The organism is Bartonella sp. AP65SXKL, from assembly GCF_042195725.1.
GTDB lineage: Bacteria > Pseudomonadota > Alphaproteobacteria > Rhizobiales > Rhizobiaceae > Bartonella.
On the sequence record NZ_JBHIOW010000002.1, the window covers coordinates 57,672 to 115,342 of the forward strand.

The following is a 57,671-nucleotide window of genomic DNA, read 5'->3' on the forward strand; positions in this document are numbered from 1 at the left end:
CGATAAAGTGGTACAGAGAAAATAGATCCCATGGTTGCGCGGACTGTTTCAGGCGAGAAAGGGTCTGTTGTCTCGCCAATTAAAATAACACCTTTAGCACCTACAGCATCAGCGGTTCGAATAATGGTACCAAGGTTTCCAGGATCACGTACACGATCAAGCGCGATGTAAACATCTTTAATCTGCCCTTTTATCATTTCAAAAGAGTGCCATTTTTGCTTGAAAATACCAATAACTGTTTGTGGATTATCGCGTCGGGTAAGTGATTCCATAACCTTTTGTGAGGCTTTAATAACAAAACCACCGTTGGCTACAGCACGTGCGGCAGTATTTTCGATAGTAGCATTACCGATTTCACTTTTAGAAAAAATAAGCGTCTGTATTGTCCAGCCAAGATTGAGAGCATCAATGACCAATTTCAATCCTTCTGCCATGAAAAGACCTTCTCTATTACGGTTTTTCTTTTGGCTAAGTGCTTTAAGATTTTTTATGATGGGGTTGCTAAGAGAGGTAATTTCTTTCACTCTACCAGTTTTGGGTCTACACATATTCAAGCAATCCAACGGCTAAAAAGAGAAGTAGAAAGAGCACGTCCTGCAACTTCTTCACGCAAAATGAGTTCTCCTGATTCGACCGTACCACCAAGATTTACAAATGCATCACGCATTAAAGCATGAAGTGCAAAGAAGGAAGCACGAATAGAATAAGCCGTAAGGACAACAGAGAGCGGTTTATCAGAGAGAAGTTTACGACAATTTGTGATCATAGCGGGTAAATGATCAAACAGTTGCCAAATTTCACCATGGGGTCCACGCCCATAAGCAGGGGGATCAAGAAGAATCATATCATAGCTTTTCTTACGACGCAGTTCACGCTCGACAAATTTCATAGCATCATCGCAAATCCAGCGAATAGAATGATCTGGTAATCCTGCTCTTTCTTGATTAGCTTTTGCCCACGCAATGGCTTTTTTAGAAGCATCAACATGGGTAACATTCGCACCCGCTCGTGCTCCAATCAAAGAGGCAATACCTGTATAGCCAAAAAGATTCAACAATTTTATAGGGCGTTCGGCTTTAACAATTTGTTCTTCCATAGAGCGCCAATGGGCATCTTGTTCAGGAAAAACCCCCACATGACGAAAGGAAGTAAAACGGCCTAGAAAAGACAATCCATTCCAAGCAAGAGCCCATGTTTCATCAAGTGGCTTTTTAGGAAAATGCCAACGCCCAACCCCTTCTTCATCAAGGTTTCCTGTGAAAATAGCATCAACATCAGCCCATTGTTTTTGTGGTAAAGCGGGTTTCCATAGTGCTTGACCTTCTGGTCGAATAATGCGGTAAGCTCCATAACGTTCTAATTTTTGTCCATGACCAGAATCAATGAGAGCATAGTTTTCGCTTATACCCGTTTCTAAAATAAGGGGCAGCTTTTCCTGCGGATATCTATTGTTATGGGAGAATTGAAAGCATTGTGCGGGCATGTTTTGTATCACGGTATATGAGGTATAAAAATATATTATAAAGCTCTTAAATGTTTCGTAAAAGTGCAAAAAAGCTAAAGTCAATTAAAACATGTATAAAAAAAGAAAAAGAGCACTTTTAACTCTGTACTGAATATAAAATACTAAAGAGAAAAGATTTCATTTAAATACCATTACACCAGATTTGTGATAGATGTTTTCAATTTTTCAATCTCGGCTTTACTTTTTTTGAGAGCTTTTTTGTATTTGTGATAGGAAAACCAACTGATCAGATTTCCTAATAAAATACCAAAACTAAAGAAAATAAAGAGCCATATAAAGAGGGGAGCATGATAAGTAAAACTTTCAGGATTTGCTCGAAAAGGATCAAGGGTTAACGGAACCATTTGACGATTAGCCACGATAAAAACAATCAAAACCGCTGCGAGAATCACACCGATACTTGTTAGAAGAATACGTTTAATTATCATAAGTTTCTCACTGATTAAGACGGTCGCGTAAATCCTTGCCAGTTTTAAAAAAAGGAATCCACTTTTCTTCAACAGAAACGGCTTCACCTGTTCGTGGGTTACGTCCATTACGGGCTGAACGGCTTTTTACAGAAAAAGCTCCAAATCCACGAAGTTCAACGCGATTGCCATTTGCAAGTGCTGTTGCAATTTCCTCAAAAATAGCGTTTACAATATTCTCCACATCCCGTTGAAAAAGATGCGGGTTATGACGAGCGATAATTTGTACAAGCTCTGATTTTACCACAATAGCCTCACTTTCACACAAAAAAATTTTGTAATTGTGCACTCCATGCATATTACAATATATAAACGGATAAAAGCAAAATAAAATCAAGAAAAAACAAATTGCAAGAAACAAAATTTGAAAATACCTTCTATAAAGGGTATACAGATTAAAAATGCGGAGGATTTAAGAGATCAGGAGAGTATGTCCGTACACAATCATTATGAAGCCTTTTCAACGCAATCATCTTTTGGAGATGTTTTAAAAAAAGCATCCCGTCATTCGCGTCGCATTAGCATATTAAAAATTTTTTTACCTCTCTTAGCGTTGATTTCAGCGCTGGTTTTTTGCTGGTTTACGTTTTTCTTGGTTCCCGTTACTTCTGATTCTATGCCTTTGAATAATGGAGAAAGTGGCGTGATGAATTTGACGATGCTCAATCCAAAATTAGAAGGGTATACGCGTGCTCATGAACCTTATTGGCTTAAAGCAGAAAAGGCATTTCAAGACCATACACACGCTGGAATGATTGGGTTGCAAAACATTACAGCTAGAGCATTTATGGGCCAACAACGACAGGTTTTTCTCGTCGCACAAGGGGGGGTTTACGATAACATTAATGGTTTTTTACAGTTGGATAAGCCATTCACGATTACGACGAATGATGGGATGATGGTACGATTTATGTCAGCTAGTATTAACTTATCCGAGGGACAGTTAAAAACAGATCAACGTGTTAATATTCAGCAAGCCGGTTTGAATCTTGCCGCAAACGCCTTACAAATTCGAGAAAAAGGAAAAAACATATATTTCCATGGTGGTGTGCATTTAGTGCTTCAAAAGCAATAACGCAATATCAATACAAATCTTTAAAGGATATTTATAAAGAGAAGTATGTGTATATACAAACAGAAGAATTGAAATAATGAAATCGTACAAAAGATGGATAGGTGTGATGTTAGCTTTTAGCATGGGAATGTTAGGAGAAGGAGCAGTTTTAGGATATGCTGAAGTGGCTCATTTTGGAATAAGTCTATCAAGCGATAAAGAACCGGTAGAACTTCATGCAGATTCTTTGGAAATACGTGATAAAGAAGGGATAGCGCTTTTTAAGGGTGATGTTTCAGTGGTACAAGGTGAACGTCTTTTAAAAACGGCAGAATTAGTTGTTTACTACGATAAAGCATATAAAGAAATTGATAAAAACAAGGAAGATACAAAGGCATCATCTGTTTCTTTATTTGGTTCGTCGAGTATACAAAAAATGGAAGCTTTAGGAAAAGTTTATATAAAAATTGCTACGCAAGTTGCTACGGGTGATAAAGGTGTTTTTGATGGAAAGTCAAAAATGATGAGTTTGACAGGGAATCATGTTGTGTTAACTGATGGTGACAATGTGGCAACGGGGTGCAAACTAACGGCAAATATGGAAAGCGGAAAGGCTTTTTTAGAAGGTTGTGAGACGCCTAAGAAAAAAGGTCGTGTTTCTATTATTTTAAAACAAAATCAAAAGAATGGCCATTAAGATTTCATGTTTGGAATCAAAAGAAAAAAACAGACCGATAGGTATAATCTTGAAAGTGAAGCTTCAAAAAATCCCTTAAAAGGGACCTTGATTGCCAGTAATTTGATTAAAGTTTATCGAGGAAGACGAACTGTTAATGGTGTTTCTTTTGGCATTCGTACGGGAGAAGCCGTTGGCATTTTAGGGCCCAATGGGGCAGGTAAAACAACTTGTTTTTATATGGTGACAGGGCTTATAAAATCTGATGGAGGATCCATTAAAATTGATGGATTTGATATTACGCATCTTCCGATGTATCGACGTGCGCGTTTAGGTATTGGATATCTTCCACAGGAAGCGTCTATTTTTCGTGGTCTTTCAGTAGAAAATAACATTAAAGCTGTTTTAGAGGTCGTTGAAAAAGATCGCCTTAAACAACGTGAAGAGTTAGATAGCCTTTTACATGAATTTAAAATTGATCATTTACGTAAAATGTCTGCACTTTCGTTATCTGGAGGTGAACGTCGGAGACTTGAAATTGCGCGCGCTTTAGCTTCTCGTCCCCATTTTATGTTACTTGATGAACCATTTGCAGGAATTGATCCTATCGCTATTTTCGATATTCAACAACTTATTCGTCATTTAACGAGGCGTGGCATTGGTGTTTTAATAACGGATCATAATGTGCGTGAGACATTAGGGCTTGTCGATCGCGCTTATATTATTCATACAGGGCGGGTGTTAGTTCACGGTTGTCCTAACGATATTATCAACAACGTTGATGTACGCAGAATTTATTTGGGAAATCAGTTTTCTCTTTGATTTTACAGCTTTCACGAGTTTCCATTTAAGTTTAACCAAACATTATTACTGAAAATTTCCTTATTTATGCCAAAACTTCTTTTATGACTATAACCTTAATGTTGTTATTGAGTGGTGAAAAAGGCTTCATCATTAGAGGTTAGTTTGTTGTTTTATAAGTTTAGCTTACTCATAATTATATCATAGAAAAGATATCACTAGATTAACGTGATAATGAGTGATAAACGAAGCTCTCAATAAATGCGTGTGTTATTGAAAGGTAAGAGATATTTATCATATTTTTCTCTGTCGAATCAAATAATATATCGATGATGCTGTTTTAGGTATTTTGATGGGAGCACCGGTTTATATATTGCGGTTATTCAATAGGAGTTGTCGTATTTTATTGGTTTATATCGCCTATTTGAAAATAGGAGCTTGGCTACAGATATCAGGCTAAATCTATAAATCTTTTAAAATAATCATTAAATTTCTAAAAATCTTTATATTCTTGTTATAAGTCGATGTTCAAGCTATACAGTAATTTTCAAAGTAAAGGTCCATTTTGCTCAGTATGCTTTTCATCTTAATTTAAGGGCTCATTTTTAAAGAAAGAAAAACTCTGATGGCGGATTATACATCAAACTCTTATGACAAGTTTAATAAATTTATGAATAATGACCTGTTCTAGAGTCGCAAGGAAATTAACTTTATGAACAACTTCATTTCTTTGGTTTCTTATGCCGTTAATGATGATCCGAATACTATTTATTGTTGTTTTAGAAGTGATATGAGATGTATTGAGCCATCACCCATTATAAATTGAAAAGTAAAAACACATGCGATGTTGCGAAAAGTGAAAGAACATTAAGTATCTATAGCGTTTATAGGTTTATTGATGAGCATTTTAGCGTGTAAGAGGAAAATTAAAGTATGAATTTGAGTGAGTTAATAGCACCGGAAGCGATCATTCCGGCTCTTAAGGCTAATTCGAAAAAACAGGTTCTGCAAATTTTAGCCGAAAAAGCTTCCAAGCTAACAGGTCTTAGTGAGCATGTGATTTTTGATGTTGTTTTACAACGCGAGAAGCTTGGTTCAACGGGTTTGGGTGGAGGTATTGCGATTCCTCATGGAAAATTACCTGATATTAATCGGATCATTGGTATATTTGCACGTCTTGAAAGTCCTGTTGATTTTGAAGCTCTTGACGACGAACCTATAGATCTCGTTTTTCTCCTTTTAGCACCTGAAAATGCTGGTGCAGATCACTTAAAAGCTTTATCACAGATCGCACGTGTTTTGCGTCACACTGATGTTGTACAAAAGTTGCGCAGTACGCATAATGCCAATGCGCTTTATGCTTTATTGATTCAATCTTCAGAATCAAATGCAGCTTAAAAGTTATTATGAGCGTATAAATTGCGAGGTATGCACTACAGAGCGTAGGAAATAATATAATTTGCATCTTAAGACTAATAACAAAAGGTTATGTCATGAGATTTAAGAAACTTACTTCTAATTGAACCTTCTTTTTAAAGAGCAACCAACAAAAACGAAGGGCTTTTCCTTTCTTGTTCTCGTATATTAAAGCATCTAATTATTATGTTCGTGGATTCTTTTATCCTGTTATACTGTAAAAACACTATCATTTGAGATATGGTGAGATAAATTCTGTAAGTCTTCTTAATATATTAAGTGCTTTTAGAGTGCGTGGTAAATATTTTTAAACAGGACTTATCTGTAGAGCCTTTAGTTAAGTGAATCACATGAGTGGGAAGAAAAGAGGAGATCGCTCGACAAGAATCCAAACTTTTTCAGTCCAGATTGGATTAAGAATCTTCGTCCTTTGAAAGCGGGAAAGAAATCAACAGAAAAGTTTATTTGTGCATTGAATTTTTTTGTAAGTTGAGTTTGAGTGTTTAGGGATAATATTTTAATGCTCAAGAAAAAATAAGAGATATATTGTATCTTCAGTATAGCAAGATATTGATTTTAAATATAATTCACTATTTCGCATGTTGGATGAGAGATCCGAATATTGTAAAATTCTCTCATTCCAAACTTGTTTATGTTGAATCAATCAAAACCATTTCCTTGCACGTTGTAAACGGAATTAGCGTGTGGATAAAAACTGTACAAGAAAGGGGTAAAAATGCTTCCTATGAATCGTCTAAAGTATCGAGAGTTGTGCAAAACATTGGGAGCTGGAAAATAGTGTTATGGTGCCAGCTTTCTTCTTCACAAGTGGAGAGATCAACTATTTTATAGATATGATTTAGATGTCTGCTGTTGTATAGAGCTCATGCTAAAGAACAATTTTGTACGGTAAGAATGAAAATTATACCTTTAGGTTGGGTGAAAGAGTTTTTATGCATAGGAAGATTTATTTAAGTGTCTTTAATTGATTAAAATATTGTTTAAAAAACGGTAATGTTAGAACTGCTATAGAAAAAAGTTTTATATTTCTTTTTATAAATTACTTAGAAATAAGATAAGGAGACTTTCCCAAAGAATTCTTAAGAAGTTTTTTATAACAGAAAGAAAAATATCGTCTAATACATTAAAATAATACGATTAAGCTATTATAAGCTACTAAAATCATTTTAGAAATTAATAATTGGAGATGAAGTATATAGGGAAATAAGATCAAAAGAAACAAAATTGTATGTGATTATTGAGATAGAATCTAAATTCTTTATGTTTTATTATTAATATCTTGATAATATTTTATTATTTTTACAAGGTCTTTTGAAGATTGAGAAAAAGTGTTATCGGGACGATATTGAATACGAAATATGAATGCACTATAATGAGTAAAAGATGGAGTATTCTGCGAACATAAATGTATTGAATGCATAAAGTCGAGAAGTGATATTCGTAAGGCGATTAAGCTTTTTTGCGGGGAGTCCGGGGTGTATTTTCAAAATTTTGCATCAGATTGCTTGTGATATAAAGAGTAAGGTTTATTTCTTAACAGAGTGGTGGTATATTTTCATCTCGTTTTGAAGTTCTATAGCTTAAAGAAATCGTTTTTTATACAAAAACGAAATAAGTAGCGTAAAATGAAGATATTATTTTTTAATGTGGTTATTGAATAAGAAGTTTATGTTTTGGTAACGATTAAAAGGTCACAATGAAACGTAGAAATCTATTTTGATTAGTGTGAAAATATTTCGCTTATTGAAGGAATTAGGACAATAACACATGAATATCGAGGAGTTTTTGTTAAATTTTTCCAATGAAGAAAATCTTGTTAGAGACTAAAGAAGTGAGCTAAATGAAGATGTTTGAAAAGACTGTTATTGCTGCATCTGTAATGGTTCTTGTTACAGCGGGAGTGGCATATGCACAAACGCCAAGCCGTTTAAATCAATTTGAAGCGTGGGGAGCCTATTCTTATAAATCGCCCAAAAATACGATTTGCTATGTGTTATCGGTACCTTTGAAGGCTCTTCCAACGACAGTTAATCATGGTGATAACTTTTTCTTGGTTACCAAGCGTTCTCATTCACCTATTTCGTTTGAACCGCAGTTTATGGCTGGTTATACCCTTCAAGAAGGGTCGAGAGTGACAGTGACCATTGGAGGTAAGGACTTTGATTTTTTCACGAAAGATTCCTCAGCTTGGCTGGCGTCATCAGAGCTAGAAAAGCAGCTTGTTTCTGCTATGCGTGCTGGAAGCAATATGACAGTGCAAGCGATATCAAAACGAGGAACGCATACCACTTATACTTATTCCTTAAAAGGGGTCACTGCTGCATTAAATGCAGCTCAAAAGTGCCATTAAGGTTTCGATAACTCTAAAATAGTGATGTGAATTGGAAAGCAATGGCCATTTCTTATGACCTTAGACCAGTTGGTTCATGTTTTGCACGAAAAACAGATAATGTGGTCGTGAAGGAGAGTTCTAAGCTCTCTTTAATTGGTTTGTCGCAAGATGAAATGATGCAAGCTTTAAAGACAGTTGGTGTACCAGAGCATCAAACGCGTATGCGTGTGCGTCAGCTTTGGCATTGGCTTTATGTGCGTGGTGTTTCAAATTTTGATGAGATGCTGAATATTTCTAAAGCAATGCAAGAAACACTTAAGTGTCATTTCTCCATTGCGCGCCCAGAAATTGTTGGAGAACAAATATCAAAAGATGGTACGCGTAAATGGCTCTTACGTTTTCCTGCACGTGGAGCTGGAAGGCCTGTTGAAATTGAAACGGTTTATATCCCTGAAGAAGGACGTGGTACTTTATGTCTTTCATCGCAAGTAGGGTGTACGTTAACCTGCTCTTTTTGCCATACGGGAACGCAGATGCTTGTTCGTAATCTGACCGCAGAAGAAATTTTGGCACAATTATTGGTTGCACGTGATTGTTTGGGTGATTTTCCTGATAAGAATACCCCTGATGGAGCAATTGTTCCCATTGAAGGACGAAAAATTACCAATATTGTTATGATGGGAATGGGAGAACCTCTTTATAATTTTGAAGCTGTTAAAAAAGCTTTATTGATTGCCTCTGATGGCGATGGACTTTCTTTATCAAAACGTCGAATTACGCTTTCAACTAGTGGAGTTGTTCCTGGAATTATCCGAACTGGAGAAGAAATTGGTGTTATGTTAGCAATTTCACTCCACGCAGTACACGATACACTAAGGGATATGCTTGTTCCCATTAATAAAAAATATCCGCTTGCTTTACTAATGGAGGCTTGCCGTAATTATCCTGGTCTTTCCAATGCAAAACGAATCACATTTGAATATGTTATGCTGAAAGATATCAATGATAGTTTAGATGATGCTAAGCGATTGATTCAGTTATTGAAAGGGATTCCTGCTAAGATTAATTTAATCCCTTTTAATCCGTGGCCAGGGAGTAATTATCAATGTTCTGATTGGGAGCAAATCGAGCGTTTTGCTGATGTCGTTAATCAAGCGGGCTATGCTTCTCCTATTCGGATACCGCGTGGACGCGATATTTTAGCTGCATGTGGACAGCTTAAATCAGCTTCAGAGCGCTTACGTAAATCTGAACGTTTACGACTTGAAAATGCCATTGGTCATTAGGTAACGCAATTTTCAGCGATATCGAGGCCTATACTTTTTTGTTTGTAATTTAATATCCAAACTTCATGCGATGGCATATGTGAGACAGAGATTAAGATGGATAAGTGCTAGACGAACAGTTTCAGCGTTTATATGCTAAATGGGGTAAGAGATTGTCTATAGTCTGTTTACATAATCTCTGAAATAAGAAGGAAACCTAATTTAGAGGGAATATGAGGTCTTAAGGATTATAACTAATTTCTACCTTATTATCATACTCGTTAATTCGGTTTTATGTCTTTTAAAAGCATCTACGGTAATATCTTTTAAAAAGTGGAGATTGTGCACTGCCTCATGCTTTTGTTTATTATTTTCTTAAATAAGATCACGCATCACAAGCAAAACAGAGGATCTAAAATATAAATACCATTGAGTTATCCATTGATATGTTTTTTAAGTATCTCTTAGTACACTCTTCATATCACGATAATGCTTGTGAGGAGTATAACAAAAAGCTTCTGTAAATGTATTGTACTCCTACACCTTTATGTTTAATAAAGGTGTAAATTGGTACCACCATTCTATTTTTCAGCTCCCAATGTTGTAACAGCTTTTAGTACTTGAGATGGTTTATAAGAGGTGTTTTTATTCTTTTCTTAGATAGTTTTTATCCATACGAAAACTCCAGCTTCTCTTGTGATGTACAAAGGAAAGGTATTGTTTTATCCAAAACAAACAGGTTTGAAATGAAAAAATCTTATAATATTTGTTTTTTTATTTAAATTAAAAGCGATACATTACACGTATAAATCAATGTTTTGTAACCACAAGGAGATGGAGGGCAAAGCTGGTAAAAGTACCAGCAATAAGCCAGTCGAGAAAGCGAATATAAAGAGGGTTCTTTTTGAGAGTTTTGGTAAGTTTATGCGCTGTAAAAACGATTGCAATTGTAATGGGGAAAGAAATAGGAATATAAGAGAGTCCTAAAAAGAGCAATTTTTGTGTTGCCATAGGATCATTCGCATTGATAAATTGTGGTAAGAATGTCGCGTTAAAGAGTATAACTTTAGGATTGAGAAGATTAATTCCAATACCGGCAAGATAGTTACGTTTAGCGCTTTGAGATTTAGAAGATGTCTGTTCAAAGGAAAAAGTGGGGTTTCTCCGTAAAGCTTGAAAGGAAAACCATAAAAGATAAAAGGCGCCAACAATTTTCAGAAGAACAAAAGTATGTGGTGCAGCAAAAATAAGCGCTGATAAGCCAAGTGCTACAGCGGTAACCTGAATGGCAAACCCTGTTGCACTACCCAAGGCGCACATAATTCCAGCTTTTTTGCTTTGTGTAATGGTTCGTCCTACAGAAAGCATCATATCTGGTCCTGGAATAAGTGCTAAAATCAACGATGCTAAAGCAAATTGTACAACAATAGACCACTCCGGTAGAAATGACACGTAAATCTCCTTTTATTTTTAAGCATTGTTCACTATTTATACTTTGAGGCACCTTTATTTACGCTTTTTGCGTCTTTTTAATGTTGCTTAAAAAGAATTTATTTTTATATTTCTTGCATCGTTTTGATTTTTGGGTAGAAATAAAAAAGTAGCTCATATAGAACGTTAAAATGAAAAAGTGGCAAAATATTAGAAAAGTTGTTTTGGCTTATTCAGGTGGATTGGATACGTCAATTATTCTTAAATGGTTGCAAAGTGCGCTAGGTGTTGAAGTTGTAACTTTTACAGCAGATTTGGGGCAGGGGGAAGAGCTAGAACTTGCTCGTCGTAAAGCTGAAATGCTAGGTGTTAAAGAGATCTACATTGAAGATTTGCGCGAAGAATTTGTGCGTGATTTTGTGTTTCCGATGTTTCGAGCCAATACCGTTTATGAGGGGACTTATCTTTTAGGAACATCAATTGCACGTCCACTTATTTCAAAACGCCTTATTGAAATTGCTGAGGAAACAGGGGCAGATGCCATTGCTCATGGAGCAACAGGAAAAGGCAATGATCAGGTACGCTTTGAGCTTTCCGCTTATGCGCTTAATCCTGATATAAAGATTATTGCTCCATGGCGTGATTGGGATTTTAAGAGTCGGACAGATCTCTTTGAATTTGCTCGTATTCATCAAATTCCTGTAGAAAAGGATAAGCAAGGTGAAGCGCCTTTTTCAGTGGATGCAAATTTATTGCATTCTTCATCAGAAGGAAAGATTTTAGAAGATCCAGCACTTCCTGCTCCTGAATATGTCCATATGCGTACTCTTTCGCCGGAAGATGCTCCAGATCAAGCAACCAGAATTACTCTTGGCTTTAAAAAAGGCGATGCTGTTTCAATCAATGGAAAAAATTTATCACCTGCAACTTTACTTGCAGAGTTAAATCATTATGGGCGCGATAATGGTATTGGTCGGTTAGATTTGGTAGAAAATCGCTTTGTGGGTATGAAATCACGGGGTATTTATGAAACACCAGGTGGAACCATTCTTTTGACGGCTCACAGAGCTATAGAATCTTTAACGTTAGATCGTGGCGCAGCTCATTTAAAAGATGAATTGATGCCACGTTATGCAGAACTCATTTATTATGGATTTTGGTTTTCGCCGGAACGTAAGATGTTGCAGGCAGCTATTGATTTATCTCAAGAACATGTTGAAGGTGAAGTCACGTTAAAGCTTTATAAGGGGAATGTAATTATTGAAGGGCGCCAAAGTAAAAAATCACTTTATTCCAGTGAGTTAGTAACTTTCGAGGATGATCAAGGTGTTTATGATCAAAGAGATGCAACTGGTTTTATTAAATTAAATGCTCTACGTTTGCGTACATTAGCAATGCGTCATCAAGGTGATAAAGAAAAGAAATAGAAAATTACGGTGACAAGTGTAATATGGATTAGTGCTTTTGTATGAAATGCCTAGTTTAAGCATTTTTCTGTTGGTTTTTACCGTTCTTTCGTTCAATACTAGAAGCTTATCTTCTGCGCTAATAAATATAATAAGCAAAACCCATGATAATAATAGCAATGAAGGCTTCGATAATCAAAACAGGTCAATTTTGCTTTATAATATTGAATGTTTTTGATTTTTATCAGAACAAAATATGTTTATAACGAGGGCGGTTTTTGTATAGTGACTTAAGAGTATAAAGAAATTTTCATCTTTTTGCTTGCTATTATTGACGAATAAATTCAAGAACCATACACCCTATTTTGAAAGAGTGTAATTTTTAGGATAAATAATGATGCGTGATCAGTGTGATACCCTCAACCTTACGCCTGAATTAAAAGATGCAGCTTCTCAATCGAGAACTTGGCCATTTGAAGAAGCACGTAAGATTATCAAACGGTATGAAAAAACGGGTTATCCAGACAGTGTGATATTTGAAACAGGTTATGGCCCTTCTGGTTTACCGCATATTGGAACTTTTGGGGAAGTTGCACGTACAACCATGGTGCGTCATGCATTTCATATTCTCACGGAGAATAAAGTAAAAACAAAATTACTTTGTTTTTCTGATGATATGGATGGTTTGCGCAAGGTTCCTGAGAATGTGCCTGATCGCGAGAGGATGGAACATTATCTTGGTCAACCGTTGAGCCGTGTACCCGACCCTTTTGGAGATGATTATCCTTCTTTTGGAGCGGCAAATAATGCGCGGTTACGGGCTTTCCTTGATCGTTTTGGTTTTGATTATGAATTTGCAAGTGCTACGGATTATTACAATTCCGGTTGTTTTGATGAAACACTTTTGAAAATCCTTGCCTGTTATGACAAGGTTATGGCAATTATTTTACCAACATTAGGTGAAGAACGGCAAGCGACCTATTCACTCTTTCTACCGATTTCTCCCTTTTCTGGAAAAGTATTACAGGTACCGATGATTGCGCGTAATGTTGAAAAAGGGACTGTCACTTATATTGAACCTGAAACAGGAGAAACCATAGAAACAGAGGTTACAGGGGGCAAAGTTAAGTGTCAGTGGAAGGTAGATTGGGCAATGCGTTGGACAGCACTTAGCATTGATTATGAAATGGCCGGAAAAGACCTTATCGATTCCACAAATCTTTCTTCTAAAATTTGTAAAGTATTAGGTGGAACCCCCCCAGAAGGATTCAACTATGAGCTCTTTTTAGATGAGAAAGGGCAGAAAATTTCCAAATCCAAGGGAAATGGCTTAACCATTGATGAATGGCTTACTTATGCCCCAACAGAGAGTTTAGGGCTTTATATGTTTTCAAAACCTAAAACAGCAAAAAGGCTTTATTTTGATGTTATTCCTAAAGCTGTAGATGAATATTATGCTCATCTTTCTGCTTATGGTCGTCAAAAATGGCAAGAACGGCTCAGTAATCCTGTATGGCATATTCATAATGGTTGTCCACCGCAGGTTGATTTGCCTGTATCCTTTGCGATGCTTTTAAATTTGGTAAGTGCTTCAAATGCGGAGAATGCAGAAGTTCTTTGGGGTTTTATTTCTCGTTACGCTAAAGAAGCAAATGCACAAACTTATCCAGAACTTGATCAATTGGTGAAGTTTGCCATTAAATATTTTGATGTTTTTGTTAAACCAAACAAGAAGTTTCGTATACCAGATGATAGCGAACGAGCAACATTAGCACAAATTGATGAAAAATTAGCTCATTTACCTGAAACTGTTGATGGCAACATATTACAAAATATGCTTCTTGATGTTGCAAGGTTAACGGAACGCTATCAAGATCATAGCAAAAAAAGCCCTGAAGGTGGGCCTGGTGTTTCTAATGTTTTTTTTCAAATGTTGTATGAAGTCCTTCTTGGACAAGAGCGAGGTCCACGATGGGGATCATTTATAGCGCTTTATGGGATTAATGAAATGCGTGCACTGATTGCTGAAACACTTGCACGTCCTGTGGAGGAATAATGGAACGAAGAGTGCAGGAAGTAAAGCGACGCCGTACATTTGCAATTATTGCTCACCCAGATGCGGGGAAAACAACATTAACAGAAAAGCTTTTATTGTTTGGTGGTGCTATTCAACTTGCAGGAGAAGTAAAAGCCAAAAAAGATCGTATTCAAACCCGTTCTGATTGGATGAATATTGAGCGTGATCGTGGTATTTCCGTTGTGACTTCGGTGATGACGTTTGAATATGAAAATCATATTTTTAATCTCCTAGATACTCCAGGACATGAGGACTTTGCGGATGATACGTATCGCACTCTCACAGCTGTTGATAGTGCTATCATGGTATTGGATGGGGCACGCGGAATTGAGCCAAGAACACTGAAATTGTTTGAAGTATGTCGGATGCGGGATATTCCTATTGTTACTTTTATCAATAAAATGGATCGTGAGGCACGTGATCCTATAGAGCTTTTAGATGAAATTGAAGAAAAGCTTGCTCTTGATACCGCCCCCATAACATGGCCCATTGGGTCGGGTAAAGATTTTGTCGGGACCTATGACCTTCATCATAACCGTTTTCGCCAAAAAGATGATGAGATAACACAGCGGATCGTTTCAAATCCCAGTGAGGTTGTCCATTTACTTCCCCAATATCAACGTTCCACTTTTCTTGAAGGAGTAGAACTCGCTCAAAGTGTTTGCAAGAATTTTGATCTTCAAGCTTTCCGTGAAGGTCATATGACACCGGTTTATTTTGGTTCAGCTTTACGAAATTTTGGTGTTCGTGATTTGATCAATGCGCTTATAGATTTTGGTCAAAGTCCTCGTGATCAAAGTGCAGATCAGCGCAATGTCATAGCAACTGAACCTAAAATGACGGGATTTGTTTTTAAAATTCAAGCGAATATGGATCCTAATCATCGTGATCGTATTGCATTTTTTCGGGTATGTTCGGGAACACTTGAACGTGGTATGAAAACAAAGTTGGTCCGAACAGGAAAACCGATGACACTTTCGGCTCCACAATTTTTCTTTGCGCGTTCGCGCCAAATTGCTGATCAAGCCTATGCTGGTGATATCGTAGGGATTCCTAATCATGGAACATTGCGTATTGGCGATACTTTGACTGAAGGAGAAGATATCCTCTTTAAGGGGGTACCCAATTTTGCACCAGAGATTTTGCGTCGTGTTTGTTTGGGCGATCCAATGAAAGCAAAAAAGCTCAAAGAAGCTTTGCAACAAATGGCTGAAGAAGGGGTTGTACAATTGTTTATTCCTGATGATGGGTCGCCTTCTCTCATTGGTGTTATTGGTGCTTTGCAAATTGATGTTTTAAAAGAGCGATTAAAAATAGAATATTCTTTGCCAGTGAATTTTGAGTCTGCACGCTTTAATTTATGCCGTTGGATTTCAACGCAGAGCAAAGATGAGTTGCAAAAGTTTCTCAGCAATCACCGCTCTGCTATTGCGTATGATTTAGAAGGTGATCCAGTTTTTTTAGCGGAGAACCATTTTTCATTAAATTATGAAGCAGAAAGAGCTCCTAAGATAAAATTTTCTACTTTTAAAGATTATCAAGTAAGCTTTTAATGTAAAGAAGAATTTTTTATGTAACAATTTGGTTGATAATGATTTTTCATATTGAGTTGGGGATCTGAATATTGTTATTTTTTCTGAAAACAAAAGGAGTATGTAAAGAACACTTTCAGATTGCACTGTATAAAGAATACGGTAAATTTATTTTATAATATTCAATAAGTTATAATATATTTGTAATTGTAACGTCTTTTAAAATTTTGATATATTTTTTCACAATAGCTTAAGACAAGGTCATATATTTCAGTATTTTGAATGTCAGCTAAAAATCTCCTGTATAAATAGAGCTTTTCAGTTTTTTCTTGTATGAAAATTGTATACAGTCAAAATAAAGCAAATAATCAATAAGATGAAATTTGTTATTCCCAATATGAGATCATATGACTTATAAACCACGTGTCTTTTCTATATCTTCTGGAATGGCTTTTTTGCCTCACTTTGTTGAGGCACTGCTCTCCGGTACCCTTATTGATAATTTCGCTCCCAATGGAGACATTCAAACTGCCCTTGCCGATAGCCTTATTTATGTTCCGACACGTCGTGCTGCTCGCGCTTTACGTTTAGCCTTTGTTGAAAGAAGCGATACACAATCAACTTTCTTACCAACCATTCGTGCTCTAGGAGATGTCGATGAAGACAGTTTCCTTTTTGTTGAAAATCATACCAGCACTCTGAATCCACCCATTGGAAAAAGTGAACGCTTACTGCTTTTAGCGCGCCTTATTCGCCCATGGCGTGAAAATTTACCTGCGCATCTGCGTGCCATGTTTGGTACAGAAGATGTACTTATTCCGGCTCATAGTGCTGATGCAATTTGGCTTGCTCAGGATTTAGCGCATTTGATGGACGAAATTGAAACAGAAGGAGCAGATTGGTCGAAACTTAAAGATATTGCACCTGATATGGTCGCTGAATGGTGGCAAATAACGCTCGACTTTCTGACTATTGTTACGCAAAATTGGCCACAAATCTTGACCGAAAGGCAACGAAGCAATCCCGCGGAATGGCGTAATCAAGCACTCACAATGCATGCAGAGACTTTGCGATGCACGCAGCCTGATAAACCTATCATTGCTGCTGGTGTGTCAGGTTCTATGCCCGCAGTTTCTCATCTTTTAAAGGTTATAGCTTCTCTGCCCAAAGGGGCTGTTGTTCTTCCTGGCCTTGATCTTCATATGGATGAAGAACAATGGAATGCACTAAGCACAAGCAATAAAGAAAAAACAGCTTGTGATTTTTTTGATCCTGCAGAAAATGTTTTTAGCCATCCTCAATATCATTTAAAAAAACTTCTAACTCTCATGGAGTGTCAACGTCATCATGTTTGCGAAATTGGCCAACAAAGTATAACAAAGAAAAAACGAATGGCTCTTTTATCAGAAGCACTCCGACCTGCTTCTACAACAGATAAATGGATACAAATTGTCCGTGATGATTATGAAAATCTTTGTGCAGATTGGTCATTTATTGAAGCTATAAATGAACGTGAAGAAGCTCTCGCTATAGCTGTTACCTTACGCAAAGCTATTGAAGAACCTCAAAAAACTGCAGCCCTTATTACAAATGACCGTAATTTAGCACGCCGTGTTTCTGCGGAATTACAACGATTTGGAATTGAAGCAAATGATTCAGGTGGCATACCACTTGCACAAACATTGCCTGTAACGCTTTTGCGGCTTATCTTAGAAAATGTATTGCAACCTGATGATCCTATTGCTTTTCTTTCTCTTCTTAAACATCCCCTTACAACACTTCAACAAAACCGTCATCGTTTACGAGAAATGGCAGAAAATTTTGAACTTTTTGTTCTTCGAGGGAATACAGGGCGTATTAATCTTTGCGAATGTGATCAATTTCTTGAAAAATGGATTGAAACATCTTTTCATAATAGTTCTGAAAATAACACCCTTGATCAGCAGAAATGTGAAGAAGCACGTCTCTTTTGTCATCTTTTAAAAAAAGCTGTTGAGCCTTTAACGTCTCTTATGAAACAAGAGAAAGAATGCACCATCAATGAGGCTGCAATAGCAACTGTTGAGGTTTTTGAAAATTTTGGTCGCAATGAGGATAATTCTCTTGCACATCTTTATCAACATGAAGCAGGACAAGCCTTATCAAATTTTTTGCGTGAATTGGTCAGTGATCAATCGGGATTAACATTTCATCTTTGTGAATGGCCCGCTATGTTTTCTGCCATAATAGCAACCCGTTCCGTCGCACCTTCGCCTGGAGGACATCCACGTTTATTCATCTGGGGTACTTTGGAATCGCGTTTGCAAACGGTTGATACAGTGGTCATTGGTGGTCTTAATGAAGGATCATGGCCGATATCAACCCGAAATGATGCTTTTTTATCGCGACCGATGAAAATGATGTTAACTCTGGAACCACCAGAACAGCGTATTGGTCTTTCCGCGCATGATTTTCAATGGGCGATGGGAATGGATAAAGTGGTGATGAGCCGAGCACTACGAGTTGATCATGTTCCTTCTCTCCCTTCACGCTGGCTACAACGCTTAGAAACTGTCGTAGGACAACAAGTTTGGAAACAAATCCGTGCACGAGGTGAAAAGATACGCCATTGGGCAGAGATGCTTGACAATACGGACATGTCTGCTTGTGCAACACGCCCTTGCCCTGTGCCACCCATTGCAGTGCGTCCACGTCATTTTTCCATCACCGAAATAACAACGTTACGCCATGACCCTTATGCCATTTATGCTAAAAAAATCTTAAGGCTCAAACCACTTAAAGCCCTTATTCATGACCCTGGTGCTTCTGAACGCGGAACACTTTATCACGCTATTCTTGCAGATTTTTGCACACAAATAAAAAATCTAAATGCTGCAAATGCATTAGATGTGTTGCTCGCTATTGGACGTAAAGAATTTGATAAGTTTAATTTGCCTGCTGATGTTGAAACAATCTGGTGGAATACATTTGAAAATCTTGCTCCCTTTATTCTGCAATGGGAACAAAGTCTAGAACCCCGAATACGACATTCGGAAGTGGAATCGCAAAAAATACCCATAGGTACAACAGGTGTAACTCTTTCAGGACGTGCTGATCGTATTGATATATTGCCAAACAAAACGGTTGAAATACTTGATTTTAAAACGAGTACACCCCCTTCATCAAAACAGGTTCGCGAATTATTATTTCCACAATTAGCATTGGAAACCGCTCTATTAATGAGAGGAGCTTTTACAGATTTTCAAAATCTGTCCCCCTCAAAACTATTTTATATTCCTCTTAATGGAAAAGGTAAGATTACTCCTCAATTAATTCTTTCAGAAAAAGCGGAAAAAGATCACCAAAATGTTATTAATCTTGGTGAAAGGGCGTGGGAACATCTTATCGCGTTAATGGAGTATTATCAAAATCCACAACAAGGCTATCTTTCACACGCAGTCCCTATGTTAAAACAATATGAAAGTGACTATGATCATCTGGCACGCTTATGGGAATGGTCAAATGGATTTCATAAAGGAGATCAATCATGACTCTTTTTTCTATTCCTGAAGCAGCCCTTGATGCACAAGCAACAGCAACACATCCAAAAACACATGTATGGGTTTCTGCAAATGCAGGATCTGGAAAAACCCATGTTCTAACCGAACGCGTTATTCGTTTGCTTTTAAACGGTACTTCTCCAGCACGTATTTTATGCCTTACTTACACGAGAGCCGCCGCCGCTGTTATGCAATCGCGGATTTTTCGCACACTCTCCAGCTGGAATGAACTCGATGATGCACAGCTTAAAGAAATCTTATCGAAGTTTGAAAACAAACCTATCAGTGCAACAAAAATAACCTATGCGCGCCAACTCTTTGCTCGTGCTTTAGAAACACCTGGTGGTTTGAAAATACAGACTATTCACGCATTTTGCGAATCTCTCTTGCATCAATTTATGCTAGAAGCCAATATTGCTGGACATTTTGAACTCATAGATGATATCAACCGCAAGAAATTACTACAAGAAGCCCGCTGCCAACTTTTAAAGCATCATGATATACAACCCGCTCTAAAACAGCTGCTTAAGGTTATCAGTGAACATACTTTTAACCAATTGCTGTATGAAGCAGCTGAAAAGCAACATAAACTGTCTGATTTTTTGTCTTCTCTTCTGTCTGAAAATGGAGAAGAGAAATTGCGGGCGCTGTTTAATTTAGCACCTGATGATACAAATCAGCAATTACTAGAAAAAATTCAACAGACTGCTCGTCTTCCTCTTTATGCTCTTAACCATTGTGAAACCCATGGGAATAAAAACACTAAGAGTATCATTGAAAAACTTCCTCAATTAGAAACTGCTTGTGATGAAGAAACTATCATTGATATTGTTTCAAATATTTATTTTACAACAGAAGGTAAACCTCGTAATTTTGCACTTATATCGTCTAAAAAATCAGATGAAATTTGGCCTTTTATTCAACAATTGATTAAAGATAAACAAAGCAAGCTTTCTGTTCTTTTAGAAAAATATCACTGTGCAAAAGTTGCCACCCTCAATATGGCTGCTTTTCAGCTTTGTGCCCTTTATCTCAAAATTTATGCAAATTTAAAAAAAGCCAATGGTTTTTTAAACTTTGATGATCTCATTGAGCGCACACTCCATTTGTTACAGCGCAAAGGTGCAAGCCAATGGGTGCACTATAAACTTGATAAGGGTCTTGATCATATTTTGCTTGATGAAGCACAAGATACGAACCCTGATCAATGGAAAATTATTCAACTTTTAGCGCAAGAATTTTTTACAGGTCATAGTCAACGTGACAATATACGTACTCTTTTCGCTGTTGGAGATGAAAAACAGTCTATTTATTCCTTTCAGGGCGCTGCACCAGAAAATTTTGCTGCAAATGGCAAAATTATTCAAAAAAAAGCACAACAAGCAAAGCAGAAATTTGAAAAAATACAATTGAATTACTCTTTTCGCTCCACAGCCGATGTTCTTAAAAGTGTGGATCTTGTCTTTGAAACACCAGAGAATTATAAAGGGCTTTCAGCAGAAAATACAAAAACCATACACGAAGCTATCCGTACTCACAGTCCAGGTGAAGTTATTTTATGGGATGCCATTTCTAAAGAAAAAGACGAATTTCCTGATGATTGGCATGTAACTGTTGATCATTTAGATATACCAGCAGTACGTTTGGCAGAAAAAGTTGCTGAAACGATTGCAGGCTGGTTACACAAAGGAGAAATGCTTCCAGCAAAAGGGCGGTTATTGCGTGCTAGTGATATTATGGTTTTGGTTCGTAAGCGTGATCAATTTGCCCTAGCGCTTTCTCGTGCCCTTAAACAACGCAATATACCCGTCGCTGGTGCAGACCGTTTACAGCTTATAAAACATATGAGTGTGCGTGATTTAATGGCACTCGGACGTTTTGTTTTGCAACCACAAGACGATTTGTCTCTTGCTTGTGTTTTAAAAAGTCCACTCTTTGCGCTTAGCGAAGAGGAACTTTATCAACTTGCCGCTCACCGTACAGGCTCCCTTTGGAAAAGCCTTTGTGAACAGGCATCGTCGCATATTCCTTTTAAAGATACTTTTGAAAGCTTGAGTCAATATCGTACTTTAGTGGATAAAATACCAGTCTTCGAATTCTATAGTCATATCTTAAATGATGATAAGGGACGACAAAAAATTTTAGCGCGCTTAGGCTCGGAAGCCAATGATGTGCTTGATGCTTTTATGGACTACACACTCGCGATTCAAAAAACGGGGTTACCAGGATTACAAGCTTTTTTGGAAACATTAAGTGTCAGTGAACCAGAAATTAAACGTGAGTTTGACCAAAATCATGAAGAAATTCGCATCATGACTGTTCACGCCGCAAAAGGACTGGAGGCTGCTGTTGTATTTTTAGTTGATCCCGGTAGTGCGATTTGGCATCCCCAGCATTCACCTCACTTGCTTGAAGTTCCCTTGAACAATGCATATTTGAGTGACCAACAAGCTTTTATCTGGCGCCCTAATGCAGAATTCGATACAATGCCTTCTAAACAAGCAATTTTGCGTTTAAAAGAGCGTGCTGAAGAGGAGTATAGGCGCCTTCTTTATGTAGGAATGACACGCGCTGAAGATCGCTTGTTTGTTTGCGGGTATACAAATCAGAAAACGCCATCTCATACATGGTTACAACTGGTAAAGAGAGCTCTCGAACCGCATGCGGTAGCTATAAAAGGTCCTGCGGAAGATATTGCAGCTTGGCGTTATTGCATTACACCGCCTTCTTCTACTTCTATAAACCAAAAAATTTCTTCCGTTGAGTGCCAAACACTTCCACCTCTACCAGACTTTTTCTCCCATAAAGTCCCAGCAGAACCGGTGCTCCCAAAACCGTTAAAACCGTCAGTGGCGAGCCTTTCCATTGAAGCTGATACAGAGCTATTCTCAAATCCAAAACAGTTTACCACTTCACCTGTTTTAGGAGCCATGAACACAAACAGAGCTTTTTCCATTGAATATGGTAATCTCGTTCACCGATTGTTACAGTATTTGCCCGATTGTCCCCCACAAAAACGTCGAGATTATGCTCGAAACTATCTCAATATCAAAGCCTCTCATTGGCATGAGAGCCAAAGAGAAGATGCTCTTTGCCATATTTGGAAAATATTAGATCATGTTTATCTCAAACCCCTTTTCTCTGAGCATTCACGTGCTGAGGTCTCCTTAATGGGTATTGTGAAAATTCGTGGAAAAGAACAAGCAATCTCTGGTCAAATTGACCGTCTCTACATCACGCAAAACAGCGTTATCTTTGCAGATTTTAAAACAGGAACCCCGCCAGAAAATGAAGCTGCTATTGCTTCCCATCATTGGTTGCAAATGGCTCTTTATCGAAAATTATTGCAAGCTATTCATCCCGATAAAGATATACAGGCTCTGCTTATCTACAGTAAAGAAGCCAAAATTTTTAAACTTCCTCCAGAAAAACTTGAGGCATTTCTTAGTGAAGTTGCCTTATAAGTTAGTCTTTTCCCTGCAAAGCATTTTTACACTTTATTTACTTTCATAAAATCGCTCAAACAAACACAACGCACAATCCCTGGTATAAAAAAGTCCTTTAATAATTTATCTTTGCAATAACTTGATATGAATTGTTATTATACCAATCTATAAAAGGTGAATATAAAGGATAAATCAATGACGTGTATAAAAGTTGATAAGGACAATTTCGAAAGTGAAGTTCTAACCTCTTCCACCCCTGTTGTGGTTGATTTTTGGGCAGAATGGTGTGGCCCTTGCAAAGTGATTGCTCCAATGTTGGATGAAATTTCAATAGAAATGCAAAATCAAGTTAAAATTGCTAAGGTAAATATTGATGAAAATCCGGAACTGGCTACCCAATACGGAGTACGTTCTATCCCTACATTATTAATGTTTAAAAATGGAAATATTTCATCGAATATGGTTGGCGCTACCTCTAAAGGACGTCTTTCTGAATGGATAAAAGATGGGCTTAGTTAATTCCACGTATAATTACTATAAAGGAGAGAAATTTTGTCTCTCCTTTTGACTTTTTTAAAATATTCTTTTTTGCATTATGTTATAATGAAAAGACAATAAAAATCAAAATTTTAAATGAATTTAAGAATTCGTGCTTTTATGCATGATTCAATTGGCCATTTTTTATAAAAAATTGCTTTGTATGAAGAATATATGCAATTCTTTCCTTATAGGCGCGTTAAAAATATTGGGTGAATGATAATTTCATTAAAGGTATTTCTTCTTAGATAAGACTATTGAGATAGATAGTGTTTTCAACACATAAAGGGAGATTTTAAGCAAAAACTTTGCAAATTACTTTTCTGAAGCTCACAATTTTTAAGCAGAAAGAAACAAGCAATTCACTACAGGTTATATAATGCTCTTCTAAAGGGTTATCACTTCAATTTAAAATTCTCTTATACTATTCTCTAAAATCAAAATTGTAGGTATCAGATTCTCTAAAATAAATTGATGAATTTCTATAAATTAACGGCTGTCCTTTGCAATTTATGTCATTGTTATATAAAAGAGTCAGCATTTCGTTTCATCTTCCATGGTTGGTGCCTCCATGAAGCCTTCTTTATGTTGTCTATCATCTCAGATTTCATAGGTAGTACTGAGATATTATCAAATTAAAAAATGATGATGTTCATGTTTTTTTAAAATGTACGAATTGTAAAAGACTGTTGCAAACATTCAATGGAATGTTGCGCTGATCTAACTGTTACATGACGCCCATGTTCTTTATAGTGTAAGGTGAGTGCAAAAGTGGCGAGTTCTAAAAGAGCTGTATTTCTTTCTGGCCATTCAACAAGTAAAATATTTTTCTCACGAGCTTCATGAAGCCCTAATTCATCAATTTCTTCTGCCATAGAAAGGCGATAAAGATCAGCATGAATAATTTCAAACTTTGGAAGTTGATAGCTTTGCACAAGAGTAAAAGTAGGGCTTGGAACATCCATAGTGTTATCGTTCGCAAGTGTTTGAATGATTGTACGTGCAATGGTTGATTTTCCAGTTCCAAGATCTCCTTGCAGCGTTACAAGATCTCCTGGCTTTAAAGAAAGAGCTAAATTTTGTGCAAAAAGCTTTGTTGCCTCTTCATTTTCAAGAAAAAAACTAAAATTCATTAAAAGTTCCATGAAATGGATGAAAAATTTTTGTTATCATAAAGGTTAAAATTAAAAAATCGTATCTCCTTTGGAGAGTGGGAAAAAACATTTAACTGTTGTTCCTTTTCCAGAACCGGTAAGAATTTCAACATGTCCACCGTGTAGTTCAACGAAACTTTTTACAAGGGAAAGGCCAAGACCCGCTCCCGCACGCCCACCATGGTGTGAATGGGAAGAAAAACGTTTAAAAATACGATCAAGAACGTCTTCTGGGATGTCAGAGCCCTGATTGTGAACGCTAAAGACAATGTTATCATCTTGTTCATCGACGCAAAATTCAATAGTACTCGCCTCCGTTGCAAAATTAATAGCATTACTCAGTACATTCACAAAAATTTGATGCAAGCGCTTTTCATCAGCAGAAATAGAATTTAAGGAAGGAGAAATTTGTTGTAAAAGCGTAATATGCCGTCCATTAAGGCGATCTTCTACACGTGCTACTGCTTGTATCATAGCATCTGCAATATTAACCGATTTTATGTCCAACTCCATAATGCCTGCATCAAGGGTAGCAAGATCAAGAATATCGTTAACAATATTTAAAAGAGTTCCTGATTCTGAATGAATATGCCCAAGATATTCTTGTTGACGTTTATTGATAGAGCCGAAAATTTGATCACGTAAAATATCCGAAAATCCAATAATATTGGTGAGAGGTGTACGCAATTCATAGGAAACATGTTGGACAAATTCATTACGCAAACGATCAGCACTTTCTAATGCTTCATTTCTTTCTTGAAGAGCACGTGCAACATGGACAGTATCTGTAACATTCACAAAAGTAAGCATTGTTTGTCCATCGGGAAGAGGAACCAGAGTATAGTCAATAATCATATCATTTTTAAGATCTATACGACCTGAATATGTTTCACGTTTTTCAGCAAAACCGGTAATGAATTTGGTAAATTGATCCCATTCTTGTCCTAAGGTTAAGGCTGAACAATGGCTTTGTAACTGTGTAATATGGGTCCCTTCTACCAGTAAATTATAAGGAAGAGACCACAATTTCGACAAGGCAGGATTCGATAAACGAAGGCGTCCATCAGTACCAAAAACAACCACGCCTTCGGAAAGTTTATCAAGTGTTTCACCTTGTATTTTAATAAGTGTATTATAACGGCGTTCAAGATCAATTTTTTCTGTAAGGTTTTCGTAAAGCCAAGTGACACCTCCTTGTGGATGAGGGTTCGAGATAACACGCACCGTACGCCCATCTGGAAGATTCCAAATTTGTTGGTTCGATTCTGTTTGTCGATAGGCTTTAAAAAGTTCTTCTTTCCATGCGCGCCAATCGGGGTGTTCAGCAATGAGCCCTTTTTCACGTAGACGTTCAAGAAATAATGTATGGCTTGGTTCACTTTCTAAAAAGGAAGTCTCCAACGGCCATAAAATTTTAAAAGCATGATTACAGAATTTTAATTTTTGGTTTGTATCAAAAATAGCTACAGCTGTTGAAATTTGGTCAAGTGTTTCACAATGGCTTTGAAGAACATAACTTAATTCATGAGCAAGATTTTCATATGCGCTGTCATCACGCGCAAAAGCTGCCATCCCTTCGGCTGTTGTAATACGTGTGAGATGAAAACGATGTCGTTCTCCATCAATAACTGTGTGAACATGTTCTTGAAAAATTGTTTCTATTTCATCTGTTTTGCGTTGTGTATTTTCATTGAAAAGATCCCCCACTTCATCACTGCCTTCACGAAAATCTGTCATTTCTCTAAAGGCGCGATTGATAAAACAAACTTTTCCTTCACAATCTTTTATCCATACGGGCTCTTGAATAAGATCAAGAAGATTACGCTGCATTCTCAGTTCAGTAAGAAGGCGGGCGATATCTTTCTGTAAACGAGCATTTTCACTCTGTTGTTTTGAGATATCTTGAAAACGAGCAATAGCGACTGTTCCTGCGATGACTCCTGTAACTTGCAGCAATACATTGTTTGTGGTGGTGATAGAAAGATCAAAAGGGTGACATTTACAACGTAGTTGAGTCAATGCATAATCAAGTTCTCGCAGAGAATTTTCTTCAACCCAGAGCTCAAAACGCTGAAAATCTTTCTGGTCGATTCCTATTTTTTGCAATGCAGAAAGGGCACCAACGACACGGGGTAAGGTTGTTGGATTTTCCCAAATAAGAAGGAATTGCTCGGTTTCTTCCAGAAGCCATTCATAATATTTAAGTTTTTCAGAAAAATTTGCCTGAATTATCTTCAAAGGCTTCTGTGCAGTTTTTTTTGCACGCATAATAACAGCTAGGCACGTGAGAAGTGAAGCACAAGAAATTCCTCCACACAGCGCTAAAAGCAGCCATGGACCATTCGGCAAAGTGAAGAAAAATGGTAAATAACCTTCCAATGACTGAGCAAAAGCGCATGTTGGAGAAAAAAAGAAAAAAAGGCAAAATATATACGTATAGATTCGGATCTCTTTTTGAGCTTTTTCTTTGGGGTTATAGTCACCAAAGCTGAGCACGGCATCTTTCCCTTTTTTAACCCAAGGAAACGTATTAGTAACGATAATGGTTTGGTTTATAAGGTCCTTGTGGTGAGACTCCAATATAAGCGGCTTGTTCTTCTGATAAAACACTTAATTTTATTCCTAACCGATCCAGATGTAGACGTGCAACCTTTTCATCAAGATGTTTAGGCAAAACAGTGACTTCATTTGTATAGTGTTCTGAACGGGTAAAAAGTTCAATTTGCGCTAAAACTTGATTAGTAAACGAGGCTGACATGACAAAAGAAGGATGCCCAGTCGCATTCCCGAGGTTTAACAAACGCCCTTCAGAGAGCAAAATGATGCGTTTTCCATCGGGAAAGGTGATCATATCAACTTGTGGTTTAATATTTGTCCATGGCAAATTTCTAAGGGCAGCGACTTGGATTTCGTTATCAAAATGACCAATATTTCCAAGAATACACATATCCTTTACTTGTCGCATATGATCTAAACGAACAACATCTTTATTGCCTGTTGTCGTGATGATAATATCAGCACTGGAAGCAGCATCATCCAAATTAACAACTTCATAGCCATCCATAGCGGCTTGAAGAGCGCAAATAGGATCAATTTCTGTTATTTTAACACGAGCCCCAGCACCAGAAAGAGATGCTGCTGAACCTTTTCCTACATCACCATAACCACAGACAATGGCAGTTTTACCAGCGATCATCACATCTGTTCCACGTCGAATACCATCGACCAATGATTCTTTACATCCATATTTATTATCAAACTTTGATTTAGTGACGCTATCATTAACATTAATAGCAGGAAAAGGTAGAAGTCCTTCTTTTTGTAACTGATAAAGACGGTTTACACCTGTTGTGGTTTCTTCGCTTACACCTTTAATTGCCGCGCGCTGTCGTGTAAAAAAAACTGGCGTTGCATCCATACGCTTTTGTATTTGTTTGAAAAAAATTTCTTCTTCTTCTGTTTTGGGATGCGATAAAATATCTTTATTTTGTTCTGCACGACTTCCCATTAAAATATAGTTTGTGGCGTCAGCTCCATCATCTAAAATAAGATTGGAAGGATTACCATCTGGCCATTGGAAGATTGCATCTATATAAGTCCAATATTCTTCCAATGTTTCACCTTTAATGGCAAATACAGGAATGCCTGTTGCGGCGATAGCTGCTGCTGCATGGTCTTGCGTAGAAAAAATATTGCTAGAGCTCCATCGTATATCGGCGCCAATCGCTTTTAATGTTTCAATTAAAACAGCTGTCTGAATTGTCATGTGCAATGAGCCAGAAATACGCGCTCCGCGCAAAGGTTGACTGGAAGAAAACTCCTTACGACAAGCCATCAAACCAGGCATTTCAGTTTCAGCAATATCAAGTTCTTTACGACCATAAGCGGCAAGTGCAATATCTTTGACAACAAAATCTTGAGCTGCCATTCTTCATTCCTTTAAAATAAGTTTTTCCAAGACGGTAGGAGAAATTAAAAAAAAATGCAAGACAAGAAGAGGACTTCTTTATGTGAAAAAGCTCTTTTAAAATCTCCATAAATTTGTGCAAAAAATATGCATTTATGGATCTGAATAGTGATATTACTGACAGAATAAGAGATCTTCATGATAAGTCTTATTATATAAACAAAATTCTATCCTTTTCACGTAACTTTAAAGCTTTTAAAAGTTTCCAGAGGGAATACCTTTTAAATAATAAAAATGGTGCATTGCTTTACAGTTTTTATATTGATTTTTATGGGATCATATCGAAAGTAGTATACTCGTATTCTACTCACTTATGCGGTTGTTGAAAAAGGAAGAATTACTTTAATCTCATTATTAAGCTTTTTAGCAAAATAATATAAATGCAAAGCCATAGATTATCATGTTTATGGATAGGCAGTTCAGAATCGGTTCTTTAGGATTCCAATGTTGCACCTGCTCTTGGATAAAGACAGTTTATAAGAAGTGCTTTTCTCCTGTTTTCAACGATTTTTATCAAAAGACTATAGATATACGATTAAACATTTTTTGTGATACTGAATAGAGTATTTAAAATGTAAAAACATCACTCTATTGAACACTCTGATTTTAAAACCGCTAACAACGCGCTATGAATTATAAATCAAATAATTAACTCAGTTTTGGAAGAATTTATTCTAGACGAGTAGGTTTTGGGAAAATTGACCATGTGGACGAAATCGCCAGAGGTAACTTGGCAAGAATGCTGCCATTGCTCTGGGGGTAATACCCACACCTTCTAGAGTATATCCATTCTCTATAGCTTCTTTAGAAACAATGTTATCCATTTGCAAAAAACGTATCTGATTGGCTGTTACGAGTGTTGGTACAAAAGGCAATTTACCGATTGTTCCCAAAATTCCTCCAATCAATAGACCAGCAGAAAGGGGCATGGATAGGATTGTTTTTTTACGGTGAATAATTTTGAGTATATTTTCAAGAGTATTTTGGAAGGTGATAATCTGGGGACCACCAAGATCATAATTTTTTCCCCAAGCAACCTGTCCATCTAAAGCGCGCACGATAAACTCAGCAACGTCACCAACATACACGGGTTGCAATTTGCTTTGTCCACCTCCAAAAAGAGGCATAATTGGTAAAAAACGTGACAAATCTGCTAAGGTGTTAAAGAAACAATCCTCTGGTCCAAAGATAACGGATGGACGGATAATAATTGCTTGAAGATGCTTGTTGTGAATGATTTGTTCACCCATAAACTTAACACGTGCATAAAGACATGAAGCATTCTCGTTAGCCACAAGTGTTGACATATAGATGAGCGGAATACCAGTTTCTGCTGTTAATTCAGCAACATTGTAAACACCATCAATTTGTGTGTTTTTAAAATTCGATTGACTTGCTTGTTTTAAGCTACCAGGCAAAAACACTGCCGCATCAGCTCCAAGCAATGCGCGTGCAACAGAGGCACGATGCTTGATATCTGTTTTAAGCATTTGGGTTTGTCCTACTTCTCCTATTTGGAGCATATAATAAGCTTTTTGTGGACAACGAACAGCGATACGAACGCGATATCCCCGCTTAGTCAAAGTTTCAACGACATGTCGTCCTACAAAACCGGATCCGCCAAAAACAGTAATGAGTTTAGGATGTTGATAAAGTGCACAATCAAGTTGCATGATTAAAAAGTCTATCTTTCAAAGCTTTAAAAATAGCTAATTATCTAGCACGGTGGTGTTTTATTGTCACGCAAAATATCACCCGCAAGATAAAGAGAACCACTAATAAGAACAATAGCCTCTTTATATTCCATTTTAATTTTATGCAAAGCATCTTGTAGGTGCGCTTTTGGGGCAGCAGGGATTCCTACTTTTTGGGCTGATTTAGCTAAGTCTGTTGGAGAGATACTGGCATTATTGTCAAGCAGCGGTATCGTATATACTTTATCGACAAGGTTAGCTAAAGGACGAAAATAACCGACAGCATCTTTGGTATTAAGCATGCCAGCAATCATAATAATGGGGCGATCTGTTTTTTTTCTCCATTGTGTAAGTTCTGCCGCAATAACTTTTCCTGCAGCAGGATTGTGACCACCATCTAACCATAAATCAATATCAGGAGATAGTTGATCAACCAAAAGTCCTTGGGTAAGATGCTGCATTCGTGCGGGCCAATAAATATTTTTCAAAGCGTCATTTATGGTTTGTTCTGAAAGTTGAAAACCCGCTTGATAAACTGCTTCAAGAGATGCACCAGCATTGGCAACTTGGTGGTCTCCAATAAGGTTAGGAAGGGGAAGATCCATGAGACCTTGATTGTTTTGAAAAACCATACGTCCATGTTCTTTATAACTTTGATAATCTTGATCAAAGAGAGCATAAAATGCTTTATTTTTATTAGCAAGGGGTATTAAAGTAGCAAGAGTTTCTTCATAATTTTGCTTCCCAATGACTACAGGAACGTTTGGTTTGATAATCCCTCCTTTTTGAAAAGCGATTTGAGCAATTGTATTTCCAAGAAAGCTCTCATGATCATAATCAATGGGCATAATAAGCGATACAGCTGGTTTGTTAACGACATTGGTAGCATCAAAACGTCCTCCCAATCCAACTTCTAAAATGACAACATCAGCTGGATGTATACTAAACAACATAAAGGCAGCGGCTGTAAAAATTTCAAAAATAGTAATCGGCTCTTGACGATTTACTTTTATAATTTCACGGATTGTCTCAGCCAATTGGTTTTCTGTAACAAGTTGACCACCTCCTTTTTGACCTAACCGGCAGCGTTCATTCCAGTTGACGAGATGAGGTGAGCTATAAACATGAACGCGGTATCCTGCACTTTCCAAAAGAGCACGGCAAATTGCTGAAGCAGATCCTTTGCCATTTGTTCCAGCGATGTGAATAACAGGGGCAAGTTTTAAATGTGGGTTACCAAGACGCTCTAAAAGGTGAACAATACGCTCTAAAGAAAGATCAAATTTTTTCGGATAATTTTTTAGTAAATCATCCACCACCCTTTGTATTTGACTTTGTTGCATAAACTTAAGCTGCTTTTGTCCTAGAAAGCGATGTTTGAGAGTCTGTTGGGGATGGATCGGAAGGGTTAAAAACAGCAGGGCGTTTCATCATCAAGCGTAAAATACGCGCAATTGTTGTTTTCATTTCTAAACGCGATACAACCATATCAATCATACCATGTTCAAGCAGATATTCACTACTTTGAAAACCTTCTGGTAGGGTTTCGCGTATAGTTTGTTGAATCACACGTGGACCAGCAAAACCAATCATAGCGCCAGGCTCGGCAATGTGAATATCACCAAGCATGGCGTAAGAAGCAGTAACACCACCGGTGGTTGGATTAGTCAGCACAACAATATAGGGAAGCTTTGCTTCTTTCAACATTTCAATCGCTACTGTTGTACGGGGCATTTGCATCAACGAGAGTGTTCCTTCTTGCATGCGTGCACCACCAGAAGCAGCAAAAAGAACCAGCGGACGCCTTTCAGCAATGGCAGTATCAAAAGCTTTGATAATAGCTTCTCCTGAAGCCATACCAAGTGATCCACCCATAAAGGCGAAATCTTGAACAGTTGCAATAATTGGCAAACCCTCAATCGTACCACGTGCACTTAAAATATTGTCATCAACCCCAAGTTTAGAACGATAATCTTTTAACCGGTCAATATAGCGTTTTTCGTCACGAAATTTTAAAGGATCTGTTACAACTTTTGGATTTTCAAGAGCTGTATAAACACCATCATCAAAAAAATGCATGAGACGATTTTTAGCACTGATACGCATATGATGACCAGAATTGGGAGCTACAAATTGATTAGCTTCCAGATCTTTATGGAAGACCATTTCACCACTGGTAGGATCTTTAATCCATAGATTTTCTGGAATTTCACGGCGCCCCAATATAGAGTTAATTTTAGGACGAACATAATTTGTAATCCAGTTCATCTTTATAACCTTCCTTTAAATATTGTGCATCTTTTGCATGATTTGAAAGAATATAGAACTTAAGCAGTCACATTTGCTTTACCGGTTGAACAAAGGAGTCTATTTAATACTTTTATCAGTGTACGTATAGCTTGTTTTTTAATTTTTAATTTTTCCCATATTATAACAATCATATGCATCATGAAGAGTATTCCCTATAATAAATTTCTCATAAGTTTTAAGAACTTACATGTTTGTATTTTTTACTTTGGTGTTAAAATTTACTCCTTGCGATGGTTAACAAACGCCTTATTTTTTAATAAAAATGAATATCCAATTAATCATTCGTATCAACAGTTTTGAAGAAAAGAAACCTTATAGTATAAGGCGCTAACAAGGCTAAAATAATCCATTAAAGATAATGAATACAATAACGCTATATTAGCGAAACGCTAACATCAGAGCAAGATTTTTTTCAAAAGGTTTCTTTAAAGCGCACGCTTTTTACAATTAAAATAGAATACGCTCAAAATACCATTATATTACTCATTTACGTGCTTGTTTTACACAGATATCTTTCAATAATTTCCAAAACTCTCTTATGAAGAATATACACTCTCCATGAATGGTATAAAAGACATTATGCTATCCGTTTTTACTGAAATAGAGGGTATAAAGCGGCACCATCATATTCTTTTTCAGTTTTCAATGCGACGATAATGTTTGCATTAAGAGGATTCATATAAAGATATTTCACGCCTTTTTGAAAGTACTTTTATCCGCACACCACCTCCGTTTATGATATATTAACAAACGATTTCAATTGATCCAATATGAATAGGATTAAAATGAGAAATCCTCATAATATTTAGGTTTTTCACTCATGTTGTGAAACGATAAGTTATCATTATAAATCAATATATTGCTTTAATAAAAGATAAAGCATAAAATTTTATATTATGCTTTCTTTGGCTGGCAAGTTTTATTAACCTTAAAGTCAAGGAACACTATTTTTGTGTAATGCGTGCTATGGTCTTTTGGGAAAGCATTTTGTGTAAATGTGTCATAAAGGCGGCGGCAAAAAGCGGTGTTGCTAGATTAATAATAGGAATCGAAACAAAAATCGCTATCAATAATCCTGCGCCAAAAACTGTTGTGTAATGAGTATGTAAAAAAGCACGCGCATTTTGCTCTGTTCGAAAACGGTAAGCCGCAAACAAGAAATATTCATGACCGAGCAAATAACCATTAATAAGATAAAAAGCAATTAAATTAATACCTGGTATGAAGAATAAAATAAAAGCAATTCCATTACCAAGAAGGCTTAAAATAACAAATTTAAAGGAAATGATAAGAGAACGCTGAAACGGCAAGGCTTGTCCAATAGGCTCGTTTGGGTAATCCTCCTTTTCAATGATTTCAGCAGCAGAGTCAATGAAAAAACCACCAATCATAGCTGTGATGGGTGCAATCAAAAAAGCCAACAAAAGAGCCAACCCAAGATTAAAGATGATAAGCATGCTAAAACCAATCCATCCCGCCCAACTAGGGAGTCCAGGAAGAAATTGAGCAATCCAGGGCCAAAAGTAAGACACAAAAAGTTGGTGCACACATAACCATAAAATGGTGAGAATGAAAAAAGTAACCCCCAATGCTTTCAGTATCATAATACGATATTGCGAGGTCAGAAGACGTTGTAAAGCACGATAAGCAGCAGTAAAAATCATAGATTAATAAACTAAGGAAAGAAGCAAAAAAAACAAGAAATATATTTAAAGTATGTACAGTGTAATTTTTTCTTTCTTTGAATTACAAGATTTTTTTCAAGAACATTATAAAAAACGGTTAAGGTTTCTTTGTTAAAAATAAAGTTTGAATAAATAGAAATTTTGATTTTTAAAAACAAAGAAGAATTTAAAAAGTAGCTGTTGTAGAAGAAATTTTTAGTATTTTTGTACATAGTGTAGATTATTGCGTTTATATGATATATGTAAAAAATTAAGGAATAAGAACTATTTGGGAGAAAAGTTGTTTACTTCTATTTATTCAGTAGAGTTATCTAACTTCGTTTATCTAAGTGCTTAATTGTTTTGCACAATTCCTAAAATTCTGTACTTTTCTACTATTTGGCGGCGTGCTCTTGCCCCTCGCTTTCAAAAAAATATTGAGTTCAATGGAATAGGGGTAACGTAGTCGCTCCGTAGATATTCTAATTTTGGGCAACAGAATGATTAATATGATAGAAGTGGAAAAAATAAGCTTAGGTGATTGACTGTCAGATCCCATAGAAGAGCAGTTTTTTGAGAAGAAGCAAAGAAAGGGAGAAACCACGGATGCTTAAAAATGATGAGATTTTGAATTTTAAAAGCTATAAGTGCAATGAAGTAAGCATTCATTGAAGCACTTTTCATACAAGTGGTGCACTGTATCAAATAATTTTTAGATAATAAAACCACTAATTTATCGAAGAGAATTGATCATTTTCAACTTGAATAAGAATCCCAAATATAGAAATATTCTTTAATTTCAAAGACTCTATTCAACATCAAAAAATTATTTACGTACACATTATAGGCGAGACCAATGTATGGATACAAAGCTTTCGATAAAGGAATAAAAATGCTTCTCATGAAACATCACAATGTGAGGATATCATGGATAAAATTCTAGTTTTTGTGGTCTTGGTATTCTGAAGAGAGGACACACACATTTAATCTTAAAGACCGATCACTGAGGAAAATAATAAAGGCTTCAGTTTCATAAACTTATAGACAGTGGTGCAGTGAACTTTGTCTACACTCCTTATAAGCGTCAGTGTGAGATATGCTTCAAATTGCATTGAGATGTTATAATATCATTGATTTATACATTATTTTTCATAGCGAATAAGAGCTCAAAATAAAGTTGTCATATTTTCTCATTAGCTGCTCTCATCATGAAACAATCAAAATCATTTATTCGTATATCATAAATAGGACCAATATGGGGATAAAAACATTGAAGAGAGAAAATGCTTTTTATAAATTTTATCCAGTGCAAGAGCTTTCTCAAAATTAATGTTAGGCAAAGTGAATGATAGCTTGTTTTTTTATAAGCTGGGGAGACAGTGGTGCAATAGATCCTACTTTTATGAAGACTAGGGTGAGATAGGATTTTTTTAAAAAACATTCCCCAACGCTCATCATACCCACTTCGCAACAGCGTTTGTGAATGGTCTATGGGTAAAGCTCTCGTGAATAATATAAAACTTATAGGGCATCACTAACTTTACGCTTAATAAAAAGAGTACGCTGGCACCATCATCCTCAGTGTTGTCCGAGACAAGCCCTTGGTTCTTGAGACGGTCCATTATAAGCGCTTTTAGTTCTTTCTGAAACGTTTTGTATTCATACAGTTATCCTTGTTTACAACGTGCAAGAAAATGATTTTTATTGATTCAACATGAGAGAGATTGGGAATGAGAGAATCTTATGATATCTGGGATTCTAATTTAATATGAACAATGCGATATTATCATTATAAACCAGAAATATTATATACTAATTGAGATGGATAGACACATATTGTCAGTTCTATTTTATAAGGTGTTTTAATATCAACGCGTTTGAAGAGTTCTTATTTGCAAAGGGGTATATTTTCCTCATGAGGAGTAGGTGTTTTGGGGGCAAGAAATGATACAATCACGTTTGCTAATTTTTGCGCTACGTGTTGTTTACTCATATGGGGCCATTGTTCAACTTTTTTTCTACTTACGAGATAAACTTGATTTGTATCAGCACCCATGACACTTGTACCATCTAGTTGAAGAGAAATATCATTAGCAAGAATGAAATCAGCTCCTTTTTCAACACATTTTTTTTGCGCATTGGCAATGATATCACATGTTTCAGCAGCAAAACCAATGACCAATGAGGGGCGGTTTGGAGCGTGTCCAATCGTTGCTAAAATGTCAGGATTTTCGACCATATCAAGGGATGGTGGTAATTTATGAGCATTCTTTTTAATTTTGTGTAAAGACTGCGTTTGACTGCGCCAGTCACAAACAGCGGCAACAAAGATGGCGCCATCAGCAGGCAATGCGGTTTGAACGGCTTGTAACATCTGTTGTGCTGTTTCAACATGAATGGTTTTTACTTCTTGTGGGTCTGCGAGATTAACAGGTCCACAAATAAGTGTTACTTTTGCACCCAAATGTGCAAGAGCGGTTGCGATGGCATGACCTTGTTTACCTGAAGACCGATTAGCAATATAACGCACTGGATCAATTGGTTCATGGGTAGGGCCAGAGGTAACGATGAAATGGCGGTCAGAGAGAGGTTTTTCATGCACATTCAAAAGAGTCTCTATGGTAGCGACAATAGTTAAAGGTTCGCTCATGCGTCCATATCCTATCTCGTCACGTTCAGCCATATTTCCGATTTCTGGTCCGATGATATGAACGCCATCTGCGCGCAATTGTGCAACATTGCGAATAGTGGCAGGATGCGCCCACATGGACGGATTCATGGCGGGTGCAATTAAGAGTGGACAGCGTGCCGCTAAAAGAATGCAATCAGCCAGATCATCTCCTATGCCATTGGCTATTTTTGCAATGCGATTGGCTGTAGCAGGGGCTAAAATAATAAGGTCAGCATTACGTGCTAATCGGATATGTCCGATATCGTGTTCTTCTTCGCGTGAAAATAAATCAGTATATACAGTACCACCGCTTAAAGCTTCAGCGGCTAAAGGCGTAATAAATTTTTGCGCTGCTTTTGTTATTACAACTTTTAAGTGTGCTCCACGTTCTTGTAAACGGCGAATCAAATCAAGTGCTTTATAGGATGCAATACTTCCACCAATAATAAGAAGAAGAGATTTTGATTTCAATGATTTCACTTCAACAGCACTAGCATGAAGGGGTTGTGTGGTGAGAGGAGAGGGATTGCTTAAAAGGCGTCGGACTTCTTCTTCCATAGAAATACCATTTTGCGCGGCGCGTATGCGTAAAGCTTCTTTGGTTTCAGGAGACAGGTTACGAATGGTAATACTGGCCATAAAATACCTCCAAGAAATAAAATGATTGCAATGATTTCATTGTTGATATTTTTAGCATATTAAGGAGATTAGAAAAGGTGAAAAAAGTAAAAAGTAAGACAAGCGCAACAAAGTGCAATGATAAAAAGACTATAACGACCATAACGGTTTCTATGACTTTGTTCCACAGCAAGTTGTTTGAGGGTAGCAGGAGAAAGATTAAAACCTGTTTTTCTCATTTGATTGAAATCTTCTTCTATCCGTTGGAAATTTTGAACCAATTGTGGTGTTTTGCGTGCCAGCGAAAGGAGAGCTTGTGCTCCTTCACTAAAGTCTTTTGCAACGCCTACGGGTCCTAAATTTTTACTAATCCATTCTTTGACAACGGGTTCAGAAGCTTTCCACATATTAAAAGTGGGGTCTAATGTGCGGGCAACGCCTTCCACAACAACCATCGTTTTTTGCAACAATAAAAGTTCAGGTCGCGTTTGCATGTCAAATAATTCAGTGACTTCAAACAATAAAGTGAGCAATTTAGCCATGGAAATGCTTTGTGCTGATTGTCCGTGAATTGGTTCGCCAATAGCGCGGTTGGCTTGCGCAAAGCTTTCGATATTATGGTGTGAAGGAACATAACCTGCCTCAAAATGGGCACGTGCAACTCGATGGTAATCGCGGGTAATAAAGCCGTAAAGAATTTCAGCAAGGAAATGCTTTTCTTTTTTGCCAAGCCTTCCTGTAATGCCTAGATCAACAGCAACAATACATCCTTTTTCATCTACAAATAAATTACCAGGATGCATATCGGCGTGAAAAAAACCATCACGCAGTGTATGACGAAGAAAAGATTGAATAAGCGTAATAGCAAGCGCCTTCAAATCAAATCCTGCTTCTTTGAGTTTGGAAGTTTCGGATATTCTTATACCATCAATCCATTCCATTGTAAGAACATTACGTCCTGTCCGTTCCCAGTCAATACGTGGAACCCGAAAGCCTGTATCATGTTGAATATTTTCAGCCATTTCAGATATAGCTGCTGCTTCTAAGCGTAAATCCATTTCAAGTCGTGTTGTTTGTGCTAAAGTATCCACCACACAAACAGGACGAAGCCTTCGAGAGGCAGGGATATAGCGCTCTTGTAAATGAGCAATGAGATAGAATCCTCTAAGATCTTTAGAAAAACGTGCTCTGATATTGGGACGAATAACTTTTACAGCACATTTTTTCTTATGGCCAGTTTCATCACTGTATTCAGCTGGATGAACTTGAGCAATAGAAGCGGCGGCAATGGGGGGATAAAAATTTACGAATAAATCATCAATAGAGCGACCAAGAGAACTTTCAATTTGAGCAATAGCGGCAGTGCAAGAAAATGTTTGGACACGATCTTGTAGCTGTGACAAATCTTCCGCAATATCACGCCCAACAATATCAGGTCTTGTGGCAAGAAATTGACCAAGTTTTATGTAAGAGGGTCCAAGCTTATTAATGGCATATGAAATATTTTCAGATCGCTGTTTCTTTTTTGTTTTGCGTCGTGCTAATGCACTCGCTATACGATGACATAGCGCTGGAAATCCTTGAAGATCATCATGAGGAAGAGCACTTAAAACACCTTCACGTGTTAAAACCCATCCTGCACGCATCAATTGAAAGTAAGGGGAAATTTGCACCATTTTTAAATTTTCCAACCTGAATGCAGCGCTGCAATCGCACCGGTGAGATTACGGTACGATACCCGCGAAAACCCCGCATGCTTGATCATATGGGAAAAATCATCTTGCTTAGGAAATTTGCGGATAGATTCAACCAAATAACGATAAGCATCGCCATCATTTGCGATAAATTGACCCAGCTTAGGGATAGCATGGAAAGACCAAAGATCATAAATTTTATCGAGCCAAGGCATCTCGACATTTGAAAATTCTAAACATAAGAAACGTCCACCGGGCTTTAAAACACGAAAAGCTTCTCTAAGAGCTTGATCAATATGAGGAACATTGCGAATTCCAAAAGCAATCGTGTAAGCGTCAAAGCTTTGATCTTCAAAAGGTAGATTTTCTGCATTGGCTTCAACAAAATCAATCAGAGGGGCAAGACCATTTTTTTGTGCGCGTTTTTTGCCAACGCTGAGCATTGAGCCATTAATATCAAGCACTGTAGCATGGGCTTTTTGGCGTGAAGCATTAAGAATACGAAAAGCAATATCACCTGTACCGCCAGCGACATCAAGAACTTTCCAATGAGAAAGTGCTGGTGGGGAAAGCCAAGCAATCATGGAATTTTTCCACACACGGTGTAGCCCTAAGGATAAGATATCATTCATCTTGTCATAATTTTCAGCAACAGAATGAAACACACCATCCACCATGGATTGTTTTTGTGTTTCATCTACTCTTGTAAAACCAAAAGAGTGCTCCATGCCACCCTTGGTTCCTACACGTTCTGTTTCAATTGCCATGTATATGATCTTCCTTATTTTTCTTTTATCGTAAATGAAATAGAGAGGGAATGTTCAACTACGAAAAAACAACGTATAAAACTACGATATTTACACAGCCAAAAACAGAAGAGTACCTTTAGATATCAAGATTGGCAACGCTTAAGGCATTGTCTTGAATAAAAATACGCCTAGGTTCAACTTCATCACCCATGAGACGAGAAAAAAGTGAATCTGCATCGGTTGCATCATTAATTTTTACTTGTAAAAGAGAACGTGCATTGGGATCAAGCGTTGTTTCCCAAAGTTGTTCAGCATTCATTTCCCCAAGACCTTTATAACGTTGAAGAGTAACACCTTTTTTACCGTTTGTAAAAATGCTCTCTAAAAGGCTCATAGGACCAAAAATACGCTCTGTTTTATCTTTGCGACGTAAAAGAACAGGAGGATGATATATGTCGATAAAATTTTGGGAAATGCGATCAATTTGGCGTGCGTCAGTTGAATTTATAAGTCCCACATCAAGCGTAACAACATCTTTAACACCACGCAAAATACGCTCAAAACATAAACTTCCATCTGCTGTATATTGTCCACTCCAACCTTGTTCCATATCATCAGCAATCAGATTAAGGCGGTGTGCTGTAGTATCTGCTATTTTTTGCGCTTTTTCTTGTGTTGCAAAGACTTCAAGATTAAAAGCGCCAGCAATTGCTGCTTGTTCAACAATATTACGGTCATAACGGGTATGAAGACCATTTAAAAGTTGACGTAATATACGAGCATCTTTAGCGAGTTGATACAAATCAGCCCCTGCACGAACTTCTCCCGTTGAAAGCTCAAGCGTTGTTTCTTCTAATCCAGTATCGATCAAGAATTCTTCAAACGCTGCTTCATTTTTAATATATTGGGAAGATTTTCCACGCGATACTTTATAAAGAGGAGGCTGAGCAATATAAAGATGTCCACGTTCAATCAACTCGGGCATTTGTCTAAAAAAGAAAGTGAGCAGCAGAGTACGAATATGGGCTCCATCAACGTCCGCATCCGTCATGATAATAATCTTATGATAACGTAATTTATCCGGCGAAAATTCATCCTTACCGATAGACGTTCCAAGAGCTGTAATAAGTGTTCCAATCATATCAGATGAGAGCATGCGGTCGAAACGTGCTCGTTCAACATTGAGGATTTTACCACGAAGGGGTAAAATTGCTTGATTTTGACGTGAGCGCCCACTTTTTGCTGAACCGCCAGCCGAATCCCCCTCGACAATAAAGATTTCTGATTTTGCGGGATCTCGTTCTTGGCAATCGGCAAGCTTTCCTGGTAGAGAAGTGATATCAAGTGCCCCTTTTCGTCTTGTGAGTTCACGTGCTTTGCGTGCTGCTTCACGTGCTGTTGCAGCTTCTACCACTTTACTAATGAGAAGTTTTGCTTCATGAGGATGTTCTTCCAGCCATATTGAAAGACCTTCATTGACCAAACTTTCAACAATAGGGCGCACTTCAGAAGAGACTAACTTATCCTTTGTTTGTGAAGAAAATTTTGGATCAGGAACTTTGACAGAAAGAATAGCTGTTAATCCTTCACGGCAGTCATCACCGGTTAAGTTCACTTTTTCTTTTTTAGCAATACCTGAAGATTCAGCATAGCCATTAATTTGGCGTGTAAGGGCACTTCTGAAACCTATCAAATGCGTTCCACCGTCACGCTGAGGGATATTATTGGTAAAACACAAGACCTTCTCATGATAGGAATCATTCCACCACAGGGCAACATCAACGCTCATACCATCCTTTTCACTTGCAATATAAATAGGAGTATCAAGCAGAGCTTTTTTTGATTGATCAATATATTTCACAAACTCTATTAATCCACCTTCATAATGCAATTCAACGGATTTAATATCAGCATGACGCTCGTCAACAAGAAGAATATAAACCCCAGAATTTAGAAAAGCTAATTCCCGTAAACGACGCTCTAAAGTTTCAAAATCAAACTCAACCATAGTAAAGGTTTCAGAGCTTGGTAAAAATCTAATTTCTGTTCCACTTTCTTGATCGCAATCGCCAACAACTTTTAATGGAGCATCAGCTACCCCGTGGGTAAATGATATTTCATGAATTTTACCATTGCGTTTGATTTGCAATTTAAGCCAAACGGATAATGCATTCACAACAGAGACGCCAACACCGTGTAATCCGCCTGAAACTTTATAAGAGTTTTGATCAAACTTTCCACCGGCATGAAGCTGTGTCATAATAACTTCAGCGGCAGAAATACCTTCTGTTGGATGGATATCTGTCGGAATTCCACGTCCATTATCACGAACAGAACAAGAACCATCAGCATGGAGTGTGACGTTTACAAGAGTTGCATGACCGGCTAAAGCTTCATCGATAGCATTGTCTACAACTTCATAGACCATATGGTGTAACCCCGATCCATCATCAGTGTCACCGATATACATACCAGGACGTTTGCGTACAGCATCAAGACCTTTGAGAACTTTGATAGAAGCGGCATCATAGTTATTGCTTTGTGCTGGTGAGGTTATTTCATCACTCATAAGTTAGTCCATTCCTGTGTTCAATTTACAATATTTTATCCGCTTTCTTTAAAGCTCAATGTTCTGATCAGTTATTTATGGAATAACCACATTAAATATTTACCGTATATCAGATCTAGATTCAATATCTGTCGATATATAATGGAGAGAATGATAAAATGATAGTGTACTGTTATGCTGTAAAACACTAGGGCGGTGATATAAGGCGAATAAACACTTATGACTTATACAAAAAGCTGTTTCATAAACGATGCTATTTACTTTGTTTATTTTTGCATATGCGTAATGTTTCAGAATTAGTTATGCATTTTTGTGTTACACTAATAAAGGTCTCACTTGTTTTATCCATAAATCAATTTTTCAATCCTAATTCTACCATATATTTAAAACAAAGGTTGCGAGCTCTCTAAGCAGTTCAAACTTTTGTATGTTAGATTGAGGCGAAAATATTGTGTATATTGGTTTGTGTCATCTTTAAAATGTGAAAAAAGCTTCATTTGAGGAAAATATAAATGCGTAAATGTAAAAACACGTTTCCACGATCATCTTTTATATTCAACTTTACAATTTAAAAAAACGTCTACGGTGATATTTTTGAATAATGAGGGTAATGACGAATTATCTTACGCTTTTGTTTCTTGCATTCTCGTGAGGTTGCATCGCTCATTCAAAACAAAACGCCATTGTACTGTTTATTCACGCGCTTTTTTAAGGAGCATCTCTCAATGTTCCCAAACTCATTTTACAACGATGTTTGAATAGTATAACGCAAAATACCCTGTGAATACTACAAGATTTATGTCCCCCATCTTTCCCATCGTGACAATAAAGTGCAAATCAGAATCATCATTTTATTTTTCAGCTCTTAAATGTTGATGCAACCTTAATGTTGAGAAAACCCTCGGCATTTGAGGGGTATTTTTACTCTTTTCTTCAATAGTATCTATATACTTCCCAGGTTGTGATACGCAAGGAAATGGTCTTAATATTTTAAGGTACGCGGGATATTTTGATAAAATAAAGTGTACCACTAAAGTATATACAGCTTATTTCTTATATTAAAAAATTAAATCGCTTTTCTCTAAAATTACTTTTTATATATTCATTTTGGAAAATTAACATCAGAAATCTAAGCATTTTCAATGGTTTCAAAAATAGCAAGAATTTTATTTATTAAACGCCAGATATTTTGGTGAAGTGCGTTAGATAATAGTTAAGAAGTGTTGCATCTTAGTTTTGAAAAATGGGGGAGAGATTTTGAAAATAAAAAAATCTATATATGTGAAACATCTTCAATTGCGTTTACAGTACTTTTTATTCAATAATCCATACAATATTTTTATTCGTATTTTATTTGTAGCAGGGGGGGTTCTATTTTCCTCTTACGCAGAAGCTGAAAGGTTGCCTTCTTTTTTTGATTCGCATGAACATTTGGTACAACCTGATACAACGGATATCTTTCGTTTGCGTTTTGTAACAACTTTTGATTTTCCTCCTTTTAATTTTATTGATCAATCGGGGTATCTTGCAGGTTATAATATCGATTTATTGCGCGCTATTTGCTCAAAATTAAAATTAGAGAAGCTTTGTGAAATAGAAGTGATTCCTTGGAAAGAGCTTGTAGAACATGTTAAAAATGGTGGTGCAGAAGTCATTATTGCGGGTTTAAAAGAAACAAGTAAAACCCAGCAAGATCTTGTTTTTACAAAGTCATATTTGCGCTTTCCAGCGCGATTTGTTGCTTCTCGACGTTTAAATCTCGATGAGCCAATAAGCGATCAATTGATACATTTAACCAGTGGTGTTTTGTCTAAAAGTGTTCACGAAAAACTCTTTCAATATTATTTTCCTAAAGCCAAATGGCAAGGGTTTAAAAAGAGAGAAGAGCTCTATAAAGCATTACAAGAGCGTAAAATTGACCTTATTTTTGATGATGGATTTGCTTTATCATTATGGTTCAAAAAACAAAAATCTGTTGATTGCTGCCATTTTGTTGGGGGGGCATATATGGCGCCACAGTTATTGGGGCAAGGAATGCAGCTTGCTGTTGCAAAAAAGAATGAAAAATTGGTTGATATACTCAATTATGCGCTGAAATCTCTAGAAGAGGATGGTAAACTTACAGAACTTTATTTGCGTTATTTTCCAATAAGTTTTTATTGATGAGTAGTTTTTTAATTAAGGGCTGTTAATCTTTCTGCGCCTAGTCGATAGGAAATAGCTTCTGCGAGATGATAGCGTGAAAGAGTATCTGATCCGTCAAGATCAGCAATTGTGCGTGCAACTTTGAGAATGCGATGATAAGCGCGTGCGGAGAGGTGCATTTTTTCACTCACATCTCGTAAGAGTATGGTCGCACTTTTATCAGGAATGGCAATCTGTTCTATAATTTTGGCAGGGCAATCGCCATTGGTACGAATATGATCAAACCCCATTGTTGAAAAACGTTTAGCTTGAATGGTACGGCACCGTGCGACGCGTTTGGCAACGTCGCAGCTTTTTTCTGATTGTTCTGGTTGCATAAGGTCCATAGCCGTCAAAGCAGGGACATCAATCCGTAAATCAATTCGGTCAAGCAGAGGACCAGAAATACGGGACTGATAATCGATTTGACAGCGTATCCCTTTAGGGCAAACATGGTCTTTTTCGCCTGCCATACCACAACGGCAAGGATTCATTGCGGCAATAAGTTGGAAGCGAGCAGGATAGCTAATATGGTGATTAGCGCGGGCGATAACTGACTCCCCACTTTCTAAAGGTTGACGAAGAGAATCAAGAACCCGTGGAGAAAATTCAGGCAATTCATCAAGGAATAACACACCATTATGAGCAAGGGAGACCTCTCCCGGTCGTCCTTTAAGCCCTCCACCAATCATTGCGGCCATGGAAGCAGAATGATGTGGGGAACGAAAGGGGCAATGAAGTGAAATGGTATTATGAACCGTTTCTCCTGTAATAGAAGCAATCAGAGAGACATCTAAAAGCTCATGGCTATCAAGAGGTGGCAAAATGGAAGGTAAGCGTTGCGCTAGCATAGATTTTCCAGCACCAGGGGGACCTACAAACAAAAGGTTATGGCGTCCAGCAGCACAAACTTCTAAGGCACGTTTGGCTGTTTTTTGTCCTTTGATTTCGCAAAGATCTGGAAGTTCAGTTTCGATAGTATATTGGCGCGGTTGTGGACGTTTTTGAATTTGGGTTCCTTTGAAATGGTTGACTATAGTGAGCAGAGTCTCTGGGGCAAGAATATTTATTTCTGCATTTGCCCATGCTGCTTCAGGTCCACATTGGAAGGGACAAATCAGTCCTTTATCGAGTGATAAAGCTGTCATGGCAGCTGGTAAAACACCATTAACGGCGGTAAGTGAACCATCCAGTGATAATTCTCCTAAAATGACATAGTCTTGAGCTACTTCGGGAGGGAGGATTCCCATAGCAAGCATTAAGCCTACGGCGATTGGCAAATCATAATGCGATCCCTCTTTAGGCAAATCAGCTGGTGCAAGATTAATCGTAATTCGTTTAGTAGGCATAGAAAGTCCACAAGCGTGGAGGGCTGCTTGTACACGTTCACGGCTTTCTGCAACTGCTTTATCAGCTAATCCAACAATAGCCATTCCTATTTTACCAGACGAAATCATAACCTGTACATCGACAGGGACTGCTTCTAGACCGCGAAAAGCAACAGTTGTAATACGTGCGATCATTTATTTATTTTCCCCCTTTAGACTTGGTAGAGACAATCATATCTATTTATAAAAATCAAGAAGCATCTCTATAGCTTTTTTTATAGAGAGAACTATATACGTGGGCAGTTTTTTAGCATTCCCATGGAAAGTCATTTGTACAAATTTAACCATGATGATATGGGACGCAATAAAACATTTATAATAAGCTAAATAAATATGTTAAGAAAAAAAGAATGAGGCTGTTCGTGTTATACAACAGTGCAAAATTTTATGAAAATATAAGGGGAGGATAACGTTATGTATCGCAGAGTGTTATTTGATGTGATAAAACGTGTAAAATGTGCAAAGTAATTATATTTACCTTTCTTATTTTTATATTATTTAAAGCGTAGTAGATGCAAAGTGTATTATAAGGTATCTGATTTTATGGTATACCAGACAAGAATTTTGTTAAAATCAGGGACTGTGCGCTGTGTATTTATAGGCTTGTGTTTTACTTTTTCTTTTCCACAGCCACTTGCTGCATTTGATTTTTTCGGCATCCCTTTTTTTGGTCAAAAGAAAACAAATTCTTCTTCACATTATACCAAAAGTACAGAGAAATTTTATAAAGTTGATGTTGTTGCACCGCCAGGTGCACCATTAGAAGGTATAAAAATAGTTAAATCTGTTTCTTCTCTTGTTGCTGATAAAGAGAAAGCATCCGCCAGTTCTTCTGGTTTGCTCGCCAAGGCGCGTTCAGATTATCGAGCAATTCTTTCTGCTCTTTATGCTGATGGACGCTATGGTGGTGTTATTAGTATTAAAATTAATGGCTTAGAAGTCGCTGATTTAAGTCCGGTAACTCAACTTCCAGCACAATCGAATATCGTTATTACAATTAATGCTGGTCCACAATATGTTTTTAGTATTGCCAATATTGATAAAGTAGCTCCGTTTGAAAAACGTAAAGCGCATAAAATGCCCACAATTGAAGAATTGGGCTATAAATTTGGGGCTATTGCTAAATCTGAAACCATTTTGAAAGCAGAAAAATGGGCGATAGAAGGATGGCGGCAACAAGGTTATGCTAAAGCTAAAATTATGAAGAGTGAAGTCGTGGCTGATCATGCTACATTGCGTGTTGAAGGACGGATTGTTGTTGGTCCTGGACAAAAGGCTTATTATGGTCCTTTAAGTGTGCGTAATATAAGTAAGAAACCACGTGTAGATTCAGCTTATATCGCGTGGATGACCGGATTGAAACCAGGGCAGATATACGATTCTGATGCGTTAGCTAAGGCAAATGAACGTCTTGCGCGCCTTGGTGTTTTTCGTGCTATCAATATACGTGAGGCTGATACTATTAATCTAGATGGTAGTTTACCGCTTGCACTTGTTGTACAAGAACGTAAACCGCGTCGTTTTGGTGTAGGCGGTAGCTATTCAACTTTAGACGGTGCTGGTTTTGAGACTTATTGGATGCATAATAATCTTTTGGGTCATGCAGAGACTCTTAAAATTGAAACAAAAATAAGTGGTGTTGGTAGCAATAAAAAGCAATCATATAATTTTAAAAATTTTGATTATCTTTTCGGTGGTACATTTGTAAAGCCCGGTGTACTCACGCCAGATACAGATTTCAGATCAGAATTAAAAATACAACAAGATGTTTTAGAAAATTATACGACAAAAGCCATCAAAGGAAAATTAGGTATTACGCATATTTTTAATGGTAATCTATCGGGACAGGCTGCTGTAGAAGTTTCAAATGGTTATTCACGTGATATCTATTTTGGGAGCCGTAATTTTACAACAATCGGTTTCCCTAGCGGCTTGATTTACGATAGTCGTAATAATAAGTTTAATGCAACAAAAGGTTTATATGGTGAAGTTTTCATTGAGCCTTTTTATGAGATGCGTTTTAGCAACTTTGTTGCAAAAGTAACAGCAGAAGGTCGTTCTTATTGGGCGTTGGATGAAGGGGATCGTTTTGTTGTTGCTGCGCGGGCAAAGCTTGGTACAATTCTTGGGAATGATACAGCACAAGTACCCGCAAATACGCTTTTTTTTGCTGGTGGTGGGGGCTCTGTTCGTGGTTATGCTTACCGTAATATTGGTATCAAAACAGAAAATGATGGGGTTGTTGGTGGACGGGCGCTTATTGAGGGGTCAGCAGAATTGCGTGTTTCTTTAAATGATAAAATAGGGTTTGTCAGTTTTCTTGATGGAGGTTTAGTAGGGAAAAAGGCGAATTTTGATTTTTCTCAAAAAATTAAATGGGGAGCCGGTATAGGAGGTCGTTATATGACGGGTCTTGGTCCTTTACGCGTTGATTTAGCCTTTCCTTTAAAGAGAGAGAAGGGTGACCCTCGCATTGGTTTTTATGTGGGTATAGGGCAAGCATTTTAATGAAAAAAGGTGTACGTTTATCAGCTTTCTTCTTTGTATTTTTGTTTTTTGGGGTGGGTGGTTTTGTTTTTGCGCAAAGAGGAGACATTCTTCCCTCTAGCGAAATGAAAACAGATGATCGCTCATGGTTTGTTTCTTTAATTGAACGAAAGCTTTCAGCGCCTAATCGTCAAGTTCGTTTACACAATATGCAAGGGACACTGTCTTCTCAAACATCAATTGATACTATTACTGTCAGTGATAAAAAAGGGGTTTGGCTTAAAATTACCAATGCTAAAATGGATTGGAATCGTCTAGCGTTGCTGAGAGGGCGGATGGATATTAACCAGCTTTCGGCAGAACAGGTTACATTTTTACGCAAACCGCAAGGCAATTCTTCTTTTGTTTCTTCCCTTGAGACTGGTAAATTCTCTTTACCAAAATTACCGCTTGCTCTTTCTATCAATACGCTTACAGCTCAACATGTGACATTTGAACAGAATCTTTTTGGTTTTTCTGCTGATATGTCCTTAAAAGGCAATTTCACCTTGGCTGGTGGTAATTTTGATGTCGATATAGCGGCGCATCGTTTAGATGCACCGGGTTCTTTTTCTGTTCTCACCAAGATATCTGATAGTAATCGTACAGCTCAAATTGATATTTCTGCTAACGAACCACAAAATGGTATTTTGGCGAATATTTTTAACATTGAACAACGTCCAGCATTAAGTCTCGTCGTGAAAGGTGATGGTACTTTTGATGATTTGGTTATCAAACTTTCTTTAGAGTCCGATCATCATTCTATTTTAGATGGTAATGTTATTCTTGCAAGTGTTCCAGAAGGACAGAGTTTTTCTACGAAATTAGAGGGAACACTGAGCCCTTTAATACCTGTTCAATATCGTAGTCTCTTCGAATCTGATATAACATTAAAAGCAAAGGCAAGAAGAACAAAAGAAGGTGTGACACACCTTGATCAGATGGTTATTCAGAACAAAGCAATGAATGTTATAGCCAATGCTGAAATAACCGCTGATGGATTCTTGCGACGGCTTTTTGTTGATGGCAAAATGGCTCTTGATAACGAAAAGAAGTCTATTCATTTACCTATATCAGAAGTGCCAAAACCTGCGAATACTCTTGCTTTGAACATTGACTATGGTCGCGAAGGTCAACAATCTTGGAATGGGCGGTTGGTTGTAAATCATTTAAGCAATAAAAATATTTATATTCGCGATGCAATTTTTGATATGGGAGGAGTAAGCGAAAATCTTGATAATGCAGCTTCTCGTCATGTTGGTGTTCAGGTTAAAGGGACGCTTCAAGGGGTTAAAAAGATTAAGGGAGCGTTAGTAGAAAATTTAAGCCAAGCGGTTCATGTGCATTTAGATACGGATATTGTTTCGAACAAACCAATTTTGATTCATGATCTGAGTGTTACGGCTCAGGGTTTTTCTTCTTGGTTAAAAGGGACAATGGAGAATTTTGTTTTTAAAGGCGATCTCGGTTTAAAAGCTCAAACATTAACTCCTTTGGAAGTGTTCAGTAAACAATCACTTTCTGGTAATGCAGATATTAAAGCCAAAGGAACGATCAGTTTATTGAGTGGCATTTTTGATCTCCAATTATCAGGAATGGCTGACGATATGAAAATAGGCGTGCAGTCTTTTGATCGTTTATTCAAAGGAAATACTACTCTTTCAGGTGGCACTGCTCGAAATACAAAGGGCTTCACTTTACGTCATTTTAATTTGAAAAATCAATATACAAATATAGAGGCTAATGGTTATTTTTCAGATGAAAGCGCTAAAATGGATCTATCTGCTCAAATATCTGATTTGTCCAAATTAGACTCAAAGATAAGCGGTGCACTTACAATTCAAAGTACGGCGAGAGGGCGCAATAGCCATATAAAACTAAATACACGTGCCCATATTTCTGAAGCATTAATTGTAGGGAAGAAACTTCAAAACACAACATTTAACATAGATGCATTTGTAGATAATACAGCACCAGTTACTTCTTTAACAGGGGTGGTAAAAGGTGAAGGAATTTTTGCTAAGAAACCTTTGCATTTATCGGCCTCTTTTGAAGATTCTCATAAAATTCGAAAACTTGAAAATATCGATATTAGAGGGGGAAGTGCAAAAATAACGGGTGATCTTTCTCAACAACTTGGCGGTTTTTTGAAAGGAGCGCTGCATATTGATGCCGATGATATTTCCGTACTTTCAGCGTTATTTTTGCAGGATGGTAGTGGAAAAGTAAAAGGAGATTTTATTTTTGATGAACAAAATGGCAGACAAAAAACCAATGTGAAGGCGCATGTTAACCATTTGAATTTTTCCAAGAATAAAATAAAAAAATTGGCAATAGATGCTGACATATTCGATCCTTTTGGCATGACTCAGTTTGAAGGAGTTATCAATGCAGAACATATTCAAACACCTTTGGTAATAGTCAATCGTTTAAATGCTCACGCTGATAGGAATAATGGACAAACGGTTTTTACTGTCCAGGCGATGTTGCATGATACTCTCAATGCAAGGCTTTCTGGTCGTTTAATGGTTGAGGAACTTCCAGAAAGTATAAAACGAGAAGTGCAAATTGAAGCTGTGGACTTAAAACAACATACTTTTCATGCAACATTGCCGAAGCCATCTATAATTTCTTTTGATAAAGATGGAATGACAATCAATGAATTAGGAATTGCAATAAATGGAGGCAACATCATTTTAGCAGGAAATATTCAAGATACCCTGAATTTACAACTTACAATGAATGCGCTTCCTGCTGCTTTAGTCAATCTGTGGAAATCCGATCTTGGAGCAGCAGGGAGTGTAACAGGGCAGGTTATGATTCGTGGTCATTTAAAAAAACCTGATATAACTTACGATATAAAAGGTGAGGGACTGACAACCGTTGCTTTTCAAGATAAAAAAATTATGCCTTTTTCTCTTTCTGCTACGGGAAATACTGTAGATCAAAATCTTACTTTGAATGCAAATTTAACAGGAGAAGGAGTACAAGCACAAGCTCAGGGGCGTGTATCTCTAGAGAAAAATGCGCTTGATCTTCATATTAATTTGCAAAATTTATCTGCACGTTTGGCGAATGGTTTTATTGCAGGACAAGCGCTTGATGGGACAGTGATAGGTAAAGTTGATATTGGTGGAACAATGAAGGATCCATCTGCTCATTTTGAGCTTTCTAGTCAAAATTTAACCGCTATGACGCATAAAGGACCGATGTCAATCAATATAAATGCTCGTGGTTCTTATAAAAAATCGACATTTCATATTGAAAATATGATAGCTACTGGAGATAAAGGATTAGATCTTTCCATCCATGGGCCTGTATCTCTTAATGGTTCAGAGGCAAAATTAAACGTTAAAGGGATAATGCCTCTTGATTTTGTTAATCTCTTATTAGCTAAGCGTGGTGCACATATAACGGGTACAGCAAGAATTGATACAGCTCTTAATGGGTCATTATCAAAGCCACAATTGATAGGAAATATTTCTATAGGCGACGGTAGCTTTTTTGATTCACAAACAAATGTAGGATTAAATAATATAACAATTGAAGGCAAATTGAAAGGTGATCATATCCTTATAGAAAAAGCTTCAGCTTCTTCGTTTGAGGGGGGAGGAATTTCTGCTTCAGGTCGTATCTCTAATGGTCTAGAGACAGATTTGATATTTCATCTTGATAATGCCAATTATAATGATGGTTCTATGATTCTGGCAACATTATCAGGTGAGATGACAATGACAGGTCATTTTTTAAATAGTCTTGTTCTTGGTGGTGATATCATCGTTGAAAAAGCTGAAGTTTTTGTTCCTGATCATTTTAAAAGTGCCAAGTTTCTTGATGTTAGAAATAAGAATTTAACTAAATCGATTCAAACAACACTTGAACGTGCTGATGTTAAGAACACGAACAAAAGCAAAAGCCGTATAGTTACACAAGAATCTTCATCTGTCGTGCTATCAAACATGCGTATTACAGCACGCAATCAATTTTTTGTACGCGGAAAAGGCTTAGATGCTGAACTGGGAGGACGCATTAATCTAGCAGGTCCATTGAATGATGTGCATCCAGTTGGTGAATTTAGAATGATTCGTGGACGTTTTGATATCCTGTCGCAACGTCTTAATTTTGATCAAGGACAAGCGAGTTTTAGTGGTAATCTTAATCCTACGGTTTATTTTGTAACCAACAATAACAGTGGTGATATTCGTGTCACTGTAACTGTAAGTGGGACGGTTGATAATCTTGATATTAATTTTTCATCACAACCAAATTTGCCTCAGGATGAGATTTTGGCGCGTTTGATTTTTAATCGCTCTCTTAATGAATTATCACCATTTCAGATTGCTCAACTTGCAGCAGCAGCGGCTGATCTTGCAGGTAGTTCTAATACATCTTTGTTGAATACTTTACGAACTAAAATTGGACTTGATGATCTTGATGTTATCGTTAATGAGAAGGGGAATACAGGCTTACGTATTGGACGCTACATACACAATAATATTTATTTGGGTTTTGAAGCAGGGTCTGATGGAACGACGAAAGGGACAATTAATTTAGATATTTCGCGTCATCTCAAAGCTAAAGGTGCCATAGGAAATGAACAAAATTCTAGTATAGGTCTCTTTTATGAAAGAGATTATTAAAGATTGAATTTTAAAAAAACAATTTCTTCGTTTTGTCTCTCATTTCTAAATCTGAGGAAGGAGGCATAGACTAGAAATCCTATAAAAGAAGAAGCTTTTTGTTGAGGCGTGAAGAGATATATCTGAAATATTCGATTTTTGTTATGCTATTCTCTAAAGGGACAAAATCTTCACGAAAGATAGTATGTTATTTTGCTGCTATATATTTATTTTAGAGAAGTACCTTACCTTGTTTTCAAGCCCATATCGTGCTGTTGCCTAAAGAATGGATTCTGTGCAATATATTGATTTATAAAGATAATTTATTGTTATTCAACTTGAATTAGAACTTTGCATATCGTACGAATCTCTTTCGTATTGAATCAATCAAAACCATTCGGTTTGTATACTACAAGCGGAGAATCCTGTGTGGATAAAACTATTAAGAAATGACTAAAAATGCCTCTTATGAATCATCTCGAGAGCTAAGAGCTGTCGCAACATTAGGAGTTGGCAGAATAGTGTGAATGGTGCCAGCTTGTTACTCCATAAGCGTAAAGATAGGGCAGCTTAATGGATTTATCATTATACAATTCACGGACGTTATCGCGAAATGGGCTTGGGGAAGACTTTGAGAGAGGTTTCTTTAAAACAAGCAGGTGAATTTGCAACACAATGGCATTCTGTTTTTATGTGAAGGACATGATTCCATTAAAGAACGTGATAAACAAAAGCGTTAAGCGGAGAATTCATAAGATATCGATTTTATTGTCAAACGCATTTAAAGCAATATTTTTTAATAATAAAAATTACCTATTATTTTAGATTTTTGTTTATTGTGTCTTGAATGAGATCACTTTTCTTATAACGAATAGCTCCGCGAACAGAGTACTCCAAAATATAACATTATTGTATTGCAAGTTTATGTACTTGTTTTAAAGTAACATTTCTCAGTGTGCGCTTGAGTCTATTTCATAAGATTGCTTGTGAAATGGTATAAAGTACCTCTTATGAATGGTATAAAATCCACACTACCATTATTAATAAAGGTATAAGTATTTACTAAAGCTATAAGCCGGCATTATCATTCTATTTTCCAGCTTCTCATGTTGCTGACAATCTTTTCATTTGAAAGTGTAGAGGTATTTTTATTGCTTATCTTAAGAGTTTTTATGCATATACCAATATCTCTTATAACGTACAACAAGCGCTTTTGATTGATTCATCATAAATATAAAGAAAATTTGCAATAAGCAAATTACATCTTATCTTTTGCATTCAACAAAACAACGAGTAAAGTTTTCATCTAAATCCAAGAATTTTATTTTCAATAAACCATAAATTATTTACCAATTCTTGATTGAAGTAATGCTTTTTCTTGATAACAAGTCTTTTTTTATAAATGGAGCATTACCTTCTATCCATTTTTTATTTCAAATCTTATTTAAGGATCTAGAAATTAGGGGGTATGTTTTTTGAACTGGATATTATGAAGTTTTTTATAAAACCCATGTTCTTTTGCGAGCAATTCTTTTTGAGTACCTTGTTCAATCAGTTGTCCATTTTGTATGACCACAATTTTATGAGCACGAGCAATCGTTGAAAGGCGATGAGCAATAATGATCGTTGTGCGTCCTTTAGTAAGGTGATGAATAGCTTCATTAATTTGTGCTTCGGTGTGTGAATCGAGCGCACTTGTTGCTTCATCAAGAATCAGAATTTCACTATCGTGAATCATTGCTCTAGCGATAGCGAGTCGTTGTTTTTGCCCCCCTGAAAGATTACAGCCATTATCACCTATCTGTGTATCATAACCATTTGGCAAACTCATAATAAAGTCATGAGCATTTGCTGCTTTTGCTGCTTCGATAATTTCGTCATCACTAGCCCCTTCTTTTCCAAGCCCGATATTATATTTAACAGTTCCTTGAAAGAGAAAAGTATCCTGTCCTACATAGGCCATCAGGTTTCTCAGAGAGCGAAATGTTGTGTAGCGAATGTCTTGATCATTAATCAATATGCGTCCTTTTGTGGGGTCATAGAGGCGCATAATAAGGTTGATAAGGGTTGATTTTCCCGAACCGGATGGTCCCACCAATGCTGTCATTTTTCCGGCTTCTATTTCTAGGTTGATGTCTTTCAATATCATTTTGTTATTAGTGTATGCAAAAGAAACATGTTCGAAACGAATAGTTCCTTGCGTTTTATTCAGATCTTTAGCTTCTTTATGTTCTACAACTGTAAGGGGACAATCGAGTATTTCAAACATCGTACGGATATTGACCAAGCCAGATTCAATTTTAACACGTACATTTGCTAGTCTTTTTGCGGGTTCATAAGCTAAAAGTAAAGCAACAATAAAGGACATAAATTCACCTTGAACACCTGCGCGTTGGGTTGCAAGATAACCGGAAAAACAAATAATACCTGCAATGGCAACACCCGTGAGTGTTTCCATAATTGGATTGGTAATAGCTTCGAGTGTTGCAATACTGTTTGTTTGTTTTTCAACATCACAAATGGCTTTGTCCATCCGTTTTTTCATGACTTCTTCTAGTGAAAAGGCCTTGATGATTCGAATACCAACAGCCGTTTCCTGTACGATTTTGATAATTTCACCAAGTGAAAGGAGCTCTTTTTCCATCAAGCTGCGAACGCGTTTTAAAGCCATTCGAACGCCTAAAAAAGCTAGTGGTCCTACGATTAAAGTAATGGAGATTAACACAAAGTTTTGAATGAACATGACAAGCAACAGACCACTAACGGAAAGCAAATCACGTACAAAAGTTGTGATAATAGTATCAATTATATTACGTACGGCTGTCGCGTTATGAGTTACACGAACAAGAAGATCAGATGAAGTGTTATTATGATAAAAAGAGACTCCTTGTTCCATAAGTCGTGCAAAAATTTTACGCTGTTGTTCAGCAATGATACTATTGCCTGCTTTGTTTAGAAAGTAAGTTTGGAAAAAAGTTGCAACTCCTTTGAGAATAAAGATAAAAGCAATGAAGCTAGAAATCAAAACAATCATAGGAAAATTTTGTGCATCAATAATCTGATTAACAACATCCCGCATAATCCATGCACTGGTTGCTGTGGTACAAGAAATGATGATCATTGAGAAGATAGCCGCACTGTACCAACGCATATGTTTACGAAAATTTTCTCGCAAAAGGCGGATAATAAGATGTTTGTCAAAAGAGGAAATTTGTTTTTTAGCCATGAAGAGCTTCTATATTCTCTCATTATTTTATGCAAGATTGAAACACTCTTAATTAAAAAGCCCCTTAATCTTTTTTACAAAAATAGCTTTTTCTTTCAAGGTTCATCACATCAATTTCACGACGGTGAGAGTGAAGAATGTAGTGCAAAGTTTCTGTGAAAGGTATAACGAAAATTCGTTGTTCATCATTATTTTTAGTTTTCAATAAAAGGTACCGGCGAGTTTCTCTATTGTATTTACCAATTTCCATATTGTGATAGTCTTTGGCACTTGAAATGGTTCACAAAAAACATTTCTGCTTTTTTAATAATTTTATGTATCATCTCCATTTGTGATGTGTAAGCAAACAATTTTGCCGCATTGCATGATAAGAGAGATTGAAATAAGAAGACCTTACGATGTTTGAGCTTTCTCATTAATATGCAAAATAACGAATTCTTCTTATAAATTGATAAAGCATTATTAAACTCTTAAAAGGATTTATACACATTTATAAAACCTTAAAAGCACCACAAAAATTCTATGTGGTGCTTCTAAATAATACTATACACATCATTTTGATGCGTTGCATGCGAATATTATTCCAATGCAAAACTATTTAGGTGCTATCACCATCATCATTTGCCGGCCTTCAAGCTTTGGCTCCAATTCGATTTTGGCAATTTCACTTGTATCTTCTTTCACACGCTGAAGAAGCTTTAATCCAAGATCTTGGTGAGCCATCTCACGACCACGAAAACGCAAAGTAATCTTTACTTTATCACCATGATCAATAAAGCGATGAACAGCCTTGAGTTTAACTCCATAATCATGGACATCAACATTTGGGCGCATCTTAATCTCTTTGATTTCGATGACTTTTTGCTTCTTACGTGTTTCAGCAGCTTTTTTTTGGGTTTGATATTTTAATTTTCCCAAATCGATGATTTTACATACAGGTGGCTCCGCATTTGGTACAATTTCAACCAAATCAAGTCCCGCATCTGCAGCCATAGCAAGAGCTTCTTGTATCGCAACAACTCCCTGATGTTGTCCCTCATCATTGATAAGCTGAACATGAGGTACCCGAATATCCTGATTTGAACGTGGTCCGTCTTTTTGGGTAGGTGTCAT

General features: G+C 37.0%; 34 protein-coding genes and 1 pseudogene (1 of these 35 only partly in view). 16 read left to right on the forward strand and 19 right to left on the reverse strand.

The features are described from left to right. The 4 genes from ACFIMP_RS01720 to ihfB form a co-directional block, all read right to left on the reverse strand. A protein-coding gene (locus ACFIMP_RS01720; RefSeq protein WP_375611349.1) for a TrmH family RNA methyltransferase crosses the window boundary here: on the reverse strand, positions 1-548 show its 5' portion. Its footprint begins 307 nt before the window's first position; the window shows 548 of its 855 coding nt (coding positions 1-548); its start codon is at positions 546-548; its stop codon lies off the left edge, out of view. 2 nt (positions 549-550) lie between these two features. Continuing rightward, positions 551-1,483: a class I SAM-dependent methyltransferase gene (locus tag ACFIMP_RS01725; RefSeq protein WP_375620886.1), complete on the reverse strand. Its 933-nt coding sequence runs from the start codon at positions 1,481-1,483 to the stop codon at positions 551-553. 173 nt (positions 1,484-1,656) lie between these two features. Next, entirely contained in the window at positions 1,657-1,953 is a 297-nt protein-coding gene (locus ACFIMP_RS01730) for a lipopolysaccharide assembly protein LapA domain-containing protein (protein ID WP_375681783.1), read from the reverse strand. A gap of 7 nt (positions 1,954-1,960) precedes the next feature. Beyond that, positions 1,961-2,239 (reverse strand): integration host factor subunit beta, encoded by a 279-nt coding sequence (ihfB, locus tag ACFIMP_RS01735; protein ID WP_273790186.1) that lies wholly within the window; start codon positions 2,237-2,239, stop codon positions 1,961-1,963. 183 nt (positions 2,240-2,422) lie between these two features. Between ihfB and lptC the strand changes: the two genes are divergently transcribed. The 6 genes from lptC (at position 2,423) to rlmN (ending at position 9,578) form a co-directional block, all read left to right on the forward strand. Beyond that, on the forward strand, positions 2,423-3,067 hold the full coding sequence (gene lptC / locus ACFIMP_RS01740) for an LPS export ABC transporter periplasmic protein LptC (RefSeq protein ID WP_375678852.1): 645 nt from the start codon (positions 2,423-2,425) through the stop codon (positions 3,065-3,067). A gap of 76 nt (positions 3,068-3,143) precedes the next feature. Continuing rightward, positions 3,144-3,743 carry an LptA/OstA family protein gene (locus ACFIMP_RS01745; RefSeq protein WP_375612778.1) on the forward strand — a complete coding sequence of 200 codons (600 nt, stop codon included), beginning with the start codon at positions 3,144-3,146 and terminating at the stop codon, positions 3,741-3,743. A gap of 6 nt (positions 3,744-3,749) precedes the next feature. Next, on the forward strand, positions 3,750-4,544 hold the full coding sequence (lptB, locus tag ACFIMP_RS01750; protein ID WP_012754448.1) for an LPS export ABC transporter ATP-binding protein: 795 nt from the start codon (positions 3,750-3,752) through the stop codon (positions 4,542-4,544). A gap of 912 nt (positions 4,545-5,456) precedes the next feature. Further along, a complete protein-coding gene (gene ptsN, locus ACFIMP_RS01755) occupies positions 5,457-5,921 on the forward strand; it encodes a PTS IIA-like nitrogen regulatory protein PtsN (protein WP_375612779.1) in 465 nt (154 codons plus the stop codon). Positions 5,922-7,806: 1,885 nt separating this feature from the next. After that, positions 7,807-8,310 carry an invasion associated locus B family protein gene (locus ACFIMP_RS01760; protein ID WP_375611465.1) on the forward strand — a complete coding sequence of 168 codons (504 nt, stop codon included), beginning with the start codon at positions 7,807-7,809 and terminating at the stop codon, positions 8,308-8,310. Positions 8,311-8,351: 41 nt separating this feature from the next. Next, on the forward strand, positions 8,352-9,578 hold the full coding sequence (gene rlmN / locus ACFIMP_RS01765; RefSeq protein WP_375612780.1) for a dual-specificity RNA methyltransferase RlmN: 1,227 nt from the start codon (positions 8,352-8,354) through the stop codon (positions 9,576-9,578). Positions 9,579-10,367: 789 nt separating this feature from the next. On the opposite strand, the gene ACFIMP_RS01770 is transcribed toward rlmN, so the two are convergent. Further along, complete coding sequence (locus ACFIMP_RS01770) at positions 10,368-11,009, reverse strand: LysE family translocator (RefSeq protein WP_375612781.1); 642 nt, start codon at positions 11,007-11,009, stop codon at positions 10,368-10,370. 170 nt (positions 11,010-11,179) lie between these two features. On the opposite strand from ACFIMP_RS01770, the gene ACFIMP_RS01775 reads away from it, so the two are divergent. The 6 genes from ACFIMP_RS01775 (at position 11,180) to trxA (ending at position 23,507) form a co-directional block, all read left to right on the forward strand. Beyond that, on the forward strand, positions 11,180-12,415 hold the full coding sequence (locus tag ACFIMP_RS01775) for an argininosuccinate synthase (RefSeq protein WP_375612782.1): 1,236 nt from the start codon (positions 11,180-11,182) through the stop codon (positions 12,413-12,415). A 373-nt stretch (positions 12,416-12,788) separates the two neighbouring features. Then, complete coding sequence (locus tag ACFIMP_RS01780; protein WP_375612783.1) at positions 12,789-14,450, forward strand: lysine--tRNA ligase; 1,662 nt, start codon at positions 12,789-12,791, stop codon at positions 14,448-14,450. Continuing rightward, on the forward strand, positions 14,450-16,024 hold the full coding sequence (locus ACFIMP_RS01785; RefSeq protein WP_375612784.1) for a peptide chain release factor 3: 1,575 nt from the start codon (positions 14,450-14,452) through the stop codon (positions 16,022-16,024). The genes ACFIMP_RS01780 and ACFIMP_RS01785 overlap by 1 nt, the downstream gene beginning before the upstream one ends. Before the next feature lie 386 nt (positions 16,025-16,410). Then, positions 16,411-19,533 (forward strand): double-strand break repair protein AddB, encoded by a 3,123-nt coding sequence (addB, locus tag ACFIMP_RS01790; protein ID WP_375685930.1) that lies wholly within the window; start codon positions 16,411-16,413, stop codon positions 19,531-19,533. After that, complete coding sequence (gene addA, locus ACFIMP_RS01795; protein WP_375685931.1) at positions 19,530-23,006, forward strand: double-strand break repair helicase AddA; 3,477 nt, start codon at positions 19,530-19,532, stop codon at positions 23,004-23,006. The genes addB and addA overlap by 4 nt, the downstream gene beginning before the upstream one ends. Before the next feature lie 177 nt (positions 23,007-23,183). Further along, a complete protein-coding gene (gene trxA, locus ACFIMP_RS01800; protein ID WP_273790200.1) occupies positions 23,184-23,507 on the forward strand; it encodes a thioredoxin in 324 nt (107 codons plus the stop codon). A gap of 680 nt (positions 23,508-24,187) precedes the next feature. Here the strand turns inward: trxA and tsaE are convergent. The 11 genes from tsaE to gyrB form a co-directional block, all read right to left on the reverse strand. Beyond that, entirely contained in the window at positions 24,188-24,658 is a 471-nt protein-coding gene (tsaE, locus tag ACFIMP_RS01805; protein ID WP_375612787.1) for a tRNA (adenosine(37)-N6)-threonylcarbamoyltransferase complex ATPase subunit type 1 TsaE, read from the reverse strand. A gap of 51 nt (positions 24,659-24,709) precedes the next feature. After that, positions 24,710-27,175: a sensor histidine kinase gene (locus ACFIMP_RS01810; RefSeq protein ID WP_375612788.1), complete on the reverse strand. Its 2,466-nt coding sequence runs from the start codon at positions 27,173-27,175 to the stop codon at positions 24,710-24,712. A 34-nt stretch (positions 27,176-27,209) separates the two neighbouring features. Continuing rightward, positions 27,210-28,607: an adenosylhomocysteinase gene (gene ahcY, locus ACFIMP_RS01815; RefSeq protein ID WP_375612789.1), complete on the reverse strand. Its 1,398-nt coding sequence runs from the start codon at positions 28,605-28,607 to the stop codon at positions 27,210-27,212. A gap of 713 nt (positions 28,608-29,320) precedes the next feature. Continuing rightward, complete coding sequence (locus tag ACFIMP_RS01820; RefSeq protein ID WP_375620876.1) at positions 29,321-30,319, reverse strand: complex I NDUFA9 subunit family protein; 999 nt, start codon at positions 30,317-30,319, stop codon at positions 29,321-29,323. A gap of 44 nt (positions 30,320-30,363) precedes the next feature. Then, positions 30,364-31,683, reverse strand: coding sequence for a bifunctional folylpolyglutamate synthase/dihydrofolate synthase (locus tag ACFIMP_RS01825; protein ID WP_375685932.1), 1,320 nt, complete (start codon positions 31,681-31,683; stop codon positions 30,364-30,366). 4 nt (positions 31,684-31,687) lie between these two features. Then, complete coding sequence (gene accD / locus ACFIMP_RS01830) at positions 31,688-32,608, reverse strand: acetyl-CoA carboxylase, carboxyltransferase subunit beta (protein ID WP_375611366.1); 921 nt, start codon at positions 32,606-32,608, stop codon at positions 31,688-31,690. Positions 32,609-33,594: 986 nt separating this feature from the next. After that, positions 33,595-34,314, reverse strand: coding sequence for a sulfate transporter family protein (locus tag ACFIMP_RS01835; protein ID WP_375612793.1), 720 nt, complete (start codon positions 34,312-34,314; stop codon positions 33,595-33,597). A 1,888-nt stretch (positions 34,315-36,202) separates the two neighbouring features. Further along, positions 36,203-37,624: a bifunctional phosphopantothenoylcysteine decarboxylase/phosphopantothenate--cysteine ligase CoaBC gene (gene coaBC / locus ACFIMP_RS01840; RefSeq protein WP_375685933.1), complete on the reverse strand. Its 1,422-nt coding sequence runs from the start codon at positions 37,622-37,624 to the stop codon at positions 36,203-36,205. Positions 37,625-37,692: 68 nt separating this feature from the next. Then, positions 37,693-39,279, reverse strand: coding sequence for a 2-polyprenylphenol 6-hydroxylase (gene ubiB, locus ACFIMP_RS01845; RefSeq protein WP_375608982.1), 1,587 nt, complete (start codon positions 39,277-39,279; stop codon positions 37,693-37,695). Between the two features lie 2 nt (positions 39,280-39,281). Next, positions 39,282-40,064: a bifunctional demethylmenaquinone methyltransferase/2-methoxy-6-polyprenyl-1,4-benzoquinol methylase UbiE gene (gene ubiE / locus ACFIMP_RS01850; protein ID WP_375678839.1), complete on the reverse strand. Its 783-nt coding sequence runs from the start codon at positions 40,062-40,064 to the stop codon at positions 39,282-39,284. 118 nt (positions 40,065-40,182) lie between these two features. Further along, a complete protein-coding gene (gyrB, locus tag ACFIMP_RS01855; RefSeq protein WP_375611371.1) occupies positions 40,183-42,615 on the reverse strand; it encodes a DNA topoisomerase (ATP-hydrolyzing) subunit B in 2,433 nt (810 codons plus the stop codon). Positions 42,616-43,872: 1,257 nt separating this feature from the next. Between gyrB and ACFIMP_RS01860 the strand changes: the two genes are divergently transcribed. Further along, positions 43,873-44,778: an ABC transporter substrate-binding protein gene (locus ACFIMP_RS01860; protein WP_375632130.1), complete on the forward strand. Its 906-nt coding sequence runs from the start codon at positions 43,873-43,875 to the stop codon at positions 44,776-44,778. 11 nt (positions 44,779-44,789) lie between these two features. Here ACFIMP_RS01860 and ACFIMP_RS01865 read toward each other — a convergent pair whose 3' ends face one another. Continuing rightward, positions 44,790-46,322 carry a YifB family Mg chelatase-like AAA ATPase gene (locus ACFIMP_RS01865; RefSeq protein WP_375685934.1) on the reverse strand — a complete coding sequence of 511 codons (1,533 nt, stop codon included), beginning with the start codon at positions 46,320-46,322 and terminating at the stop codon, positions 44,790-44,792. Positions 46,323-46,730: 408 nt separating this feature from the next. Between ACFIMP_RS01865 and ACFIMP_RS01870 the strand changes: the two genes are divergently transcribed. From ACFIMP_RS01870 to ACFIMP_RS01880, 3 genes and pseudogenes are all read left to right on the forward strand, one after another. Then, complete coding sequence (locus tag ACFIMP_RS01870) at positions 46,731-48,695, forward strand: autotransporter assembly complex protein TamA (RefSeq protein ID WP_375628501.1); 1,965 nt, start codon at positions 46,731-46,733, stop codon at positions 48,693-48,695. After that, positions 48,695-53,353, forward strand: coding sequence for a translocation/assembly module TamB domain-containing protein (locus ACFIMP_RS01875; protein WP_375685935.1), 4,659 nt, complete (start codon positions 48,695-48,697; stop codon positions 53,351-53,353). Before ACFIMP_RS01870 ends, ACFIMP_RS01875 begins: the two co-directional genes overlap by 1 nt. A 438-nt stretch (positions 53,354-53,791) precedes the next feature. Further along, positions 53,792-54,069, forward strand: a pseudogene (locus ACFIMP_RS01880) (integrase arm-type DNA-binding domain-containing protein); the annotation flags it as partial. 722 nt (positions 54,070-54,791) lie between these two features. Here the strand turns inward: ACFIMP_RS01880 and ACFIMP_RS01885 are convergent. Both ACFIMP_RS01885 and infC read right to left on the reverse strand, forming a co-directional pair. Continuing rightward, complete coding sequence (locus tag ACFIMP_RS01885; RefSeq protein ID WP_375628498.1) at positions 54,792-56,558, reverse strand: ABC transporter ATP-binding protein; 1,767 nt, start codon at positions 56,556-56,558, stop codon at positions 54,792-54,794. A gap of 594 nt (positions 56,559-57,152) precedes the next feature. Then, a complete protein-coding gene (gene infC / locus ACFIMP_RS01890) occupies positions 57,153-57,671 on the reverse strand; it encodes a translation initiation factor IF-3 (protein WP_026500140.1) in 519 nt (172 codons plus the stop codon).

Excerpts from the sequence above, each read along its gene's own strand:
- ACFIMP_RS01820 (WP_375620876.1), bottom strand. The coding sequence starts at position 30,319 with ATGCAACTTGATTGTGCACTTTATCAACATCCTAAACTCATTACTGTT.
- lptC (WP_375678852.1), top strand. The coding sequence starts at position 2,423 with ATGTCCGTACACAATCATTATGAAGCCTTTTCAACGCAATCATCTTTT.
- addB (WP_375685930.1), top strand. The coding sequence starts at position 16,411 with ATGACTTATAAACCACGTGTCTTTTCTATATCTTCTGGAATGGCTTTT.
- ACFIMP_RS01730 (WP_375681783.1), bottom strand. The coding sequence starts at position 1,953 with ATGATAATTAAACGTATTCTTCTAACAAGTATCGGTGTGATTCTCGCA.
- ACFIMP_RS01785 (WP_375612784.1), top strand. The coding sequence starts at position 14,450 with ATGGAACGAAGAGTGCAGGAAGTAAAGCGACGCCGTACATTTGCAATT.
- ACFIMP_RS01875 (WP_375685935.1), top strand. The coding sequence starts at position 48,695 with ATGAAAAAAGGTGTACGTTTATCAGCTTTCTTCTTTGTATTTTTGTTT.
- tsaE (WP_375612787.1), bottom strand. The coding sequence starts at position 24,658 with ATGAATTTTAGTTTTTTTCTTGAAAATGAAGAGGCAACAAAGCTTTTT.
- accD (WP_375611366.1), bottom strand. The coding sequence starts at position 32,608 with ATGAACTGGATTACAAATTATGTTCGTCCTAAAATTAACTCTATATTG.
- infC (WP_026500140.1), bottom strand. The coding sequence starts at position 57,671 with ATGACACCTACCCAAAAAGACGGACCACGTTCAAATCAGGATATTCGG.
- ptsN (WP_375612779.1), top strand. The coding sequence starts at position 5,457 with ATGAATTTGAGTGAGTTAATAGCACCGGAAGCGATCATTCCGGCTCTT.
- ACFIMP_RS01725 (WP_375620886.1), bottom strand. The coding sequence starts at position 1,483 with ATGCCCGCACAATGCTTTCAATTCTCCCATAACAATAGATATCCGCAG.
- ACFIMP_RS01775 (WP_375612782.1), top strand. The coding sequence starts at position 11,180 with ATGAAAAAGTGGCAAAATATTAGAAAAGTTGTTTTGGCTTATTCAGGT.
- ACFIMP_RS01780 (WP_375612783.1), top strand. The coding sequence starts at position 12,789 with ATGATGCGTGATCAGTGTGATACCCTCAACCTTACGCCTGAATTAAAA.
- ACFIMP_RS01745 (WP_375612778.1), top strand. The coding sequence starts at position 3,144 with ATGAAATCGTACAAAAGATGGATAGGTGTGATGTTAGCTTTTAGCATG.
- addA (WP_375685931.1), top strand. The coding sequence starts at position 19,530 with ATGACTCTTTTTTCTATTCCTGAAGCAGCCCTTGATGCACAAGCAACA.
- ACFIMP_RS01825 (WP_375685932.1), bottom strand. The coding sequence starts at position 31,683 with ATGCAACAAAGTCAAATACAAAGGGTGGTGGATGATTTACTAAAAAAT.
- ACFIMP_RS01760 (WP_375611465.1), top strand. The coding sequence starts at position 7,807 with ATGTTTGAAAAGACTGTTATTGCTGCATCTGTAATGGTTCTTGTTACA.
- gyrB (WP_375611371.1), bottom strand. The coding sequence starts at position 42,615 with ATGAGTGATGAAATAACCTCACCAGCACAAAGCAATAACTATGATGCC.
- ubiE (WP_375678839.1), bottom strand. The coding sequence starts at position 40,064 with ATGGCAATTGAAACAGAACGTGTAGGAACCAAGGGTGGCATGGAGCAC.
- lptB (WP_012754448.1), top strand. The coding sequence starts at position 3,750 with ATGTTTGGAATCAAAAGAAAAAAACAGACCGATAGGTATAATCTTGAA.
- ubiB (WP_375608982.1), bottom strand. The coding sequence starts at position 39,279 with ATGGTGCAAATTTCCCCTTACTTTCAATTGATGCGTGCAGGATGGGTT.
- coaBC (WP_375685933.1), bottom strand. The coding sequence starts at position 37,624 with ATGGCCAGTATTACCATTCGTAACCTGTCTCCTGAAACCAAAGAAGCT.
- ACFIMP_RS01870 (WP_375628501.1), top strand. The coding sequence starts at position 46,731 with ATGGTATACCAGACAAGAATTTTGTTAAAATCAGGGACTGTGCGCTGT.
- ACFIMP_RS01865 (WP_375685934.1), bottom strand. The coding sequence starts at position 46,322 with ATGATCGCACGTATTACAACTGTTGCTTTTCGCGGTCTAGAAGCAGTC.
- rlmN (WP_375612780.1), top strand. The coding sequence starts at position 8,352 with ATGGCCATTTCTTATGACCTTAGACCAGTTGGTTCATGTTTTGCACGA.
- ACFIMP_RS01885 (WP_375628498.1), bottom strand. The coding sequence starts at position 56,558 with ATGGCTAAAAAACAAATTTCCTCTTTTGACAAACATCTTATTATCCGC.
- ACFIMP_RS01835 (WP_375612793.1), bottom strand. The coding sequence starts at position 34,314 with ATGATTTTTACTGCTGCTTATCGTGCTTTACAACGTCTTCTGACCTCG.
- ahcY (WP_375612789.1), bottom strand. The coding sequence starts at position 28,607 with ATGGCAGCTCAAGATTTTGTTGTCAAAGATATTGCACTTGCCGCTTAT.
- trxA (WP_273790200.1), top strand. The coding sequence starts at position 23,184 with ATGACGTGTATAAAAGTTGATAAGGACAATTTCGAAAGTGAAGTTCTA.